This is a genomic window from Microbulbifer magnicolonia (assembly GCF_035117725.1).
GTDB lineage: Bacteria > Pseudomonadota > Gammaproteobacteria > Pseudomonadales > Cellvibrionaceae > Microbulbifer > Microbulbifer magnicolonia.
This window is the reverse complement of record NZ_JAYEFD010000001.1, coordinates 1,436,806-1,494,476: the sequence shown is the minus strand read 5'-3', so window position 1 is coordinate 1,494,476 and position 57,671 is coordinate 1,436,806. Positions and strand designations below refer to the sequence as shown.

The window sequence follows — 57,671 nt, the reverse complement described above, 5'->3', positions numbered from 1 at the left end:
CTGCGATGTTTCCTACGCGGATCGCGGCGGCAAGTACCAGGGCCAGCGCGGCGTCACCCTGCCGCGGGCCTGATCCCCGCGCCAGTTTCCGGGGCCGCGCGAGCGGCCACAATCCCCGCCATGACAGAAACTTCTCCCAGCCAGCTGCCCGAACGCGTCGATGTACTGATTGTCGGCGCCGGCGCGGCGGGGCTGATGTGCGCGGCTACTGCAGGGCAGCGCGGGCGCAGCGTGCTGGCGCTGGACCACGCCAACAAGGTCGGCAAGAAAATCCTGATGTCCGGCGGCGGTCGCTGCAATTTCACCAACCTGTACACTTCGCCTGAAAATTTCTACGGCGAGAATCCGCACTTCTGCAAATCGGCCCTGGCCCGCTTCACGCAGTGGGACTTTATTGCGCTGGTGGAGAAGCACGGGATCCCGTACCACGAGAAGACCCTCGGCCAGCTGTTCTGCGACAACAAGTCCAAGGATATCGTCGACCTGCTGCTGGCGGAGTGCCGCGCGGCGAAGGCACAGATCCGCACCCGCTGCAGCGTCGAGGCCATAGCGCCGCTGGAGCAGGGTTTTCTGGTCGACACTTCTCTGGGGCAGGTACGCTGCGAATCCCTGGTGATCGCCACCGGCGGCCTGTCGATTCCGACCATGGGGGCGACGGGATTGGGCTACGAGATCGCGCGCCAGTTCGGCCTGAATATTATTCCCACCCGCGCGGCGCTGGTGCCCTTTACCCAGCACCGGCGCCAGCTGGAGCGGCAGCAGGAGCTGCCCGGCAGTGCCCTGGCGGTGACCGCCAGCTGCGGCGAGGGCAGTTTCCACGAGCAGATGCTGTTTACCCACCGCGGTCTCAGCGGGCCGGCGGTACTGCAGATTTCCAGCCACTGGCGCGAGGGGCAGACGGTGGAGTTCGACCTGGCGCCGGGGCGCGACCTGGCCGGGTGGCTGCAGCAGCGGCGCGCACAGAATCCGGACAGCTATCTGCACAGTGCGCTGGCGGAAGTCTGGAGCAAGAAGCTGGTACAGCATTTTCTGCAGCGGCAGGATATCGACAGCCGGCCGCTGAAGCAGTACGGCGAGATCGAGCTGGCGGAAATAGGCCGCAGGCTGCAGACCTGGCAACTGGTGCCCGCCGGTACCGAGGGCTACCGCACCGCGGAGGTGACACTGGGTGGCGTGGCTACCGACGGCATCTCCTCGCGCACCATGGAGTGCAAGACGCAGCCGGGGCTCTACTTTATCGGCGAGGTACTGGACGTGACCGGCTGGCTGGGCGGATACAATTTCCAGTGGGCCTGGGCATCGGGCCACGCGGCCGGTGAAGTGGTTTAGTGGCTGTTGAAGCAGGGGGGTGCCGCGCGCGCCCTGCAAAGAATCGCCTGCAGGGCAGGCTCCCACATGGAGACTTGAAGAAATGGGCGATGTGCTTCCGTTCAAACGCAAAACTGCCTGGCAGAAATTCAAGGGCAGCAGCCTGTGCCGCGATGGTTTTCACAAGTGGGTGGTGGTTACCGAGCGCAAGTTCGACGTGAAGCAGGGCAAGCTCGTGACAGAATACCGCTGCCAGCGCTGTGGAAAAACTAAGACCGAGTTGCTGTAAAAAACGGGGGTGAGCCCGCAACCGGACTCACCCTGCACCCCACAGGCACTAGCGGTAAACCCGACGGCCGTGGCGGTCGTAGTAGTAGTAGCGCTTCTGGTTGCGGTCGTAGAGCCAGCCTCCAACACCGCCGAGAACGGCGCCTGCCGCAGTACCTGCCGGGCGGCCGCCGCTGATCAGGGCCCCGGTGACTGCGCCGATACCGACCCCGGTGCCGATACGGCGGTCTGTGTCACTCATATTGGCACAGCCCTGACTCAGAAGGCCGGCAGTCAGGATAGCCGCCAGGCCTGTATGTTTAATCGCTTGAATACGCATAGACACCTCTGTCACTACTCGATTGAGGTATGGCGAGCACGGCTTATCATTTCGCCGGCCTGTGTCGAAGCCAGTCTAGGGTGGCGCGTTGGGGGCGACAAATTCATGTCTCGGCTTATGCCCGGCGTCGCAGTCGGTTAAGCTGCGGCTCACTAATACCGAAAGAATCGCCATGTTTGAAAAACAGGATCTGCTGGATATAGCGCGCACACCAATGCCGTTTGGGAAATACGCCGGACGCGCGCTGATCGATCTGCCTGAGGAGTATCTGCTCTGGTTTGCGAAGAAAGAATTTCCCGCGGGCCGGTTGGGGCGGTTGATGGCGCTGACCCTGGAGATAAAAATAGAGGGCCTGGAAGGCCTGATTAAACCCTTAAGGAACCCCTGAAAAGGTCCACAAACTGACCATGTCAAAACCCGACTTCACTCTGGTGGAACTGCCGGTTCCCAATCAAGTGCGCAGCCAGCAGGCCCTCGAGCGCCTGCTGGCCGCCGGCGAGCAACTGCTGGCGGAGAACCGCTTCGAGGAGGCCAGCGTGGCGGAGATAGCCCGACTGGCGGATTCCTCTGTGGGCAGCTTCTACCGCCTGTTGGGCGACAAGGACACACTGTCGCTGCTGCTGTTGCAGCGCTTTATGCGGCAGGTGGCCACCACCGCGGAATCCCTGGGCGAGGCGGGCGGCGAGTGCACCGACCTGGCCCAGTGCGTACAACTGCTGGTGGATTCCTATGTGGGCATCTATGCCGGCCACCGCGGCGTGCTGCGGGCACTGATCCTGCGCGCCTCGCGCAGCGCCGACTTCCGCGACAAGGTGCACCAGCTGAACAACCATGTCTCCACGACAGCGCTGGAATGCCTGCGGCCCTTCGTGGATCAGATCAACCACGCCAAGCCGGAGCTGGCAATACCGGCCGGTGTCCATATGATGCTGGGGGTAATGAACCAGTACATAGTCACCGGCAGCCTCGGCGGCCTGCCGCAGGCGGAACTGCGCAGGGAGCTGGGTCGCCTGTTGCTGTGCTACCTGCAGGCCCCGGCCGACTGTTACTGATTCGATACCTTCTGCAGAAGCGACACCGATTTCCACCACTCCATGGAAAAGCCCTTGCGCGCGCTGCGGCCGGGGTCTAGTATTGCCAAAAATACGGAATAGAAATTCCGATTCGTGTTCGGCCGACCCGAGCAAATAAGAAAGACAAGAAAAACAGCGATAAGGTGAGAGGTGTAATCGATGCCGCATTTTGTCCACGGCGAGCGCCGCCTGTACTTTGCCGACAGTGGCGGCGGAGGTGAGCCGCTGCTGCTGCTGCACGGCCTGGGCTCCCGCAGTGATGACTGGCAGCTCCAGTGGGATCCGCTGGCGGCCGAATTCCGCGTGCTGGCCCTGGATATTGCCGGCCACGGCGCCAGCGATCCGCTGTGCGGCCCGGTGACCATGGCCGACCTGGCCGGCGACGCCCTGGCACTGCTCGACCATCTGGGTATCGCCAGGACGCATGTTGGCGGGTTTTCCCTCGGCGGTATGCTAGCCTTCCAGCTGGCGACGGACCGCCCCGAGCGGCTGCTGTCGCTGACCGTCATCAACTCCGGCCCGGGCTTCGCCAGCGGCCGCTGGCGCCTGCTGCTGACACTGGCATTGCGCACCCTGATGATTCGCGGCTTCGGCCTGCCCACGCTGGCAAAGCGTATTGCGCTCAAGCTGTTTCCACGGGATTCCCAGCAACCGCTGCGCGAGCAGTTCCTGCGCAGCGTCGCCGCGGCCGATCAAAAATCCTACCTGAAAATCCTGCGCGCTATTGCCGCCTTCAATGTGCGTGCGCGCCTCGGCAACTGCACTGTGCCCGCGCTGATTCTTTGCGGCGATCAGGATTATACGCCGACGGCTTTCAAGCAGGAGTACGCGACGTTGCTGCCGGACGCTCGTCTGCGCCTGGTGGCGGACTCGCGCCACGCGACGCCGCTGGACCAGGCGGAAATCTGCAACGACGCCATCATCGAATTTTTGCGCAGCGTGAATGCGCCGGGGCAGGGGGAGAAGACCGAACAGATCGAGAATAACGAGAAAACTGACGAGAACACTGAAAAAGTTTCGCTCGAAATCCAATAAAACAATGCATGATGAGAGAGGGCTTGGGTATGTTCGATAACAATAAAGTGGTACCCGATTTTCCGAAGAAACTGCTGCACGCCGCCGTGGCCGGCCTGGGCAGTCTTGCCGCCGTCGCCGTTCCGCAGATCCACGCGCAGGAGAGCGCCAGCGCCATGGAGGAGGTCGTCGTCTCCGCGCGCCGGCGCGAGGAGAGCCTGCAGGAGGTACCCCAGGCGGTGAGCGCGCTCAGCGGCGAGGACATGCTGATTGCCGGTGTCAGCAACCTGGCGGACCTGCAGTCCCAGGCTCCCGGCCTGACCGTCTATGCCGCGCGCGCCACCACCTCCACCGCCACCGCCTATATCCGCGGCGTGGGCCAGTCGGATCCGCTGTGGGGCGTGGAGCCCGGCGTGGGCATCTATGTGGACGACGTCTACCTGGCGCGGCCCCAGGGCGCGCTGCTGGAAATGCTCGATGTGGAGCGGGTGGAAATCCTGCGTGGCCCCCAGGGCAGCCTCTACGGCCGCAACACCATCGGCGGCGCGATCAAATATGTGAGCCGGCCCATCGCCGAGGAGACCGAAGTCTCCCTGAGCGCGGCGCTGGGCAGCTACAGCCAGCGGGATATCAAGGCCAGCGTCAGCACGCCGCTGGTGGAGGACAGGCTCTTCGCCAGTTTTGCCGCCGGCTCCTTCACCCGCGACGGCCTCGGTGAAAACCTGCTGACCGGCGCCGAGGTTTCCGACAAGCAGCTCTACGCCGGCCGCGCCGCCATCGAGTGGCGGCCGAGCGACCGCTGGGCGGTCAACCTGGCCCACGACGCAGTCTACGACAGGTCCGCGGTGCGCGGCGCCCAGCGGATGATTGCCAACGGTATCGAATCTTTCTACAGCGGCAGCGCACCGCTGCCGGCCAGCGATGACCGCTACGACGTGCACAACGGTTTCGACAACCAGGACAACGACAGCGACAACTCCGGCACCGCGCTGACCGTTAGCTGGAAGGGCGACGGCAACTGGGGCTTCAAGTCGATCACCGCCTTCCGCGAGGGCGAGACCGATGGCGCCATCGATTTCGATATGGGTCCCTATCCGATCGCCGATGTGGACGCCGTCTATTTCGATGATCAGCTGAGCCAGGAATTCCAGTGGCAGTACACTAGCGACCGGCTGAGCGGTGTCTTCGGTCTCTATCTGCTCGACGCCACCGCCGGCGGCGTGGTGCGCAACCGCTTCGGCGTGCCCACCGTGGCGATCAACCCGGCACTGGTGCCGATCGTCGGCCCGACCCTGGCGATCTACGGCGAGAGCGGCGGCGAGGTGCAGACGGATGCGCTGGCGCTGTTCGGCGACATGACTTACAGCCTCACCGACAGCACAGCGCTCAGCGTCGGCGGCCGCTTCAATCGCGAGGAAAAAAATGCGGTGGTGCTGAACCGCGGCTTCGCCGATGCGGACTTCACCACGCCCAACGGCCAGGTCACTGCCGACTTCGACGAGTCCGAGCGCTGGACCGATTTCTCGCCGCGCATCAGCCTCGACCATCAGCTGAACGGCGACACGCTGATCTATGCCAGCTACAGCGAGGGCTTCAAGAGCGGCGGCTACAATGTCCGCGCGAACACGGTGCAGGTGCCGGACTCGCGGAACGCCTACAGGCCGGAGACGGTGGCCAGTTATGAACTGGGCATCAAAGCGGACCTGACCCAGAGCCTGCGCGTCAACGCCGCGCTCTTCCACAGCGACTACGAGGATATCCAGCTGAGTATCTTCACCGGCGTGGATACCAATGGCGACGGCAACCCGGACAGCTTCTTCGGCGACTTCACCAACGCCGGTGCCGGTGTGATCCGCGGCCTGGAGCTGGAGGCCCTGTGGGCGCCGAGCGACTACTTCACCCTGAGCGGCAACGCCACCTGGCTGGACGCCTACTACGAGGAATATATCTCCGGCGGCGTGAACGTAGCCGATGAGCAGGAGTTTACCAACACGCCGGAACTGGCCTACACGGTCAACGGCGATTTCAGTCTGCCGCTGGCGGACCTGGGCCGCCTGGACGCGCGCCTGAGCTACAGCTACCGCGACGACGTCCATCCCACTACCGATCTCAGCGAATACATCTTCCAGGAGGCCTACGGCCTGTGGAACGCGGCCCTGGTGTTCACGCCGCCCGGCGAAAGCTGGCGGCTGGCGCTGGAGGGCAGGAACCTGACCGACGAGGAGTACCGCACCACCGGTTACGACCTGCGCGGCTCCAACTTCCCGATAGTGTCCGGCTACTACGGCGATCCGCGCGTCTGGGCGCTGCGCCTGAACATGGATTTCTAATCTAGATTCCCAACCCTGTAGGAGCGGCCGCTGGCCGCGATCGATCTATCCCGTTGGCGACATCGATCGCGGCCATGGGCCGCTCCTACAAAGGAGCTGTTTATTCTGTTTGCAGTTTCAGGGAGCTGTGGCAATTCGCCAGGACGGTGAACAAGATGAGAGAAACCATGCGGTAAACATTCACTAAACAACCAGGCAGGTGTCCTATGACAAGGATAATAATGGCACTGCTGTGTTGTCTCGCTGTACAGCAATCAATGGCGGATTCCCGCTGCACCATCACTCCGGCGAGCTGGTTCAAGCAGGAGAGGATCGACTGCAGTTACCGCAGCATTCGCATCCCCTCCAGCAGCATCACCGATCGCGAAGTCAAATGGGAACTGCCGCTCGGCACACCGCCGCCCGGCCGGTGGCGCTGATCTACCAGGGATCGTTCTTCGAGGTGGAGTTTTCGCGCGAGAAAAATGCGCCCTTCGGTGGCTATTGGGAGGCGCGCACGATCAAGGCGCTGCTGGACGCCGGCTACGCGGTAATTGCACCGCGGGCGCCGGTGGAGCTGCCTGGCTCACCAATTCCGCCGGTCCGGCCACCATCTACGAAATCACTACCGACTACACCTTTCTGAACAATGTATTCGACGCGATAGAGCAGGGCGTCTTAGGCCCGCTCAACCCCAACCGCAGATACGCCACCGGTATTTCCAGCGGCGGCTACAACACCAGCCGCATGGCGGTGAACTGGCCGGGGGAGTTCAGGGCGCTGGTGGTCCATTCAGGTTCCTACGCCACCTGCGCCGGCCCCCCTCTGCGTGATGCCGCTTCATATGCCGGGAAACCACCCGCCAACGCGTTTTATTCACGGCTTTCTCGATGCAATCGTGCCCTGGTGGAGCATGGATCTGTACTACGACCGTCTGCTGTGGGAGGGGGTGGAAACTGATCGCGTCACCATGGCCCTGGGCGGCCACGAATGGTTTCCCGGTTCAACAGTCGCAGTCCCTTCCGGTCGAGATGTACGGAATTTCTCCCTGAACCGCCAATAAAAATAGAGCAGAGAGAAAGGACATGAGTAACAAATCATTCACTCAAGTGGCGCGGCGCAAGCCGCTGGCCTCCGCTATCACAGGAATATTGGGCGGCGGCGCCGCACTGGGCCTTGGCGGTACTGGCGCAGCCGGTTATCGCCCAGGAACTGGTGCTGGAGGAAGTCATAGTCACCGCGCAGAAGCGCACCGAGAGCCTGCAGGACGTGCCGATTTCCGTGAATGCGGTGTCCGGCGCGAAAATGGAAGAGGCGGGTATCACCAACCTGCAGGGCATGACCGCCTATGTGCCCAACCTGACCATGAACCAGGCCGGTATCGGCACCATCATTGCCATCCGCGGCATCAGCTCCGGCATCAACCAGGGCTTTGAGCAGTCCGTCGGCCAGTATATCGACGGTGTTTACTACGGCCGCGCTCAGCTGGCGCGCGCGCCCTACATGGATCTGGAGCGCGTCGAAGTACTGCGCGGCCCGCAGAGTATCCTGTTCGGCAAAAATTCCATCGCCGGCGCCTTCGACACCGAGGGCCGCTTTATGGAAGTAATCAACCCGACCGAGCTTCCCGGCGGCACTCCCTACGCGGCGGTATTGAGCGCGCTGACCGGCGGCCAGTACATGCTGGATACCGAGCAGGACTTCAAGCGCCAGTCCAACGGCGACTTCTCCAATAACGACACCCTGGGCCTGATGGTGACCTTGACGCTGCTGCAGTCCAGCGAAATGTCCGTGCCCTCCACCATCTACGGCGTACTGATGTTTGGCTTTGGCTTTATGCTCGCGGCCTACGGCCGGCGCGTTGTTCCGGGGGAGAAGAAGGCTGGCGAGGGCGATTCCGCAGCCGTTGCCGAGGCGGGCCGAAGAGCCTGTGCGCAGTTGTGAGAGCGGCTTTGCATTGGCAAATTGCGACACTAATATATAAATGCCTAGGCAGAGGCAGTCCCCGAAGGAAAAGGGGAGCAAGTAAAAGCGGTCCGTAACTGGAGACTTGGCCTAACCCGAAAGTAGACCCACTGCGGGTTACCACTGGTCTGAAAGGATTTCAGCGAGGTGAACAGCGGGGGTGTGCCAGTCAGCTTAAAGAGGGAGCGGTCGAAATGAATTCGGCCGCTAGTTCTTTGGTAGCTGCACTTTTTTGTATTTGACCGGCTTGTGTTAATCGGGTCAGATTTTTTGTGAATGCACGGTTTTTCGTGGTCATACTTTAGCGAATGTCACGCCCCTGGCAGACACTTCATCGCCACAGGTGGCACGAATTTTTCATTAAAAAACCCGGCAAAAGCCGGGTTTTTTAATGCGTACTGCCGGATGCCTTTTATTTGCGCTTGTCCAACGGCACGTAATCGCGCTGGGTGTAGCCGGTGTACAGCTGGCGCGGGCGGCCGATCTTGTAGGGGTTGGAAATCATTTCGTTCCAGTGGGCGATCCAGCCGGCGGTGCGGCCGGTGGCGAAGATCACGGTGAACATGTCGGTGGGAATGCCGATCGCCTTCATGATGATGCCGGAGTAGAAGTCCACGTTCGGGTAGAGCTTCTTCTCGACGAAGTACTCGTCTTCCAGCGCGATCTTTTCCAGTTTCTTGGCGATCTTCAGCAGCGGGTCCTCGGCCACACCCATGGCGTCGAAGACTTCATCACAGATGCCCTGCATCACGCGGGAGCGCGGGTCGAAGTTCTTGTAGACGCGGTGGCCGAAACCCATCAGGCGGAAGGGATCGTCCTTGTCCTTGGCGCGCTTGACGAACTCGTCGATGCGGCTCTCGTCACCGATCTCCTGCAGCATTTCCAGCACCGCCTCGTTGGCGCCGCCGTGCGCCGGTCCCCAGAGGGCGGCGATACCGGAGGAGATACAGGCGAAGGGGTTGGCGCCGGAGGAGCCGGCCAGACGCACGGTCGAGGTGGAGGCGTTCTGCTCGTGGTCCGCGTGCAGCAGGAAGATGACGTCCATCGCCTTGGCGACAATCGGGTCGATCTTGCTCTGCTCGCAGGGGTTGCCGAACATCATGTGCAGGAAGTTTTCCGCATAGTTCAGGCTGTTGTCCGGGTACATGAACGGCTGGCCCTTGGAGTGCTTGTAGCACATGGCGGCCAGGGTCGGCATCTTGGCGATCAGGCGGTGCGCGGAAATCTCGCGGTGCTCCGCATCGTTGATATCGAGAGAGTCGTGGTAGAAGGAGGCGAGGGCGCCGACAACGCCGCACATCATGGCCATCGGGTGGGCGTCGTAGCGGAAGCCCTTGAAGAAGTTCACCAGGGACTCGTGCACCATGGTGTGGGACATGATGGTGTCGACGTATTCCTTCTTCTGCTCGGCGTCGGGCAGTTCGCCCTTCATCAGCAGGTAGCAGGTCTCCAGGTAGTCGGACTGCTCCGCCAGTTGCTCGATCGGGTAGCCGCGGTGCAGCAGCTGGCCCTTGGCGCCGTCAATAAAGGTGATCTTGGACTCGCAGGCGGCGGTGGACACAAAGCCCGGGTCGTAAGTGAACAAGCCCTTGCCGGTCAAACTACTGACATCGACAACATCGGGGCCGAGGGTGCCGGAGAGTACGGGCATCTCAATGGCGCCGTCGATACCGTCGACCGTGAGTTGCGCTTTCTTATCGGACATTGCGGACTCCTAAATTCTGTTCTTATGCCGGCTATTTTCCGCAGGAGCGGCCGATGGCCGCGATCGACGTCCGCAGTAGGCGGTGGCTATCAATCGCGGCCGCCGGCCGCTCCTACAGGGGGCATTCTGGTGGCCCGCGGAGAACCCCGGGGGCTTTTGAGCGGGGCCAAACTTAAGTTGCGCGCTGAAAATTGTCAAACCAAAAGGCGTGGACGGTCGGTCTCCCTGCAACAGGATATCCGGCCACCCGGGCAGCTCGTAGAGCTTTTGCCTGATTGGGGCGGCAATTGTCTGCGGAAATTCCGCGGTGCTCCTGGCGCCGCATTGCCTGCGACCAAGGTGGCAAAGCTGCCGCAGAATCTGAGGCGTTCGTTGTGTTTTGGGGGGCGAATGCCTATAATCCGCGCGGCTTGCGCCATGGTAAGGCCGCTTTGTACAAGGCTTCAGCAGGTCGCGTGCAAAGTGACCAGCAAGCAACTCGCCCCTCCATTGAAAAGCTAACGGGCGCCCGGTCGTTCAGGGCAACAAGGTGTTTTTCCTGTGAACAAAAACAGACCTGTCAATTTAGACATTTCCACTATCAGTCTTCCCGCTGCCGCACTGGTTTCCATTTTGCATCGTATCTCCGGCGTAGTGCTCTTCGCCGTGGTCGCGCTGCTGCTGTGCATGCTCGATGCCAGCCTGGAATCCGAACAGGGCTTTGCCGATGTCGCGGCGGCGTTCAACAGCATTCCCGCCAAGCTCGTTCTGTGGGCTTCGCTGGCGGCTCTGATCTACCACCTGATCGCCGGTGTGCGTCACCTGCTGATGGATCTGGGGATCGGTGAGTCGCTCGAGGGCGGCACACGCAGCGCCATAACGGTGCTGGTGCTGAGTGTAATCCTTATTCTGTTGGCGGGGGTGTGGTTATGGTAAGAACAGTAACGAGCTTTGGCCGCAGCGGTACCTTTGACTGGCTGTATCAGCGGGTCACCGCGGTCATACTGATTGCTTATACCCTCTTTATTGTGGGTTTCATCTTTTTCAGCGAAGACTTCGGCTATCAGGCCTGGTCCGAGCTGTTCGCCCAGCGCTGGGTACGTGTGTTCAGCCTGGTGGCGCTCCTCTCCACCGTCATTCATGCCTGGATCGGTCTCTGGTCTGTTGTAACCGACTACATCACCAACCGCATGATGGGGCCCAAGGCCACTGTTCTGCGCCTGATCGTGGAAGTGTTGCTGGCTGCGGTCGCCGTGTTCTACACGGTGTGGGGCATTGAAATTCTGTGGGGTGTATAACTGATGGCGAACATGCGTACTATTTCCTTTGACGGAATCGTAATCGGCGGCGGCGGGGCGGGTATGCGCGCGGCCCTGCAAATGGCCCAGTCCGGCTTCAAGACGGCGGTGATCACCAAGGTATTCCCGACCCGTTCGCACACCGTGTCCGCCCAGGGTGGCATTACCTGCGCCATTGCCAGTGCCGACCCGAATGACGACTGGCGCTGGCATATGTATGACACCGTCAAGGGTTCCGACTATATCGGCGACCAGGACGCCATCGAGTACATGTGCTCCGTGGGTCCGGAGACCGTCTTCGAACTCGAGCACATGGGCCTGCCGTTCTCCCGTACGGAAGAGGGTCGCATCTATCAGCGCCCGTTCGGCGGCCAGTCCAAGGATTTCGGCCGCGGTGGCCAGGCGGCGCGCACCTGCGCGGCGGCGGACCGCACCGGCCACGCCCTGCTGCACACCCTGTACCAGAACAATATCAAGCACAACACCGAGTTCCTGAACGAGTGGTTCGCGATCGACCTGGTGAAGAACCAGGACGGCGCCGTCGTGGGCGTGATCGCCATGTGCATCGAGGACGGTGAAGTGGTCTTCATCAAGTCCAAGGCCACCGTATTCGCGACCGGCGGTGCTGGCCGTATCTTCGCCTCCACCACCAACGCGCACATCAACACCGGTGACGGTGTGGGCATGGCCCTGCGCGCGGGTGTGCCGGTGCAGGATATCGAGATGTGGCAGTTCCACCCGACGGGCATCGCCGGTGCCGGCGTGCTGGTGACCGAGGGCTGTCGCGGCGAGGGAGGCTACCTCATTAATAAGGACGGCGAGCGATTCATGGAGCGCTATGCGCCCAACGCCAAAGACCTGGCTTCCCGCGACGTGGTGGCCCGCTCCATGATCCTGGAGATTCTCGACGGCCGCGGCGCCGGCCCCAACGGCGACCACGTGTTCCTGAAGCTCGACCACCTGGGCGAGGACGTGCTGCACAGCCGCCTGCCCGGTATCTGCGAGCTGGCCAAGACCTTCGCCCATGTGGATCCGGTCAAGGCGCCCATTCCGGTGGTGCCGACCTGCCACTATATGATGGGCGGTGTCCCAACCAATATTCACGGCCAGGCGTTGACCCAGGATGCCGCCGGCAACGACCAGGTGGTAGACGGATTCTACGCCTGTGGCGAAGTGGCCTGCGTGTCCGTGCACGGCGCCAACCGCCTGGGTGGCAACTCGCTGCTGGACCTGGTGGTCTTCGGCCGCGCTTCCGGCCTGTTTATCGAGAAGGCGCTGCGCGAGGGTATCGAGCACCGCGAGGCCTCCGACTCCGATATCGAAGCGGCAATGGCGCGCCTGAACCGCCTGGAGAACACCAACAATGGCGAAAAGGCCGCCGATCTGCGCACGGAACTGCAGAATGTGATGCAGAACCACTTCGGTGTATTCCGCCGCGGCGACTATATGGCCGAGGGCGTGAAGAAACTGGCCGACCTGCGCGAGCGCATCGCCAATGTGCGTCTGGAAGACAAGAGCCGCGCGTTCAACACCGCCCGTGTCGAGGCGCTGGAACTGCAGAACCTGCTGGAAGTGGCCGAGGCCACCGCGATTGCCGCCGAGGTCCGCACCGAGAGCCGCGGCGCCCACGCCCGCGAGGACTTCCAGGAGCGCGACGACGAGAACTGGCTGTGCCACACCATGTTCTTCCCGGCGGAGAAGCGCGTCGGCAAGCGCGCAGTTAACTTCGCGCCCAATACCGTGGAAGCTTTCGAGCCCAAGGCTCGGACTTACTAAGAACCAGTAGGGTGCGCCGCGCGCACCGTGAAGCCGCAAAGCATTCAGGTGCGCACGGCGCACCCTACGTTCGGAAGCAGAGAAATGTTGAAAGTAAGTATCTACCGTTACAACCCGGAAACCGACAAAGCGCCCTTCATGCAGGACTACGAGCTGGACACCCAGGGCAAGGACCTGATGGTGCTGGACGTGCTGGAACTGCTGAAGGCCCAGGACCCGACCCTGTCTTTCCGCCGCTCCTGCCGCGAGGGCGTGTGCGGTTCCGACGGCATGAACATCTCCGGACGCAACGGTCTGGCCTGCACCACGCCCATCTCCGAAGCGGCGCGCAAGGGCAAGCTGGTGCTGCGCCCGCTGCCGGGCCTGCCGGTGATCCGCGACCTGGTCGTGGACATGGAGCAGTTCTACGAGCAGTACAAGAAGATCGAGCCCTACCTGCAGAACGATACGCCGGCGCCGGCGATCGAGCGTCTGCAGTCCCCGGAAGAGCGCGAGAAGCTGGACGGCCTCTATGAGTGCATCCTGTGCGCCTGCTGTTCCACCGCCTGTCCGTCTTTCTGGTGGAACCCGGACAAGTTCATCGGCCCGGCCGGCCTGCTGCAGGCCTACCGCTTCCTGGCGGACAGCCGCGACCTGGCTGCCGATGAGCGCCTGTCCAAACTGGACGACCCCTTCAGCGTCTTCCGCTGCCACGGTATCCAGAACTGTGTGAATGTGTGCCCGAAGGGTCTCAACCCGACCCGCGCCATCGGCCACATCCGCAACATGTTGCTGACCCGCGCCGTGTAACGGCCGCTGTAAACCCGGTTGAGCCCGCACCGCGGGCTCGGCGCCAACGGCGGCGCCTATCTGTAGAAGCTGGCCGAAGAGCCGGTGCCAAGTTGAAGAGGGGAGGTGACTTTTTAAGTGCCTCCCTTTTTGTGAGTGAAAGGAAAGCGCAGTGACACAGCCCGAGTGGGGCCCACTGCAATCGAGGTAGGCATCAACATGCACGAAAGTACCATGGAGCAGCTGTGGCGTAGCTCCCATATCTCCGGGGGCAATGCCGCCTACGTGGAGGAACTGTACGAGACCTATCTGCACGACCCGAATGGCGTGCCGGGGGAGTGGCGCAGTTACTTCGACAGCCTCCCGCGAGTAAGCGGCGCCGGTGACGTATCCCATGCCGCAGTGCGCCAGCACTTTGAGCTGCTCGCCAAACACCGCACCCGCCCGCTGGCCGCTCCCGGTGCCGGCGCCATCAATATTGAACACGAACGCAAGCAGATCAAGGTTCTGCAGCTCATCAGCTCCTACCGCCACCGCGGTCACAAAAAGGCCACCCTGGACCCGCTGGGCCTGATGGCCCGCGAGCAGGTGCCGGATCTGCAGCTGAACTACCACGGCCTCACACAGGGCGATTTCGACACCACCTTCCAGACCGGCGACCTCTTCTTCGGCAACGGCGAAGCGACCCTGCGCGAGATCGTCGAGGGCCTCGAGCGCACCTACTGCGGCAACCTGGGTGCTGAGATCATGCACCTGTCCGATCTGGAGGAGCAGCACTGGTTCCAGCAGCGCCTGGAGCGCAGCCAGTCCAGGCCCAACTTCGGTACCGATATCCAGGTCGAGATCCTGCAGCGCCTGTCCGCGGCCGAGGGCCTGGAGCGCCACCTGGACTCCAAGTACCCGGGCACCAAGCGCTTCGGCGTCGAGGGCGGCGAGAGCCTGATCCCGATGCTGGATGCGCTGATCCGCCGCTCCGGCACCTACGGCGTCAAGGAAGTGGTGATGGGTATGGCCCACCGCGGCCGCCTGAACACCCTGGTCAATATCCTGGGCAAGAACCCGGCCGACCTGTTTGAGGAATTCGAGGGCAAGAAGACCCTGGATACCTCCGGCGACGTCAAGTACCACCAGGGCTTCTCCTCCAACGTGATGACGCCGGGTGGCGAAGTGCACCTGGCGCTGGCCTTTAACCCTTCGCACCTGGAGATCTGTGCGCCGGTGGTGGAAGGCTCCGTGCGCGCGCGCCAGGATCGCCGCAACGATCCTACCGGCGAGAAAGTGCTGCCGATCAATATCCACGGCGACGCCGCCTTTGCCGGCCAGGGCGTGGTGCAGGAAACCCTGCAGATGTCGCAGACCCGCGGTTTCTACACCGGCGGCACCGTGCATATCGTGCTGAACAACCAGGTGGGCTTCACCACCAGCAAGCGCGAGGACGCCCGCTCCACCGAGTACTGCACCGACGTGGCGAAGATGATCGACGCCCCGGTACTGCACGTGAACGGCGATGACCCGGAAATGGTGGTACTGGCCGCGCTGCTGGCCGTGGACTACCGCTACGAGTTCAAGAAAGACATCGTGATCGACCTGGTGTGCTACCGCCGCCGCGGTCACAACGAGACCGACGACCCGTCCGGCACCCAGCCGCTGATGTACCAGATCATCCGCAAGCACAAGACCACCCGCACCCTCTATGCGGAAAAGCTGGTCGCTGAAGGTGTGATCGACAAGGCCGCCGCGGACAAGCTGGCCAGCGACTACCGCGACAAGCTGGACAAAGGGGAAGACGTGGCCACCGGCCTGGTGAAGCAGCCGGATTCCTCCATGTTCGTCGACTGGTCGCCCTACCTGAACCACGACTGGCAGACGCCGGCCGACACCGGCTTCCCGATGCCTAAACTGAAGGACGTGGCCAACCGCATGACCACAGTGCCGGACGGTATTGTGATGCAGCGCCAGGTGGCGAAGATCTACGAGGACCGCCGCAAGATGGCCGGCGGCGCCCTGCCGCTGAACTGGGGCATGGCCGAGACCCTGGCTTACGGCACCCTGCTGGAAGAGGGCTATATGGTCCGCTTTACCGGTGAGGACGTCGGCCGCGGCACTTTCTCCCACCGCCACGCAGTGCTGCACAGCCAGAAGGACGGCCAGTCCTATGTGCCGTTGCAGCACATGTACGAGGGCCAGCCGCCTTTCTATATCTATGACACGCTGCTGTCGGAAGAGGGGGTGCTGGCGTTCGAGTACGGCTACGCCACCACCACGCCAAAGTCGCTGGTGATCTGGGAGGCCCAGTTCGGCGACTTCGCCAACGGCGCCCAGGTGGTGATCGACCAGTTCATCACTTCCGGTGAGCACAAGTGGGGCCGCATGTGCGGACTGGTGATGCTGCTGCCGCACGGTTATGAAGGCCAGGGCCCGGAGCACTCCTCCGCGCGTCTCGAGCGCTTCATGCAGATGTGTGCCGAGCACAATATCCAGGTGTGTAACGCCACCACGCCCGCGCAGATATTCCACCTGCTGCGCCGCCAGGCAATCCGCCCGATGCGCCGCCCGCTCATTATCATGAGCCCCAAGTGGATCCTGCGCCACAAGCTGGCGACCTCCAGCCTGGACGAGCTGGCCAACGGCAGGTTCCACAATGTGATCCAGGACGACGGCGTAGATCCGGCCAGGGTCAAACGCCTGATCCTGTGCTCCGGCAAGGTCTACTACCATTTGCTGGAAGCGCGCATGGAGCGCGAGCAGGAGGATGTGGCCTTCGTGCGCATCGAGCAGCTGTACCCCTTCCCGGACGAGGAATTCGTGGAAGCGGTTTCCGCGTTCAAGAACATCAAGAGCGTGGCCTGGTGCCAGGAAGAGCCGATGAACCAGGGGGCCTGGTACCACAGTCAGCACCACCTGCGCCGTCTGCTGGCGGAAACACATCCGAAACTGGAGCTGGAATACGTGGGCCGCGCCCCGTCTGCAGCACCGGCGGCGGGCTATATGTCCACGCACCTGGAAGAACAGAACAAGTTCATCAATGAGGCGCTGACCGTCAAGTAAATCGGCGGCAGTAATTAGTAAAAATGGACGCTTCGTAAAAGAAGGGCCCAAGAGACAATCTCAGGAAACAGGACCAATGACGATCGAGATTAAAGCGCCAACTTTCCCGGAATCCGTTCAGGACGGCACTGTGGCCACCTGGCACAAACAGCCCGGTGAAGCCGTATCCCGCGATGAACTGATCGTGGATATCGAAACCGACAAAGTCGTACTGGAAGTTGTCGCTCCCGCCGACGGCGCGCTCACTGAAATCATCAAGGGCGAGGGCGATACCGTCCTGTCCAACGAGGTGATCGCCAAGTTCGAAGAGGGCGCCGGTGCTGGCGCCGCGCCTGCGGAGGAAAAGCCGGCGGAAGCGCCTGCGGCCGAGGCTGCTCCTGCTGCAGGCGGTGAGAAGATCGCCATGCCGTCCGCCAAGAAGATGGCCGCCGAGAAGGGCGTCGATCTGGCCGGCGTCGAAGGCAGCGGCAAGGGCGGTCGCGTCCTGAAGGAAGACGTCATGAAGGCGGGCACCGCGCCGGCCGCCGCCGCAGCACCGGCCGCCGCCGCGCAGGTGGTTGTCACACCGGGCGAGCGCGTCGAGAAGCGTGTGCCCATGACCCGCATGCGCAAGCGCATCGCCGAGCGTCTGCTGGACGCCAGCCAGTCCACCGCTATGCTCACTACCTTCAACGAAGTGAACATGAAGCCGGTCATGGACCTGCGCAAGAGCTATAAGGATCTGTTCGAGAAGGTGCACAACGGCACCCGCCTGGGCTTTATGGGCTTCTTCGTGAAGGCGGCGGTAGAGGCGCTGAAGCGCTATCCGGCGGTGAACGCGTCCATCGACGGTGACGATATCGTCTACCACGGCTACCAGGATATCGGTGTGGCGGTTTCCTCGCCGAAGGGCCTGGTAGTACCGATTCTGCGCAACGCGGAGAACATGGGCCTGGCGGACATGGAAAACAGCATCCGCGACATGGGCGTGCGCGCCCGCGACGGCAAGCTGTCCATCGAGGAGATGACCGGCGGTACCTTCACCATTACCAATGGCGGTGTGTTCGGCTCCCTGCTGTCCACCCCGATCCTGAACCCGCCGCAGACCGCAATCCTGGGTATGCACAAGATCCAGGATCGCCCGATGGCGGTCGACGGCAAGGTGGAAATCCTGCCGATGATGTACCTGGCGCTGTCCTACGATCACCGCCTGATCGACGGCAAGGAAGCGGTCGGCTTCCTGGTGGCGATCAAGGAAATGATCGAAGACCCGGCGCGTATCCTGCTCGAAGTTTAAGGGTCCCTCCGATCGGGCTCGGTGGCGGCGCTGCTACCGCGAATGGGTTCCGGGACACGCCGTGAACCCATCCATGGGGGCTTGTCTGCGAGGTCCCTCTCGCAGACAGTCCCTACACCCATTCGCGGTATCAGCGCCTTCGCATCGTACTTTTTTGCGGCCATCGGCCGCCCCGGGAACGCCGAGCTCCAGCTCGGCAATGCGGCCAAAGGCCGCACCATAGCAAACTGAACACATACAAAATCTGGAACACACCATGTCGGAAAAATTTGACGTAATCGTAATCGGCTCCGGCCCCGGAGGTTATGTCGCAGCCATTCGCGCCGCGCAGCTGGGCCTGAAAACCGCCTGTGTCGAGAAGTGGACGAACAAGGAAGGCAAGGTCGTCAACGGCGGTACCTGCCTGAACGTGGGCTGTATCCCGTCCAAGGCGCTGCTGGACAGCTCCTGGAAGTACCACGAGGCGAAAGACGCTCTCGACGTACACGGCATCGATACCGGCAAGGTGAAGATCGACGTCAAGAAAATGATCGAGCGCAAGGATGGCGTCGTGAAGCAGATGTCCGGCGGTATTGCCGGCCTGTTTATGGCGAACAAGGTGACCTCCATCGAGGGCACCGGCAAGCTGCTGGCCAACAAGAAAGTGGAAGTGACCGATCACGACGGCAAGACCACTGTCTACGAAGCGGAAAACGTGATCCTGGCTTCCGGTTCCGTGCCGGTAAATATTCCGCCGGCCCCGGTGGACAACAAGATCATCGTCGATTCCACCGGCGCGCTGGAATTTACCGAAGTGCCCAAGCGCCTGGGCGTAATCGGCGCCGGCGTTATCGGCCTGGAGCTGGGTTCCGTGTGGAGCCGCCTGGGTGCCGACGTGGTGGTGCTGGAAGCCCTGGATAACTTCCTGGCCATCATGGACCAGCAGATCGCCAAGGAGTCCCAGAAGATCCTGAAGAAGCAGGGCCTGGATATCCGCCTGTCCTGCCGCGTGACCGGCACCGAAGTGAAGGGCAAGGAAGTCGTTGTCACCTACGAAGACAAGGAAGGCAAAGAGCAGCAGGAAACTTTCGACAAGCTGATCGTGTGCGTGGGCCGCCGTCCCTATACCGAGGGCCTGCTGTCCGAAGATGCCGGCGTGAAGCTGGACGAACGCGGTTTCATCTACGTCAACGACCTGTGCATGACTTCCGCGCCTGGCGTCTGGGCCGTCGGCGATGTGGTGCGCGGTCCGATGCTGGCGCACAAGGCCTCTGAAGAGGGCGTGGTGGTTGCCGAGCGTATCGCCGGTCAGAAGCCGATGATGAACTACGACGTGATCCCGAACGTGATCTACACCCATCCGGAAATCGCCGCGGTCGGCCGTACCGAGGAGCAGGTGAAGGCCGATGGCGAGCCCTACAATGTAGGGGTTTTCCCGTTTGTCGCGTCCGGCCGCGCCGTGGCTGCGAACGAGACCGCGGGTATGGTGAAGATCATCGCCCACGCGGAAACCGATCGCGTGCTGGGTGCGCATATCGTCGGCCCGTCCGCGGCGGATCTGGTGCAGCAGGTGGCGATTGCGATGGAATTCGGCTCCAGTGCGGAAGACATCGGCATGACCGTATTCGGTCACCCGACTCTGTCGGAGTCTGTGAAGGAAGCGGCGCTGGCAGTGAACGGCCACGCGATCCATATCGCCAACCGCAAGAAGCGCAAGTAAGTAACTTTCTACGCCGGGGCGCTGGTTAACCTTAAATTGGCCGCCCCGGTTTCATTTGCGAAATTCGAAGTTTGCAACGACGGAAATTTTGAATTTTGTCCTTAGGTGCAGAGCAATCTGCAATTGGTAAACACATTTCAAATGTGAATTGGTATTGACTATGAACTTGCATGAGTATCAGGGCAAACAACTGTTTGCAGCATACGGATTGCCGGTTTCCAAAGGCATTGCAGCGGAAACCCCGGCAGAGGCAGCAGCGGCGGCTGACATCATCGGTGGCGACAAGTGGGTAGTAAAGGCCCAGGTACACGCCGGCGGTCGCGGCAAGGCCGGCGGTGTGAAGCTGGTGAGTTCCAAGGCGGAAATTGAAGAATTCGCCAAGAAGTGGCTGGGCAATCGCCTGGTTACCTATCAGACAGACGAAAACGGCCAGCCGGTTTCCCGCATTCTGGTGGAAAGCTGCACCGACATCGACCAGGAGCTGTACCTGGGCGCAGTGGTGGATCGCTCCACCCGTCGCATCGTGTTCATGGCCTCCACCGAAGGCGGCGTGGAAATCGAGAAGGTTGCGGAAGAGACTCCGGAAAAAATCCTGAAAGCCACCATCGATCCGCTGGTCGGCGCGCAGCCCTACCAGGCGCGTGAGCTGGCGTTCAAGCTGGGTCTGAACGACACCCAGGTGAAGCAGTTCACCAACATCTTCATGGGCCTCGGCAAGCTGTTCAAGGAGAAGGATCTGGCGCTGCTGGAAGTCAACCCGCTGGTCATCACCACCGAAGGCAACCTGCACTGCCTGGACGCCAAGATCGTGATCGACAGCAACGCGCTGTACCGCCACCCGGACCTGCGCGAAATGCACGACCCGTCCCAGGACGATCCGCGCGAAGCGCTCGCGGCCAAGTGGGACCTGAACTATGTCGCGCTGGACGGCAACATCGGCTGCATGGTGAACGGCGCCGGTCTGGCCATGGGCACCATGGACATCGTCAACCTGCACGGCGGCAAGCCGGCCAACTTCCTCGACGTTGGCGGCGGCGCGACCAAAGAGCGCGTGGTTGAAGCCTTCAAGATCATCCTGTCCGACGAAAACGTGAAGGCAGTTCTGATCAACATCTTCGGCGGCATCGTGCGCTGCGACATGATCGCCGAAGGCGTGATTGGCGCGGTGAAAGAAGTGGGCGTGAAGGTGCCGGTAGTCGTGCGCCTGGAAGGTAACAACGCAGACCTGGGCAGGAAGGTGCTGAGCGACAGCGGTCTGAACATTATCGCGGCCACCAGCCTGACCGACGCGGCAGAGCAAGTGGTTAAAGCGGCGGAGGGTAAATAATCATGTCTGTACTGATTAACAAAGACACCAAAGTCATCTGCCAGGGCTTCACCGGCTCCCAGGGCACTTTCCACTCCGAGCAGGCGATCGCCTACGGCACCAAGATGGTCGGCGGCGTGACTCCGGGCAAAGGCGGCCAGGAGCACCTGGGCCTGCCGGTATTCAATACCGTGAAAGAAGCGGTTGAAGCCACCGGTGCGGAAGCTGCCGTGATCTACGTTCCGGCGCCCTTCTGTAAGGACTCCATCCTGGAAGCCGCCAACGCCGGCATCAAGCTGATCGTTTGCATCACCGAAGGCATCCCGACGCTGGACATGCTGGACGCCAAGGTCAAGTGCGACGAGCTGGGCGTGCGCCTGATCGGCCCGAACTGCCCGGGCGTGATCACTCCCGGTGAGTGCAAGATCGGCATCATGCCGGGTCACATTCACAAGCCGGGCAAGGTGGGCATCGTTTCCCGCTCCGGCACCCTGACCTATGAAGCGGTCAAGCAGACCACTGACTTCGGCTTCGGCCAGTCCACCTGCGTGGGTATCGGCGGCGACCCCATCCCGGGCTCCAACTTCATCGACATCCTGGAAATGTTCGAGAAGGATCCGCAGACCGAAGCCATCGTGATGATCGGTGAAATCGGCGGTACCGCGGAAGAAGAGGCGGCGGCCTACATCAAGGAAAACGTCACCAAGCCGGTGGTTTCCTACATCGCTGGTGTAACCGCTCCTCCCGGCAAGCGCATGGGCCACGCCGGTGCGATCATCTCCGGTGGCAAGGGCACTGCGGACGAGAAGTTCGCCGCGCTGGAAGACGCCGGTGTGAAAACCGTGCGCTCCCTGGCCGAGATCGGCAATGCGCTGAAGGAAGTTACCGGCTGGTAATGCTGTAGGAGCGGCCCACGGCCGCGATCCAGCTTTCGGCCTGGCCCGCACATCGATCGCGGCCATGGGCGGATGGCCGCTCCGCCGCTCCTACAAAAAACAGAAAAGGCCGCCTCGAAAGGGGCGGCCTTTTCTGTATGTGGCCGAACGATATACAGGGCCCGCGGTCACTCCTTATACTGCACCAAACAATCAGTCGAGGAGTAACCATGGCCAGAGCACTGATCGGCGTCATCGGCGGCAGCGGTCTCTACGATATGCAGGGACTGAGCAATGCGCAGGAACAGCGCATAGAGACTCCATTCGGTCCTGCCTCAGATGCGATTGTCACCGGCGAGCTGCACGGTGTCCCCGTTGCCTTCCTCGCCCGCCACGGCCGCGGCCACCGCCTGATTCCCTCCGAGGTGCCCTACCGGGCCAATATCCACGCACTGCGCCAGCTGGGCGTGCGCTATATCCTGTCGCTGTCCGCGGTGGGTTCCCTGCGCGAGGCCGTGCGGCCGCTGGATATGCTGATTCCGGATCAGTTTCTCGACCTGACCCGCAAGCGCGACCATACCTTCTTTGGCGACGGCGCCGTGGCGCATGTCTCCATGGCCGATCCGGTGTGCCCGGCGGTCGCCGACTGCCTGGCCCGCGCTTTCGCGCTGACCCAGGGCGACCAGTCGATCAGCCTGCACCGCGGCGGCACTTACGTGTGCATCGAGGGCCCGCAGTTTTCCACTCGCGCCGAGTCCCACTGGTACCGCGGCATGGGCGCATCGGTGATCGGCATGACCAACATGCCCGAGGCCAAACTGGCGCGGGAGGCGCAGATCGCCTATGCGACTCTGGCCATGGCCACCGACTACGACTGCTGGCACCCGCGCGAAGCCGCGGTCACCGCCGAAGTCGCCATCGCCAACCTGCAGCAGAATGCCGCGCGCGCGCAGCAGATTGCGGCCGAGGCGATTCGCCTGCTGGGCGCGGAGCTGCCGCAATCCGCGGCCCACACCGCGCTGGCGAGCGGTCTGGTGACACCGCTGGCGGCCATGCCGGCCGCGAAGGCCGCGGTAATAAAACCACTGCTGGCAGCGACAGAAAGTCCCGAGGTAGAAAGTGCCCGGGAAGAAGTGGAGAACTGAGAAAAATGCATGAAACGCTGCCGCTGCTGGAAATAACCGACTTCCCACCCATCCGCAGAGCGCGCATCGACACGCTGCAGGTCAATATCGGCTATCGCTGCAACCAGAGCTGCGTGCACTGCCACGTGAATGCCGGGCCCACGCGCTCCGAGATGATGAGCGCGGAAAACCTGACGCTGATTCCCGAAGTGCTGCGCGCGCGCGCAATACCCACGCTGGATATCACCGGCGGTGCGCCGGAACTGCACGCGGGCTTTCGCGACCTGGTCGCGGCGGCGCGCGCGCAGGGTGTGCATGTGATGGACCGCTGTAACCTGACCATCCTGTTCGAACCGGGGCAGGAGGATCTGGCCGAGTTCCTGGCGCAGTATCGGGTGGAAGTCGTGGCCTCGCTGCCCTGCTATTCGCTCGACAATGTGGACAAGCAGCGCGGCAAGGGGGTCTTCGACAAGAGCATTGCCGCGCTGCAGCGGCTCAATGCGCTGGGTTATGGCCAGCCCGACAGCGGCCTGCCGCTGAACCTGGTCTACAACCCGCAGGGTCCTTTCCTGCCGCCCAACCAGCAGTCGCTGGAAGCGGATTACCGGCGCGAGCTGGCCGCGCATTTCGGTATCGTCTTCAATCGGCTGTTCGCGCTGGCGAATATGCCGATCAAGCGCTTTGGTTCGACCCTGGTGTCCAAGGGCCAGTTTGCGGACTATATGAAACTGCTCAAGGGAAACTACAGCGCAGCCAATCTCGATGGCGTCATGTGTCGCAACCTGGTCAGCGTGGACTGGCTCGGCAACCTCTACGATTGCGACTTTAACCAGCAACTGGGTATCGGCGTTCCCGGTCGCGCGCATCTGCGCGACCTGCTTGAGCGGGACATGCAGGACACGCCGATCCGCGTGGCCGATCACTGCTATGGGTGTACCGCGGGGCAGGGCAGCAGTTGCGGCGGCGCCCTGTGAAGCGACTCCAAAACTACTGCGCGTGCGCCTGGCGGCGTCCGGCGGTGCTGGTGCGCCAGCCCGGTCGCCATCTCATGTACCCGGTGTACACTCCGGTGCCTCCGCTCCGGCGGCCACCACCAGGCACCCGCTCGCTACGTTTTGAAGCCACTTCATACCAGGCAGAAATTTAGGTGAGCAAGAAAATTCTATTGCTAGGTGTATTGCTGGCGCTCGGGCTGGCCTTTTATCTGTTTGACCTGCACCAGTGGCTGACCCTGGAAAAACTCAAGGCGGGGCGCGCGCAGTTTCAGCAGTGGCAGGCCGCCTCACCAATTCTGGTCGGGCTGCTGTTTACGATTTTTTATATTGTGGTTACCGGCCTGTCGCTGCCGGGCGCGGCAATACTGTCACTGGCAGCGGGCGCCATATTCGGGCTGCTCTGGGGAACGGTGATCGTGTCCTTTGCATCCAGTATTGGCGCGACACTGGCATTCCTGGTTTCCCGTTACCTGCTACAGGACTGGGCGCAGCAACGTTTCGGCAGACGGCTCGGCGCGATTCATGCGGGCATCGAGCGGGAGGGCGCCTTCTATCTGTTTGCGCTGCGGCTGGTGCCGGTATTTCCCTTCTTCCTGATCAACATCCTGATGGGGCTCACCCGGATAAAAACCTGGACTTTTTACTGGGTCAGCCAGCTGGGCATGCTGGCGGCTACGCTGGTCTACGTGAATGCGGGCACGCAACTGGGACGTGTGGAGAGGCTCGGCGATATCCTGTCGCCGCAGTTACTGTTGTCCTTTGTACTGCTGGGGCTCTTTCCGCTGTTGGCCAAATACTTTTTAAACTGGCTGAAGCGCCGTCGCGCCGCCGTGTGAATCTCACCGATGAGCAAACCGGGAAAATTCGACCGCAATCTGATCGTTATCGGTGCCGGTGCCGCGGGGTTGGTCAGCGCCTATATCGCCGCGGCGGTAAAAGCCCGGGTGACCCTGGTAGAAGCCGGGGCAATGGGGGGCGACTGCCTGAATACCGGCTGCGTGCCGAGCAAGGCCCTGATCAAATGCGCTCGCGTCGCACAGCAGGCGCGCGACGCGCATCGATTCGGTGTGGGTCTCGCCGAACCGCAGATCGATTTCCCGCGCGTGATGCGGTATGTACGCGACTCGATTCGCAAGATAGCGCCGCACGACAGCGTGGAGCGCTATACCGGCCTGGGTGTCGAGGTGCTGCAGGGGCGCGCCCAGCTGGTCGATCCCTGGACGGTAAAAATTGCCCTGAACGACGGGAGTGAGCAGATACTTACAGCGCGCGCGATCATTCTCGCGACCGGTGCCGAGCCACTGGTACCGCCGCTGCCGGGGCTGGAGCGCATCGACTATGTCACCAGCGATACCCTGTGGGACAGGTTTGCCCGGCTGCAACGGGTGCCGGAAAAGCTGCTGGTGCTGGGCGGCGGTGCTGTCGGCTGCGAGTTGGCCCAGGCCTTTGCGCGGCTGGGTACGCGGGTCACCCTGGCCGAAAAGGCCGGGCGGCTGCTCCCTCTCGAGGACGGCGAGGTATCCGCGGCCGTGGAGGCGGCACTGAAGGCCGAGGGCATCGAAGTGCTGACCGCCCATGAGGCGCTGTCTTTCCAGCCGGCCGAGTCGGCTGCCGGCAGTGCGCGGCTTCGCGGCGCGGACGGCGATCGGCTGCTGGAATTCGAGCAGCTGCTGCTGGCACTGGGCCGCCGGGCCAGGGTGTCCGGTTTCGGTCTGGAAGCGCTGGGTATCGTCGACGATGGCAAGCTGCACACGGATCCGTTCCTGCGCACCCGCTACCCGCATATCCTCGCCGCCGGCGACCTGGTCGGCCCCTACCAGTTTACCCATATGGCGTCGCACCAGGCCTGGTATGCGGCGGTCAATGGCCTCTTCGGCGACCTGAAGAAATTCGCCGTGGACTATTCCCTGGTGCCGCGGGCGGTGTTTGTGGAACCGGAAGTGGCCAGTGTCGGTCTGACCGAGGAGCAGGCCAAGGAAAAAGATATTCCGTATCAGGTGACCCGCTATGGTATCGACGACCTCGACCGGGCCATCGTCGACGGCGCAGCGCGTGGCTTTGTCAAAGTGCTGACGGTGCCGGGCAGGGACAAGATTCTCGGGGTTGCCATCGTCGGGGAGAACGCCGCCGAGCTGATCGCCGAATTTGTACTGGCGATGAAACACGGCCTCGGCATGAACAGGATTCTCGGCACCATCCATATCTATCCGACCATGGCGGAAGCTAATAAATATGCGGCGGGCAACTGGAAGCGGGCGAACGCTCCCGAGCGGCTGCTGCGCTGGCTGGAGCGTTTTCACCGCTGGAGGCGTGGCTAGTGTCCTGTCCCACAAATAAGCTTACAGTTGTCGCGTCCCTGGCGGTCCCTGACCGCGTTGCGGCTCCTCGCCATAGCCCTGCTATGACTCGTCGCCGCGCCTTGCCAGGAACCACCAGGGCCACGCCCCTTTGCAACCTTATTTTTGGGGCAGGACACTAGTGAATTGCACCGTTATCGTGCCGCTGCTGAATGAGCGGATACAGTTGCCGAACCTGTTGCAGCACCTGCGCGCTGTGCAGGACCGCGACGGCTGCGAAGTCATTCTGGTGGATGGCGGCAGCACCGACGGCAGCGTGGAGCTGATCAGGGCCGCGGGGTTGCAGATGATCAGCGCACCGCGGGGCCGGGCGCGGCAGATGAACGCCGGTGCGGCGATTGCCAGCGGCGACTGGCTGCTGTTTTTGCACGCCGATACCCGGCTGCCACAGAACGCCGCGAAGGAAATTGCACTGGTGTCTTTGCGGGATTATCAATGGGGGCGCTTCGATCTGCGCATCTGCGGCGACAGTCTGTGGTTCCCGCTTATCGCGACACTGATCAACTGGCGCTCGCGTTTAACAGGCATCGCCACCGGTGACCAGGCGCTGTTCGTGCGCCGCGATCTGTTCGAGCAGCTCGGCGGTTTCCCGCAACAGCCGCTGATGGAAGACATAGAGCTCAGCAAGCGGCTGCTGAAATTGTCGCGCCCCGCCTGTATCGACGCCCGCGTCAAGACATCCGGACGCCGCTGGCAGAAGTACGGTGTCCTGCGCACTGTCCTGTCGATGTGGCGCTTGCGGTTTGATTACTGGCGCGGTGTGCCCGCCGAAGTGCTCGCCCGGCGCTATGAGTAATTCAACGCACAGACCGCTGCGGCTGATTGTTTTTGCCAAGGCGCCGCTGGCCGGTTTCGCCAAGACGCGCCTGATCCCGGCGCTGGGAGAGGAGGGCGCGGCGGCACTGGCAGCGAAGATGCTGCGGCACACCCTGCAGCAGTGCGTGCAGGCGCAGCTGGGCAGTGTCGAGCTGTGTGTGGCACCGGAAGTGGAACACGACTACTGGCAATCATTTCCGTTGCCGCGGGGCGTGTATCTCAGCAGCCAGGGCGGGGGCGACCTGGGTCAGCGACTCTGGCGCGCAGCCGCGCGCGCGGACGGCGCCGGGGAATCCGTGCTGCTGCTCGGCACCGACTGTCCGCAGCTCACGGCGGCGCGTCTCCGCGCGGCGGCGTCTGCACTGCGTGATAACGACGCGGTGGTCTATCCGACTCGCGACGGCGGCTATGCGCTGCTGGGGTTGGACCGCGCCGAGGCGGTGCTGTTTGAAAATATCCGCTGGAGCACAGAGGTGGTGGCGCAGCAGACGCGGGAGCGGCTGGATCAATGCGGCATGCGTTTTGAATGGCTGGAGATGCTGGTGGATATCGACGAGCCGCAGGATCTGGATTTTTTACCGCGGAGATGGGGAGAGTCCTTGTAGGAGCGGCCCATGGCCGCGATCGATGTCGGAGGTGCCCGGAAAGTCCGATCGCGGCCACCGGCGGATGGCCGCCCCGCCGCTCCTACAAGAGGGAATAGTCAGTTGGATTAAAGCGCCGAGGCGGCGCCGGCCGCTTCGGCGTCGACCGGGGTGTTGTCAGCCAGTGCTTCCACTGCGGCGTTATTGGCGGCGGCGAGGCGCTGTTCCTCGATGCGGCTGCTCCAGGTCAGCAGTGCCTGGTAGTGACGGATATTCTGCACATAGGTGACGGGCTCCCAGCCGCGCGCGTAGCCGTGCTTGGTGGTCTTGTAGTACTGGCGCTTGGCCAGCAGCGGCAGGTGAGCGCGCACGTCGGCCCAGCGGTCCGGGTTGCCGCCCATCTTCTCGGTCAGCACGCGCGCGTCCTCGAGATGGCCGAAGCCGACGTTGTAGGCCGCCAGGGCCATCCAGGTGCGGTCCGGTTCGCGGATGCGCTCGGGGATCTTCTCGCGGATCTGCACGATATAGCGGGCGCCGCCGTCGATGCTCTCCTCCGGATCCAGGCGGTTGACGCCCAGTTCGCGTGCGGTATCGCGGGTCAGCATCATCAGTCCGCGCACGCCGGTGCGGGACTTGGCGCGGGGGTTCCAGTGGGATTCCTGGTAGCTGAGCGCAGCCAGCAGGTGCCAGTCGAGTTCGTATTGTTCAGCCACTTTCTGCATGGTGTCGCGCCACTGGGGCAAGCGCTCTCGGCTGCTCTTGGCGAACGCCTGGGCGCCACCGGCATTCAGCTTGCTGACATGGCCGAAGAATTCCTCGCGCAGCTCCGCCAGCAGGCCGCTGGTATTGGCGCGCAACATAAAGCGGCGCGCGCTGCGATAGAGGCTGTCGTCTTCACCCTGCGGGAAGGCCCAGGCTACTGGTTGAAACTGGGTCAGGTTGAAGGCGACAGAGGTATTGGGGTAGAGGCCGCGGTGCACTGCGTAGGCGTTGGAATCGACCACCGCGTAACTGAACCTGCCCTGGTCGACCATCTCCACCAGCTCCATGGCGTCGACATCGGATATTTCCTCCCATTCCAGCCCCGGATAGCGCTGGGCGAGTTTGCGCATCTGCTCGGCGTGGGCGCTGCCGGCGATGACGGCGACTTTCTTGCCCTCGAGATCACCGGCCTTGCGCGGGCGCTCCTCGCCGAGGCGATAGACCACCTGCTGGCGGATTTCGAAGTAGGAGGGCGTGAAACGCACCTGATCGCGGCGCTCGGGGGTGACGGTGAGGCCGGCGGCGGCCAGGTGCGCGCCTTCCCCGGGGGCGCGCAGGCGGTCAAACATCTCGCCCAGGTCGTGCACGTCGCGGATTTCCAGCTCCACGCCCAGATCCTCGGCAAAGGCCCGCAACATCCCGTATTCGAAACCGGTATGTTGGCCTGCGGCGTCTTCGTAATAGGTGGTGGGACCATTCTGGGACAGCACGACCAGCTTGCCGGAGGCCTTCAGGCGCTCCAGCATGTCCGGTGCCTTGCTCGCCACCAGCAGCGAGGCACAGCAGGCCAGGGCCAGGCCTTTCAGCAGGCGGCGGCTGTAGCGCAATATGCGGCTTTTCATCATCATACACAGTCCCCTCAGTCCCTTAGCTGCTAATTAGCTGCTATCGCTTTTTATCGCAGCGGATACCGGCGTTGCTCATCCTGAGCGGCGGGGCCGGCAGAAGATCGGCAATTTTACCCCAGTCGGTGACAGATTGCCCAATTCCGCGTCGCGATGTGACTTCTGGAGTTGCATCTATGCGGTAATTCTAGTAGGGCCTGTCGGGCCGGGCCTGGCGCGGGAATCAATACCGCGCCAATTTTTGCGCCTGCCCGCAGGCCGGAATGAGGCTCGGGGCAGGCTGCGAATTTTGACCCCGCAATGCGCCCACAAGTGCCGCAGGGCAGTGTTGGAGTCGCCATGCTTCAGGTACAATTGCGCCCGCTCCAATCCCCGGGCGCTTTGCGCGATCTTCTGCCGCGCGAAGCTTCCGACCTGAATCAGTGATTTCAGGTTCAAATTCAGACAAGAGGCAAACTCCCGCGATGCTAGTTCTGCGTGGTGCTCCCGCACTGTCGAAATTCCGCCATCAAAAACTGCTCAACCAACTGCGCGCACTGCAGCCCGCGATCAGCGATATCTACGCCGAGTTCGTGCATTTTGCCGACAGCAAAAAACTGAACGAGAAAGAGCAGGCGCTGCTCGAGCGGCTGCTGCAGTACGGCCCCACCGAGGAAAAGCACCGGCCCGAGGGCGAACTGCTGTTGGTCGTGCCGCGCCCGGGCACCATTTCGCCCTGGTCCTCCAAGGCCACGGATATCGCGCACAACGCCGGGCTGACGCAGATCCATCGCCTGGAGCGCGGCATCGCCTATTACATTAGCGGTGTCGAGTTAACCGCAGCTGAACGGCAGGCGCTGGCAGACCAGCTGCACGACCGCATGGTGGAGAGCGTATTCACCGAATTTGACCAGGCGGAACAATTGTTTCACGAGGAAAAGCCGCGCCAGCTGACCAAGGTCGATGTGCTCGACGGCGGCCGCGGGGCGCTGGAAGCCGCCAATGTCAGTCTCGGCCTGGCGCTGGCGGAGGACGAGATCGACTACCTGCTCACCAGCTTCCAGGAACTGGAGCGCAATCCCACCGACGTGGAACTGATGATGTTCGCCCAGGCGAACTCCGAGCACTGCCGCCACAAGATCTTCAACGCCACCTGGACCATCGACGGCGAGGACATGCCGCACTCCCTGTTCGGCATGATCAAGAACACCTACCAGAAAGGCGGCGACAACGTGCTGTCCGCCTATGCGGACAACGCCGCGGTAGTAGTGGGCCACGAGGCCGGCCGCTTCTACCCGGACCCGGAGACCAAGGAATACGGCTTCAGCGTGGAACCGATCCATCTGCTGATGAAGGTGGAGACCCACAACCACCCGACCGCCATCGCGCCCTTTCCCGGTGCGGGCACCGGCGCCGGCGGCGAGATCCGCGACGAGGGCGCGGTGGGCCGCGGCTCCAAGCCCAAGGTTGGCCTGACCGGCTTCACGGTATCCAACTTGCAGATCCCGGGCTACGAGCAGCCCTGGGAGTATGACTACGGCAAGCCCGAGCGCATAGTCACCGCGCTCGACATCATGATCGAGGGCCCGATCGGCGGCGCCGCGTTCAACAACGAATTCGGCCGCCCGAACATCTGCGGCTACTTCCGCACCTTCGAAGAGGATTTCGGCGGCGAGCGCCGCGGCTACCACAAGCCGATCATGATCGCCGGCGGCTACGGCAATATCCGCGAGGAGCATATCGAGAAACCCGAGTTTGCGCCCGGCGCCAAGCTGGTGGTACTGGGCGGCCCGGCGATGCTGATCGGACTCGGCGGCGGCGCCGCGTCCAGTATGGCCAGCGGCACCAGCTCCGAGGACCTGGATTTCGCCTCGGTGCAGCGCCAGAACCCGGAGATCGAGCGCCGCTGCCAGGAAGTGATCGACCAGTGCTGGCAGCTGGGCGACAGAAATCCCATCGCGTTCATCCATGACGTCGGCGCCGGCGGACTGTCCAACGCCTTCCCGGAACTGGTGAAAGACGGTGGCACCGGCGGCAAGTTCGAACTCAGAAATGTACCCTGCGACGAGCCGGGCATGAGTCCGCTGGAGATCTGGTGCAACGAATCCCAGGAGCGCTATGTGCTGGCAGTGATGCCGCAGGATCTTGAGCGTTTCGCGCGGATCTGCGAGCGCGAGCGCGCGCCCTTTGCGGTGGTTGGCGAGGCCACCGAGGAGAAGCGGCTGCTGCTGAATGACAGGGAGTTCGACGCCAGGCCGGTGGATTTGCCGATGTCGGTGCTGTTCGGCAAGCCGCCGAAGATGCACCGGGTCGCAGAGAAACGCGCGGTGGCGACGACGCCGTTTACCACCAGGGACATCGATATTAACGAGGCCGCCGAGCGCGTGCTGCGCATGCCGGCGGTGGCGAGCAAGAGCTTCCTAATCACCATCGGCGACCGCACTGTGACCGGACAGGTGGCGCGCGATCAGATGGTCGGTCCCTGGCAGGTGCCGGTGGCGGACTGCGCCGTGACCACGGTTTCCTACGACAGCTACGCCGGTGAGGCCATGGCGATGGGCGAGCGCACCCCGGTGGCGCTGCTGGACGCGCCGGCCTCCGGCCGCCTGGCGGTGGGCGAGGCGATCACCAATATCGCCTGTACTTCCATCAGGCAGCTGTCCGATATCAAACTCTCCGCCAACTGGATGTGCGCCGCCGGCCACCCGGGCGAGGAGGAGAAGCTCTACCGCACCGTCGAGGCGATTGGCATGGAATTGTGCCCGGCGCTGGGCATCACCATCCCGGTGGGCAAGGACTCCATGTCGATGCGGACCGCCTGGAATGATGGCGGTGAGGACAAGGCGGTGACTGCGCCCCTGTCGCTGATCATCTCCGCCTTCACGCCGGTCACCGACGTGCGCAAGACCGCCACCCCGCAGCTGCGCACCGACAGGGGCGACAGTGAACTGATTCTGGTGGATCTGGGCGCGGGCAAGAACCGCCTAGGCGGATCCTGCCTGGCCCAGGCCTACAGTCAGCTCGGCGACGTGCCGCCGGACCTGGACAACGCCCAGATGCTGAAAGGCTTCTTCGAAGAAGTGCAGCAGCTGCTGAAAGACGACCTGATCTACGCCTACCACGACCGCTCCGACGGCGGCCTGTTCGCGGCGGTGACGGAGATGATGTTCGCCGGCCGCGTCGGCCTCGACCTGGACATCTGGGAGCTGAGCGCCGACCCGATCGCCGCGCTGTTCAGCGAGGAACTGGGCGCAGTGCTACAGGTGCCTGCCTGCGACGCGCGGATGCTGGTGAAGACCTTCGGTGAGCACGGTATTCCGGCGCACCAGATCGGCTATATCAACAACTGCGATCGCCTGCGTATCAACAACAGCGGCGAGGAAATCTTCAACCGCTCGCGCACCGAGTTGCAGCAGATCTGGTCCGAGACCAGCTATCGCATCCAGGCGCTGCGCGACAACGCCGACTGCGCGGCGCAGGAGTTCGCCGCCATCGCCAAGGACGATCCGGGCCTGTCGGTGCACCTGACCTACGACATCAACGAGGACATCAGCGCGCCCTACATCAAGAAAGGCGTGCGGCCGAAGGTGGCGATACTGCGCGAGCAGGGCGTCAACAGCCAGGTGGAGATGGCGCACGCCTTCCACCGTTCCGGCTTTGCCGCCGTCGACGTGCATATGAGCGATATCCTCGCCGGCCGCGTGACCCTGGAGCAGTTCCAGGGCCTGGTGGGCTGCGGCGGTTTCTCCTATGGCGACGTGCTCGGTGCCGGTGAGGGCTGGGCCAAGACGATCCTGTTCCATGACCGCGCCCGCGACCAGTTCGAGTCCTTCTTCAATCGCAAGGAAACCTTCGGTCTGGGGGTGTGCAACGGCTGCCAGATGTTCTCGGTGATCAAGGAGCTGATTCCCGGTGCCGGCCACTGGCCGCGCTTCGTGCGCAACCTGTCCGAGCAGTACGAGGCGCGCTTCGCGCTGGTGGGCATCGAGGATTCCCCGTCCGTGCTGTTCAAGGGCATGGCCGGTTCCTACATGCCGGTAGCGGTGGCGCACGGCGAGGGCCGGGTGGAGTTCGCGGATCAGCAAGCGCTGGAGGCCTGCGAGAAATCCGGCACCATCGCCATGCGCTTCCTGAACAACAAGCGCGAAATTTCCCAGACCTATCCCGCCAACCCCAACGGCTCGGTGAACGGTATCACCTCGCTCTGTTCCGAGGACGGCCGCGTCACCATCATGATGCCGCACCCGGAACGCGTCGCCCGCGCCGTCAGCAACAGCTGGCACCCGGACGACTGGCAGGAGGATTCCGGCTGGATGCGCCTGTTCCGCAACGCGCGGGTGTTCGTCGACTAAGGCGAATATCATTGCGCGACATAAAGGCCCGCTTATTTGATCGCAATACTGTTCACTGAATGATTTTGTTGGCAGTGCTGCTACCGGGTGCGGCCTTGTGAGACACGGGCTAGGCGCCCCCCCCTAAACCCATCCATGGGGGCTCTGCACCGGTATCCATGCCGGTGACAAAACGGCAGGCAAGCTGTTTTGGACGCCGAAGGCGACCGAAGGGTGAGGGCCATGGATGGCCCGAGTCACCGTCTCACAAGGCCGCCCCCGGTATCAGCACCTTCGCGGCAAGTTCAGTTCAGTGAATAGCATAATGCTCATCCGGACGGTTTTTTTTAACCGGTCTACTATTCTCCGTCGGCCCGGCAAAACTGATATTTCCTGCTACACTTAAAAAGTTACCCACAATAACTTTTTACATATGGTGCAGATTCCGGAACTGGTCGCCGAATACACCCGCCTGCTCCCCCCGCAGCGCAGTGAGCGGGTCCAGGCGCTGCATCAATTTATCGTCGAGCGCTACCCCCAGGCGCAGGTTTCCCTGAAGTACAAGATGCCCACCTACCAGGTGGACGACGGCTGGATCGCCGTGGCCAGCCAGAAAAACTATGTCTCCCTCTACACCTGTGCGCGGGAACATATCCAGCCCTATATCGACAGTCATCCCAAAGTTAAATGCGGTACCGGTTGCCTCAATTTTCGCGACAGCGATGAAATCGCCTGGAAGAATTTGGCACCGGTGCTCGCTTCGGCATTCAGCAAAGGTCATTGAGGAGGTTGTTATGACATACAACGAAGAACTTGCGGAAAAGGTCCGTTTTCTTCTGCAGAAAAATGAGGGGCTCACCGAAAAGCAGATGTTCGGCGGCCTGGCATTTATGCTGAATGGCAACATGGCCTGTGGTGTGGTTGGCGAGGAACTGATGGTGCGCGTCGGTCCCGATAATTACCAGGATGCGTTGGCCGAGCGCTACACCCGGCCGATGGATTATACCGGCCGGCCGCTCAAGGGTATGGTGTACGTGGAAGAGGACGCGGTGGCGGCGGACCTGAATGAGTGGGTCAGTCGCGGGGCCGAATTTGCCGGTTCGCTGCCGCCGAAATAATCGTGCCGGCGCCGTCGCCACATGCGGCCGGGTACTTCCACTGGGCTGCCGCGATTGCCAGCTTCGCGCTAGAAGTGTCCGCCGTGGAGGTGATGGCGGTTGCTGGTCTCTTCACGATTTCCCGGCCTCTCTTCGGGTGACCTGATCCCGGCAGGTGAATCTCTTCGTCATTTCCCGCAGCCCGCTTTTCAATCCATTTTTGTTCCTGCCCACCCAGCTGCCGCAACTGCTTACAGGATTACCTGCTAGACGATAAGCTGGATCTCCTTTGACTCGTCACCAACCGCGCATGGCACGGTGGCGATTCCTCACAGCGCGAGAGGCGCTGCCGCCGCGGCTATCCCCGGACTTTGGCGGCGAAACAGTTCCACAAATGGTATAACGACGGCTTCGTAAGGGGCCTGTGCAAGGCGCTGCGTCCGCAGTAATTTGCGGGGGAAGCGGCCGCCAGGCCGATCCGGTGCGGATGCAACGATGGAGCGATGACAATAATGCGATCGGACAAGTTTCTGGCCGGTGTGCTGGCGGGGTCTTGCATGCTGGGGTTGGTCGCGGAGGTCGCAGCGGAAGAGGCCGTTGCCGCGACTGATTTTCCCGCTGCGCTGGAAACGGTAACGGTCACCGCCAGCCGCCACCGGCAACCAATTTACGGTCAGGCAATCAGCGCCTCGGTGCTGGACCGCGACGAGCTGGCGCTGCTCGGGCAGCAGCATATCCAGCAGGGCCTGGCGCGCACGCCGGGGGCGAATTTTGCCCGCGGTAACGGCCTGGAATACCTGCCGGCGCTGCGCTCTCCGGTGCTGAGCGGCGCCGGCGCCTGCGGCAGCCTGCTGGCGGAGGTGGACGGTGTGCCCCTGCGCGCGGCGGGTTTCTGCAATATCAACGAGCTGTTCGAGGCCGGAATCGAGACCGCCGAGCGCATAGAAATTATCCGCGGTCCGGCGGGCACGCTGCACGGCGCCAACGCCATGCACGGCGTGGTCAATATTATTTCCCCCTCCGCGCAGCAGGACCTGGTCCGTGTCGGCCTAGAGGGCGGCCCCCACGACTATCTGCGCAACACGCTTTCCTGGAGCCGCGTGGCAGACGCAAATGCATTGCGTATGGATCTGTCACTGAGCGGCGATGGCGGTTATCGGGCAGACTCCGGCTTCGCGCAGCAGAAGCTCGCGCTGCGTCACCAGACGAGTGCCGGTGCCTGGCAGGTCAGCAACAGCTTGGCCGCGGCCAACCTCAACCAGGAGACCGCCGGCTATATCGCGGGCGAGGGCGCTTACCGGAATCGCGACCTGAGCCGCAGCAACCCCAATCCGGAAGCCTATCGCGATGCGCGCTCGGCGCGCTTTGCCAGCGAATGGCTGTATCGGAGCGGGCGCGGCGCGGAAATCAAGATAGTGCCCTATCTGCGCTACGCGGAAATGGAATTCATGCAGCACTTCCTGCCGGGCACGCCGCTGGAACGCAACCGGCAGCGCAGCGCCGGGGTGCGCAGCAGCCTGCAGGCGGAAATTGCGGCGGACTGGCTGCTGACTGCCGGCCTGGACGCGGAGATCACTTCCGTCTCGCTGCTGGAGCTGCAGGAGCATCCCGCCGAGGGTACTGAGTTTCTTGTGGAAACCATCCCCGCGGGCCGGCACTACGATTACCGGGTGGATGCGCGGCTGCTGGCGCCCTTCGCGCAGCTCGGCTGGCAGGCGAGCGATCGCACGCATTTCACTGCCGGCCTGCGCTTCGAGCAGATGCAGTACGACTACGACAACCGCATGCTCGCCGGCCGCACCGCGGAGGACGGCAGCGAGTGTGGCTTCGGTGGCTGCCGCTTCAGCCGGCCCGCGGATCGGGGGGACAGTTTCCGCAACTGGTCGCCGAGTCTCGGCATGACCTATCAACTGGCGGCGGACCACCAGGCCTTTGCCAGCGCGAGCCACGGTTTTCGCCCGCCCCAGGCCAGCGAGCTGTACCGCCTGCAGCGCGATCAGCAGACCGCGGAGCTGGATTCCGAGCAGCTGGCCGGTATCGAGAGCGGCCTGCGCGGTGCCTTCTCCGCATTCGATTACCAGCTCGCCGTCTACGCCATGCGTAAGCGCAATGTCATATTTCGCGATGCGGATTTCTTCAACCAGTCGCGGGGCCGGACCGAACACCAGGGAGTGGAGCTGGCGCTGGATTACCGCCTCGGCCAGTACTGGAAGCTCGGCGTCTCCGGCAGCTATGCCGAACACCGCTACCGGGATCGCCGCGAGCTGGATGGTGAGCCGCTGTTCGGCAAGATGCTGGAATCGGCGCCGCGCCATTTCGGCAGTGCCCGCCTGACCTGGCTGCGCGCCGCCGGCAGCCGCGCGGAGCTGGAGTGGCTGCACCAGGGCGCCTTCTACACCGATCCGCACAACCGCCACAGCTATCCCGGTCACGACCTGCTGAACCTGCGCGCCTACTGGCAGCTGGACCGGCAGTGGTCGCTGCAGTTACAACTCCTCAACCTCGCCAATGCCGCCTATGCGGAGCGGGCGGACTACACGAGCTTTGCAGGGCCGCGCTATTTTCCCGGAGAACCCAGGTCGCTCTATGTGGGGATTGCGGGGGAGTGGTAGCTGGTAATCAATGTAAATTCCGTTCACGCAGTTGCGTCTGTATTTATTGGTGAGCCGGCGCTGCGGTTCAGGCTGCGCGTCCCGGCGCCGTGGAGCACCGCGTGTATTTCCGCACAGGTGGCGAGCGCGATACTCTCCGGCAATTCGCCGCCGAGATCCAGGCCGATCGGCGCGTGCAGCGGAGTCGACAGCTGTTCCAGGCGCAGCCCCGCCAGCTGCAGGACGCGATCCCGGCGGCGCCGCGGACCTAACAGACCCAGGTATTTGAGCGGCTGTGAGTAGAGCGCGCCCAGTGCCGCCGCATCCAGCACCAGGTTGTGGCTCATCAGCACCGCGCCGTCGAATTGCCGCAGATCCAGCCGCGCGGCCAGTTCCTGTGGATGGCAGGAGTGGCAGCGGCAGCCGGGGAAATAGGCCGCGCGGCCATTGGCCGGTCGCGGGTCGCACAGACTGACCTGCCAGCCCTGGCTGCGACAGAGCTGCGCCATCGGGCGCGCGTCCACGCCCGCCCCCACAATCAGGATGTGCGGCACCGGTTCCAGCTTCGTCTGTAGCCATTCGCCGTCGCCCCGCTGCACCAGGCGTGCGCCGGGCTTTGCCCGCTCCGAAAGCGAAACCTGTGCCAATGTCTCACCGGTTACCGGAATCTTCTGCAGGTATTCACAGGCGCGGCGATTGAGCAGCTGCTCGCGCGCTTGCTCCAGTTGCAGATACTGATTCTGCCGGAGAATCGGCTGTAGCAGGATGTGCACGGTGCCGCCGCAGCCGATGCCCAGCTGAAAGGAAAAGTCGTCCTCGTCACTGCCGTCGTAGACCAGGGTTTTCGACTGGCCGCTGGCCAATACCCGCTGGGCATGGCGTTGTATATCGGCTTCCAGGCAGCCGCCGCTCAGCAGGCCGTAGTACTGGCCCAGATCATCGAACAGCATCATCGCGCCTGCCTTGCGATAGCAGGGGCCCTCCGTCATGTAGATGGTGCCCAGTACCCAGTTGCGGGAATTTTTGTGGCAGTGCCAGAGGTCCAGCAGTGACTGAAGCTGATTCGCCATTCGAGTCGCTCCGTGAATTTTCGTTGGCGCCTCGTTGGCGCCGTGGAAGTGCGATCAACCCGGCGATGAGCATTGCCGGCAAACAGCTCGATAACGCCATGACTTTATAGCAGGCGAATCGGCCAGCCGGCGCGGAGGGGGATGGGGATCTCGACTATTCCCGTCAAGGCGTTCGGCAATCCATTGCGCTTCGGGCCCTGAAGTTTTTGAAACTCAAGCGCACATGGCGGCGCGCAGCGCCATGGCAACCCGCTCCTGTGCTTCCTCGGTCAGGCGCGGATGCATTGGCAGTGACAGCACTTCGCGACACGCCTGTTCGGCGACCGGCAGCGGCGCCGCTGCGCCGCGGCGCTCGGCAAACACCGGCGCCTGCGGCAGGGTCTGGGGATAGTAAATTACCGCGCCGATACCGGCCGCGCGCAATACCTCCTCCACCGCGGAGCGGCGGCCGTCTTCGATGCGCAGGGTGTACTGGTGGTAGACGTGGCGGCCGTAGTCTGCCTCGTGCGGCAGTACCAGCCCTTCGATTCCGCCCAGCAGCTCGCGGTAGTGCCGAGCTGCCGCGCGGCGGGCGTCGTTCCAGGTGTCGATATAGGGCATCTTCACCTGCAGTACCGCCGCCTGGATGGCGTCCAGCCGCGAGTTGTAGCCCAGGGTCACGTGGTGGTATTTGCGCTCGCTGCCGTGGTCGCGCAGCTTTCTGGCCAGCTGCGCCACCTGGTCGTCGTTTGTCACCAGCAGGCCGGCATCGCCGCAGGCGCCGAGGTTCTTGGTGGGGTAGAAGGAGAAGGCGCCGACATCTCCGATGCTGCCCAGCTTGCGGCCGCGGTATTCGCCGCCGAAGGCCTGGGCCGCATCCTCGATAATTTTCAGGTCGTGCCGCTCGGCGATATCGCGGATAGCCTGCATCGGCGCCGCCTGCCCGTAGAGGTGCACCGGCATTATGGCTCTGGTGCTGGGTGTGATTCTGGCCTCTATGCAGTTGGGGTCGATATTGAAGGTGTCCGCATCAATATCGACAAACACCGCGCGGGCGCCGACCGTCTCGATGCTGCCGGCGGTGGCGAAGAAGCTGAAGCCGGTGGTGATGACCTCGTCGCCCGGGCCTATTCCCAGCGCCCGCAGGCCCAGGACCAGCGCGTCCGTACCCGAATTGACGCCGACGGCATGCTTCACACCCAGGTAGTCGGCGGCCGCCGCCTCAAAGGCCTGCACCTCGGCTCCGAGAATAAAGGCATTGGAATCCAGCACCCGCCCGCAGGCCGCCAGTAGCGCCCCGCGCAGTTCCTCGACTTCGCCGGACAGGTCCAGCACCGGTAGAAATTTCGCGGCGTCCATTCAGCTCTCCAGCTCAGCTTTCCAACAAATGTGAAACCTGCTCCAGTACCTCGATCACCTGCAGTGCGCTGCGGCCATCGGACAGGGGCGGCTGGCGGTCCTGTACCCGGGCCAGAAAGTGCTGCAATTCAAGCTTCAGGGGTTCGCCGTTGCCGCGCAGGATGATCTCGCTGCCGTCGTCCCGATTCTGCAGGTCGGGGGTGATGCCTTTCCTGTGCAGCGTGACTGTCTGTGCCAGCTCGTCGTAGACCAGCATGCCCTCGGACCCGCGCACGACCAGCCGGCGCCGCGTCTCGGGCCACAGCCAGGAGTTGTGCAGACTGGCGCGCACCCCGCAGGGAAACTCCAGGTGCACATAGACATCGTCCTCCACCGTGGGCTGCACTATGCGGTGCCCGCTGGCCCGAATCCCGCAGGGCACATTGCCTACCAGTAGCAGCAGCACCGCCAAGTCGTGCACGCCGCAATCCCACAGCACATTTTCCAGGGGCCGCGCGCGCCCCAGACCTAGGCGCTCCTGGTGTACGGTGTAAAGCGTCCCCAGAGTGCCGGCGTCGAGAAATTCCTTGATCCACTGAATAGCGGGTTGGTAGAGCAGCAGGTGACCTGCCATAAGGATGCGACCGCGCTGCTCGGCCAGCCGCACCAGCGTCTCGGCCTGCAAACTGGTGGCGGTCATGGGCTTTTCAATCAGGACGTCTTTGTCTGCCTCGAGGGCGGCGCGGGCAATTTCGTAGTGCAGCGGCGTCGGCGTGGCGATGACGAATGCATCGTAATCCGCTGCGATTGCCTCCCGGTAATTCCCGTGGGTGGCTATGCCGGGATAGGCTTGCGTGTACTCGGCACATTTTTCGGAGGAAAGATCGATGACCGCGGCCAGCACATCGAGTTCGGAGAGGCTGCGGATGATATTTTTACCCCAGGCACCGGCACCAATGGCTGCAACTTTCACTGTTACGCTCCAGGCTAAAACTGCGAGTACCGCAATGATCGCACGTTGGAAACAGCATTTTGTCCGCAGGTGTCAAAAGCAAATACATCCCCCCGGCGAACGGAAAAATCCAATTCAATTCGCACAAGATAACAGAGGCAGTCACGCCATGGCTACTGGCTGCGAGGATGCCTTATGGCGGTCGGCATACACGGATACGGGGTAAATTGACCGCAGGGCTGAGCAGGGTAAAAGCCACCATTGGGTATGAAAAATTAATTCATCAGGTGCAGTGCCGCGAAAGCCGCTATCTGGCCCAAGGCACATGTAAATAATGTGCACGTGTGGAAGTCAGTTGCGGGTGCCGGATTTGCGTGGAAATAGGCGTCACCGTGCAGTCTGTTGAAAGGCTGGTGCCGCCCCGGATGCTATTCCCTATTGGCGGACCCCGGCCACTCACAACTGCTTTTTCAATGGCGCCAGTGCGATCCTGTTTCTACCCTTGCGCCGAGCGTTGCCCTACACTGATTTTCGTTAAGCAGGGCGGGCGCGGGCGGGTGACCCCGGCGCCCGGTTCAATCCAGTTCACGGAGACGGGATAAGCAATGGCCACACTGACGCTGAACAATGGCGTCGAAATTCCGCAGTTGGGTTTCGGCACCGCCGCTATCGGCGAATGGCAGCAGGACGACAGCTACGTCACGGACACCATCCTCAAGGGGATGTCCATCGGCTATCGGCACTTCGACACCGCCTCCGTCTACGGCAATGAGCGCGCGCTCGGCCGCGCCATCCGGGACGCCGGCCTTCCGCGACAGGAGCTGTTCATTACCAGCAAGGTGTGGGACACAGAGCAGGGGAGGGAAACGACGGCCGCCTTCGAGCGCAGCCTGGAAAGGCTGCAGCTGGCTTACCTGGATCTCTACCTGATCCACTGGCCGCTGCCGGCCTACACCCGAGAAACCTGGGAGGCGATGGAACAGCTGTACGACGAGAAGAAAGTGCGGGCGCTGGGATTGTCCAATTTCCGCAAGTCCGATATCGAACAGATCGCCACCTTCGCGCGTATCCGGCCCACTTGCAACCAGATTGAATTGCACCCCTACTTCACGCAAAAGGACCTGGTGGACTACTGCCAGTTCCACAAGATGGCCGTTGCCAGCTGGTCGCCGCTGGGCTCCGGCAGCTGGAGCGGCGTGCCGACCAGTGAAAAGCCGGTTGTGGATCCGGTGATTGTCGCGCTGGCCGAAAAGCACGGCCGCACCGCGGGCCAGATTATCCTGAAGTGGAATATTCAGCAGCACCGAATTGTCATTCCGAAGGCGGAGAGCCTGGACCATATCAGGAACAATTTCCTGCTCGACGACTTCACGCTAAGCGAAGAGGAGATCCAGGCGATCGACAGCCTCAACCGCAACCACCGCTTCGGCGCCGATCCCGATACTGCCCACGAAGAAAACAAAAAAGTGCGGGTGCCGGACTGACCCCCGGGACCACGGAGCTCCAGCTCCGCTCGCAGGCGATCCAGGATTTTTTTCCCTCTGCGAAGATGGAGGGCTGGGTGGGAGGTCAACAGTGCGGCAGGGTTCCCGCCCTAGTGGTTCAAGCGGTAAATTCGGTAACTAAAGCTCACAGCCACAGGCTCCGGGGCAAGGCGAAAAAGCGCAGGACTAGCAGGGCTAATTCAAGCTTTTTCAACGCCGCACCGGGGCCTGTGGCGAAGAGATCGGTTACTGAATTTACCGCTTGGACCACTAGACTGCGTCCGTAACCGGTGAAGCGGCAGTGTGATCTGCTGTCCGGGGCAGGCCCAAAAAGATAGCAACCAGGGCGGCCGCGCCCAGCAGCCAGCAGTAGTAAATATTGCCGACCAGTGCCAGCGGCGAAACCTTGGCCAGCGACGACGCCAGCAGCACCTGGGCGCCGTAGGGCAGCAGTCCCTGCACCGCGCAGGAAAAGATATCCAGCAGGCTGGCGCTGCGGCGCGGATCGACCCCGTAGCGCGCGGCCATGTCTTTCGCCAGCTCGCCATTCAGCAGAATCGCCACCGTGTTGTTGGCCACGCAGACATTGGTCGCGGCCACCGCGGCGCTGATTCCCAGCTCGCCGGTGCGGGGACTGGATTCCGCCCTGCCACCGCTGCGGCTGATGCGATCGATCGCCTGAGCCAGCCATGCCAGCCCGCCCCGCTCCTTCATCATCGCCCCCAGCCCGCCGATCAGCAGGGACAGAATCAGAATCTCCTGCATATTGGTGTAGCCGGCGTAGATATCCTGCGACAGCTGCGCCAGGCTGTAATCCGGCTGCAGGCCCAGGCCGATGACACCGGCCAGCAGTATGCCCGCAAACAGTACCAGCAGCACATTCACGCCCAATGCCGCCAGCAGCAGCACCGCGATATAGGGCAGCACGCGCACCAGCTCGTAATCCCCGGGCACGGCCACAGGGGCGGAACTCCCCAGGCCAGTACCCTGAAAGTACAGCCACACCAGCGTCAGCAGCGCCGCCGGCAGCGCGATGCGGAAATTCATGCGGAACTTGTCCCGCATCTCCACGCCCTGGGTGCGCGTGGCGGCGATGGTGGTGTCGGAGATGATCGACAGGTTGTCGCCGAACATGGCCCCGCCGACCACGGCGCCCACGCTCAGCAGCAGCGGCAGCTCCGTTACCTCGGCGATGCCGACGGCAATCGGCGCTATGGCGGCGACGGTGCCCATGGAGGTGCCCATGGCGGTGGCGACGAACGCGGTAATGACGAATAGCCCCGGCAGTACCAGGGCCGGCGGGACAATACTCAAGCCAAAGTTCACCGTCGCCTCCACACCGCCTATGGCGTTGGCCACGCTGGCGAAGCCCCCGGCCAGCAGGTAGATAAGCACCATGGTGACGATGGTGTGGTCGCCGACACCGCGGACAAAGGTTTCGATGCGGCTGTGCAGCGAGCCCCGGGCCAGCAGTATCGCCAGTGCGATTGCCGGCAGAATCGCGACGGGCGCGGAGATCCGGTAAAAGGCCATTTCGACCCCCTGCGCCTGGTACCAGAGACCGCTGCCGACAAACAGGGCCAGGAACAGGGCCAGTGGCAATAATGCGAGAGGGGAGGCTTTGGTCATGATTACAGCTTCGAATGACTTGGGCGGAGGTTGCGCGATGGAAAGCGGCGGATTATAGAGACTGGCCCACCGGCGACCAATAACTCTTTGCTTCGCGGCCGCGCGCTTCGGTTCTAAGGCCTCGGCGCCGCGCGCAGCTGCCAAGCTGGGCGCACTGGTGAGTCACCGCGGAAATATGTTCCAATTTGCCGCTGACAGGTCCTGAAAAATAATAGCGCCGTTACCGGCGCAGCTGCAGTCTCGGGGAAAAATCATGGCAGTAACGCGGCAGCATTTTGTCGTTCTCGGCCCATTGCTGGCCGCAATTTTCTATGCAGTTCTGCTCGCCGCGGAAATGCCGCCCCCGGCGGCGGTAACGGCCGCAATCACCCTGCTGACGGTGATCTGGTGGGTCACCGAGGCACTGCCGATACCGGCGACTTCGCTGGTGCCCTTCGTATTGCTGCCGCTCGCCGGTGTGGCCGATCACAAGCTGGTGGCATCGTCGCTGGGCAGCCATGTGATCCTGCTGCTGATGGGTGCCTTTATGCTGTCGAAGGCGCTGGAGAAGAGCGGCGCCCACGAGCGGCTGGCGCTGTATATGCTGAAGCTGGTCGGTCTCTCCAGCGGCCGCCGCCTGGTGCTGGGCTTTATGCTGGCGGCGGGGCTGCTCAGTATGTGGATCTCGAACACGGCCACCACGCTGATGATGCTGCCGATTGCGCTGGCGATACTGTCGCGCGTGCACAACCAGCGCCTGACCATCGCCCTGATTCTCGGTATCGCCTATGCGGCAAGCCTCGGCGGGGTCGGCAGTCCCATCGGTACGCCGCCCAACGTGATTTTTATGGGCATCTACGAGGAGGTCACCGGGCGCGAGTTCAGCTTCCTCGGCTGGCTGGAAATCGGCGTGCCGGTGGTGCTGGTTACCTTGCCGATTATGGCCCTGTGGCTGACGCGCGATATCCGCCTCGACAAAGCCATAGAACCGCCGACAGTGGGCCACTGGCGCACGGAGGAGGTGCGGACGCTGGCGGTCTTCGGCATCGCGATCCTGGCGTGGATCACCCGCAACGAGCCCTTCGGCGGCTGGAGCGGCTGGCTCGGTATCGACGGTGCCGGTGACAGCACCGTCGCCCTCGGCGCCGTGGTACTGATGTTCCTGGTACCGAACGGCAAGGGCGGTCGCTTGCTGGACTGGCAGTCGGCAGAAAGCATTCCCTGGGGCATGCTGCTGCTGTTTGCCGGCGGTATCGCCATCGCCAAGGGGTTTGCCGCATCCGGCCTGAGCGACATGCTGGGCAATGGCCTGTCCTTCCTCACCGCCATGCCGCTGTGGCTGATGCTGGTGCTGCTGTGCCTGGCGGTCACCTTCCTGACGGAAATCACCAGCAATACCGCCACCGCGACCCTGCTGATGCCGATCCTCGCGGTGGCGGCCGAATCCGCCGGTTTCGATCCGATGGTGCTGATGATTCCCGCGGCCATGTGTGCCAGCTGCGCCTTTATGCTGCCGGTGGCCACGGCGCCCAATGCGATTGCCTACGGCACCGGCAAGGTGCGGATGCAGGACATGGTGCGGGAGGGCGCGGTGCTGAGCGTGCTGGCCTCACTGATCATTGCGGCGATGAGCTGGCTGCTGCTCGTATAGCGACGAGCGTGCAGGTTCGGGCGCGGGGGCGACCGAGCGTGCCGTCTGTGTTGAATTCGGGGCAGGAGAGTCGGCCAGTGCCGAGGAATTGAGCGCCAGGCGCGACCAGGGTGACTGTCGCAGGACACAAAACATTTGCAATCGGCTGTAATAAGCCTTTTCGTGAACGGCTGAACAAACTGATTTAGGATTACTCCCAGCGCAGTACCACAACAATAATTGTCCTCGGAGGACTTATGAAAGCTGCTGTCATCGCCCTGATGTCTGTATTGGCATTAACCGCTTGTGGCAAGCCGGATTCTGCTAATACCGAAAATACCGCAACCGTCGAGCTCTCCAGCGCAATGCGTGTGGAGCCATCCCCACCGGTCGCCAAGAAAGTTCCCCACAAGATGTCTATCCACGGCCACGAGCGCATCGATAACTATTACTGGATGCGCGATGACCTGCGCAAAGATCCGGAAATCATCGGCCACCTCGAGGACGAAAATGCCTATGCCGATTCGGTGATGAAGCACACCGAAGCGCTGCAGGATACGCTCTTTCAGGAAATTACCGGGCGGTTGGAACAGGATAAATCGACCGTTCCGGTCAAGGTGCGCAATTACTGGTATTACAGCCGCTATGTGCCCGGCCTGGAATACCCCGTATACGCGCGCAGGAAAGGTGACCTGGAGGCAGCGGAGGAAGTTCTGCTCGATGTCAACGCGCTCGCCGAGGGCAACGACTACTTTCATGTCGGTGAGCCGGTGGTCTCTCCCAACGATCGGCTGCTGGCCTATGCAGAGGACAGCGTCGGCCGCCGCATCTACGGTATCCGCTTCAAGGACCTGAAGACCGGCAAGTTGCTGCAGGATCGCCTGGAGAATGCGGAGCCGCAGCTGGTCTGGGCCAACGACAACCAGACGGTGTTCTACATCAACAAAGACCCGCAGACCCTGCTCGGCTACCAGGTAATGCGTCACAAGCTGGGCACGCCGCAGAGTGAGGATGTTCTCGTCTATGAGGAGGACGATACCGCGTTTTACACCCGGATCTCCAAGTCCAGGGATGGTGAACTGGTTTACATCCATCACTACTCGACGCTGGTCAAGGGGGTTTCCGTACTGGATGCCGATGCGCCGGAAGGCGAATTCCAGCCCCTGCATCCTTTGGAAGAAAAGCACGAGTATTTCGCGCGCAAGTTGCATGGCGACTTCTATATCCTGACCAACTGGGAGGCTGAAAACTTCCGCCTGATGAAGGTTGCGGCAAGCGATGCCGGCGACAAATCCAAATGGCGCGAAGTCATCGCCCACCGGGAAGATGTGCTGCTGGAAGACTTCACCACTTTCGACCGCCACCTGGCGATTGTCGAGCGCGCGAAGGGGCAGACCGCGCTGCGAATCATCGGGCTGGAAAACGGTGACGATTTCAAGGTCGGCTTCAATGACCCCATTTATCAGCTCGACCTCGACGAAAATCCCAGCCCCGGTGCCGACCGCGTGCGGGTCAGTTATTCGAGCCTGACCACGCCAAAAACCATCTACGATGCCGAGCTGAAAAGCGGCGATCTGCAGCTGCTGAAGCGGGACAAGGTGCCGGGCGGCTTCGATGCGGCGCACTACCGGAGTGAGGGCGTCACCATCACCGCCCGCGATGGTGCCGAAGTCCCGGTGTCACTGGTGTACCGCAAGGATCGCTTTACCAAGGATGGCAGTAATCCGCTATTTCAGGTCGGCTACGGTTCCTATGGCTACACCGTCGACCCCTGGTTCCGCCCGGAAGTGATATCCCTGCTCGACAGGGGCTTCGTGTTCGCCATTGCCCATATCCGCGGCGGCCAGAAACTGGGGCGGGACTGGTATGAAGACGGCAAAATGTTCAACAAGATCCACACATTTACCGACTTTATCGACGTAACCAAAGGCCTGACCGGGCAGAAGTACGGGGCCGCGGACAAGGTGTTCGCCGCGGGCGGCAGTGCGGGCGGACTCTTGATGGGGGCCGTGGTCAATATGGCGCCGGACCTCTATCGCGGTGTCACCGCCATGGTTCCCTTTGTGGACGTGGTCACCACCATGCTCGACGAATCGATTCCGCTGACGGTCAACGAGTACGACGAGTGGGGCAATCCCAACAACAGGGACAGCTATGAATACATGCTGTCCTATTCCCCCTACGACCAGGTCAAGGCCCAGGATTACCCGAACATGCTGGTGACCACCGGCCTGCACGACTCCCAGGTGCAGTATTTCGAGCCGATGAAATGGGTGGCGAAATTGCGCGAGCTCAAGACGGACAACAACCGGCTGATTTTCGACATCAACATGGATGCCGGCCACGGCGGCGCCTCCGGGCGTTACCGCAGGTACAAGGAAATCGCGCTGCAGTACGCCTTCTACCTGGACCTGCTGGACAAGGGGCAAATGGCGGGTGCGGTGGAGTAAATCCCTCTGCGCAGGAGAACCGGTGCCGCCGGCACCGGTTCTCTGTCCCCGTCGCAGGTCTGTAAAAAGTCCTGCCCGTATCAGGCCGCCTGCAGCTGTGCCGAGTGATCCCGGTCGGCAATCGGCCAGTGCAGCGCTGCGGCGAGCAGGCCCAGCAGTATGCCGGCATACCAGATACCGTCGTAGCTGCCGAACGTCTCGTACAGGTAGCCGCCCAGCCACACGCCGCTGAAGCTGCCGAGCTGGTGGCTCAGGAAGACGATACCGTACAGGAAGGTCATATAGCGGGTGCCGAAGAAGCGCGCCACCAGGCCGGACGTGGGCGGCACCGTCGCCAGCCACAGGAATCCCATCAACGCACTGAATACCAGCACGCTGGCGAGTGAGACGGGCAGCAGCAGAAAGCCGGCGATGGCGAACACCCGCCCCAGATAAATGGCCGACAGCAGCTGGTGCATCGGCCATCAGCCACATACCCAGCCCGTAACACACCACGCCACCGAGCAGCACCTTCAGGATGCCGTGCCGGTCCGCCAGGCCGCCGGCGACCACCGCAAACAGCCCCCGGGCCAGGTTCTGGACTACCAGCGCCAGAGAAGACGTCCCGCCCCCAGCCATTGGCTGCGGACATGGGCGCCAGGAACAGGCCGAAGCCGGCGCGATAGCCGAAGGACATCAACAGCAGCAGACAGGCGCTGATCAGGACGGGCAGGATGGGCTTGATATTCTTGTCCATGAATCAACTCTGGATGGCGGCTCGAGAGGCGGGTCGAGAGGCGGCTCAAGGGGCGCCCAGAGTAACCGCTTCGTCTGCAGCGCTTCGAGGCGGCGCGGTCGGCCAGGCACTTTCTGCCATGGCGCCTCATCGATGGCGCAGATCCTTGGCGCGATCACCGACTTCGCAGCATTCGGTGCACTGTCGGTGATAGTGGACCGGGCCCTGTCGATCTCCAAGATGACCTCGAGGTGCGTCTGAGATAAGGGGCCTGGCGGCAAGCTAGGCTACCTTGAGGGAGACTAAGGATTGCCGAGGAGCCCCGATGACCATTCTGCGCAGGGTTGGCAGAAATCTAAACGGCAGGGACTATGTGGTGGGCGATGTGCACGGCCACCTGTCGCAGCTGCGCCGGCAGCTTGGCGATATCCGCTTCGATCCCTATGTCGACCGCCTGTTCTTTCTCGGCGACGTGGTCGATCGCGGCCCCGACAGCGAGGGCGTGCTCGCCATGATCGACCAGCGGACCTATTTCAGTATTCTCGGCAACCACGAGGCGATGATGATTGCCGGATTTGAAGAAAGGGGCGAGGCCCTGCTCCATCAAATGAACGGCGGCGACTGGTTCTACGAACTCCCCGAGGACCGGCAAAGGCGGATAGTCGATCAGGTGCGCACCTGGCCCTGGGCGATGGAAATCGATGTCGGGCAAAAATGTGCCGGCCTGGTCCACGGCAATGTGCCGGACAGCAGCTGGCATGCGGTGGTTGAGTATTTGCAGGGCGCCGAAGCGGGCTGGAAGGCCGGTGCATCGCTGGCCGAACCTCTGCTCGACCGGGCGGCAAAACCACTGCTGTGGGACAGAACACTCGTTACCAGGCTCTATCGCGATTTTCTGGAGCGGGAGGCGAGGCAGCTGGAGATTGCCGAGCAGCTGCAGTCCCGGCCACAGGGTCAAGAGTGGGTGGTGCGGGGCGCGCCGGAGCAGCTGCGGCCATTTCAGGTGTCCGGAATCGATGCGGTGTATATGGGACACACCTATGTGCCCACGGCCACACAAGTGGGTAGATGCCATTTTCTGGACACCTATCGGGAAGAGCCGGGGGAAGTGCTGAGTATTATCTGTATCAATGCCCAGGCCCAAGCGAGTGCGAAGCGGCGATAGCAGAGTACAAATAGCAACATCTTTCTGCGAGAATCCGCCTCGATCGATTTGAAGCGGGCGATTTGTCTCTATAGCGAGCAGTAGCGCGCCCCTGCGTTTCAAGGTAAAGCATGTCGAAAACCATCGAACTGAAATCGGTACCCTCCACCCTGTCGTACTATCTGCGCGCACTCACCGCGAGAAAGTCCGGTCAGCTGCCGGCCGAAGAGGGCGAGCTGGGCAGGGCGGTGCTGAAAGGCAGGCGCGTGGATGCGAAATCGCTGGATGCCTATCGCGCGGTGTGCGGCTTTCCTGCCGGTGACAGTCTGCCGGCCACATACCCGTTTGTGCTGGCGGTGCCTCTGCATATGGAGCTGCTGGTTTCAGATAGCTTCCCACTGCCGGTGCTGGGGCTGGTGCACGTGCGCAATGCCATCACCCAGTACCGCGCCATCGGCCGTGACGAGCGGCTCGATATCGACTGCACCCTGACGGGGCCGCGCCCGGCCGCCAAGGGCCTGGAATTCGATCTGCATACGCGCGTGTCCGCCGGTGAAACGCCGGTCTGGGAATGCGTGACCACCATGTTGCGGCGCGGCAAGGGCAGCAGGGCACGAAAAAAGGCCGGCGGTGGCAAGAAGGCGGAGGAGTTTGCCCCGGATTCGGTGGCCGACTGGCATGTTCCCGCCGATACCGGCCGCCGCTACGCCCGTGTCTCCGGCGACAGCAACCCGATCCACCTGTATGCGCTCACCGCCAGGATGTTCGGCTTCCCCCGCGCCATCGCCCACGGTATGTGGACCAAGGCACACTGCCTGGCGGAGCTGGAACGCCTGCTGCCCGACGGACCCTTTAAAGTCAGCGTAGCCTTCAAATTGCCGGTATTGTTGCCCGCCGATGTGCAATTCCAGTACCGTGCCCGGAATGGCGATATTGATTTCTGCGTTAAGGACGCTGCAGGCAAGAAGCCGCACCTGACCGGGCTGGTCGAGTTGCTATAGGCGTGGCGCCGCTGCGGCTCCATCTCCCGTCCTTTTTTAAGCTGCGCGACGCCAGTCAATAGGTGAATTTCAAACCCGTTCACTGTAGATTTCCTGCGGAAGTAATTCGCTCGAGGACTGACTATGGATGCAGATTTCTGGCACCGGAAATGGGCAGAAAATGATATCGGTTTCCACGCCGGCGCGGCCAACGCGCTGCTGGTTAAATATTTCAATGCCGTGTGTCCCAAGCAGAATAGCCGTGTCTTTCTGCCGCTGTGCGGCAAGACGCTGGATATCGGCTGGTTACTCGCCAGCGGCTATCGCGTTGTGGGGGCGGAATTGAGCCGGCTGGCGATTGAGCAGCTTTTCGAAGAGCTGGGCGTGGCGCCGAAAATATCGCAATCGGATAAGGCGCTGCACTACAGCGCGGAAGCTATCGATATTTTCGTGGGTGATATTTTCGAACTGTCCCGCGATATGCTGGGGCGGGTCGACGCAATCTACGATCGGGCGGCCCTGGTGGCACTGCCGGAAGCAATGCGCACTCGCTATACCGCGCACCTGATGCAGATCACCAGCTCGGCCCCGCAACTGCTGATTACCTTCGAGTACGACCAGAGCTTACAGGCGGGACCGCCTTTCTCGATCAGCGGCGCCGAGGTCGAACGGCACTACGGCGGCCACTATCAGTTGACGCTCGCCGAGAGCCAGCAGGTACCGGGCGGACTGAAGGGCAAATGCGCGGCTACGGAGAATGCCTGGCTGCTGCAGAAAGCCTGAGGCGATATTGCTGTGCCGGGGTCTGCACAGGCATTGGTCTGGCAGGGCTTGATATTTTCGCCAATACACGTTTTGCTAGCGCCACCGCCAAGGCGATTGCATTGCTCAGTAGATCGCTTTTATCGTGCTACTCAATAAGAAGAATTCAGAGATATATCCATGAAAAAATTTATTCCCCTGGCCGCAGTGGGCATTCTGACGGCCTGTTCCGGTGAAAATCCGGGCAGTGACAATGCGACGGCTGCCGAGTCCATCGCCAAGCCCGCAGCCGCTGCGCAGGCCCTGAGCTTCGTCTATCCGGAGACCCGGGAGGGAGATGTGGTCGATACTTATTTCGGCGATCAGGTCGCCGACCCCTATCGCTGGCTGGAGGACGACCGCAGCGACGAGACCGGGGCCTGGGTCAAGGCCCAGAACAAGGTCACCTTCGACTACCTCGATGGCATACCGTACCGCGACCAGCTGAAGGAGCGCCTGCAGGCGCGCTGGAACTATGAAAAGGTCGGCAAGCCGTTCACCGAGGGGGAATACACCTACTACTACCGCAATGACGGGCTGCAGGATCAGTATGTGGTCTGGCGCAAGAAGGGCGACGGCGAGCCGGAAATCTTCCTGGATCCCAATCAGTTCAGTGAGGACGGCACCACCTCCCTGGCCGCGTTGGCCTTCTCCAAAAATGGTGCTATCGCCGCCTACTCGATCTCCGAGGGCGGCAGTGACTGGCGCAAGATCATCGTGATCGACGTGGAAACCAAAGAGGTGCTGGAAGCGCCGCTGGTGGATGTGAAGTTCTCCGGCATTTCCTGGCAAGGCAATGAAGGCTTCTATTACTCCAGCTACGACAAGCCCGAGGGCAGCGAGCTATCGGCCAAGACCGACCAGCACAAGCTCTACTACCACAAACTGGGCCAGCCGCAGTCCGCGGACGAACTGATGTTCGGCGGCACGCCGGAGGAGAAGCGCCGCTACGTGCAGGGCTACGTGACCGAGGATGACCGCTTCCTGGTGGTCGCCGGAGCCAAGTCCACTTCCGGCAACGACCTGTTCATCCGGGATCTCGCCAAAGAGGATGCGCCGCTGGTGCCCGTTGTGGAAGACTTCGACTCGGATACCGATGTCATCGATAACAAAGGCAGCAAGCTGTACCTGGTGACCAACCGCAATGCGCCGAACAAGAAAGTGGTCACCGTGGATGCGGCGGCACCGACACCGGAAAACTGGGTTGATCTGATTCCGGAAACGGAAAACGTCATGACCGCCTCCACCGGCGGTGGCTATTTCTTTGCCGAGTACATGGTGGATGCCCTGTCCAAAATCTACCAGTACGATTACAGCGGCAAGCGCGTGCGCGAGATCGAACTGCCGGGTCCGGGCAGCGCCAGCGCCATCGGCGGCAAGCGGGAAGAGGACGTACTTTACTACTCCTTTAACAACTATAAGACGCCCTCCACCATTTTCTCTTTCGATGTGGATAGCGGCGAGTCGGATGTCTACCACGAGTCCGGTGCCGACTTCGACAGCGACCGCTACGAGTCGAAGCAGGTCTTCTATAAATCCAAGGACGGCACCCGCGTGCCGATGATGGTCACCTACAAGAAGGGCATCGAGCTGAACGGCAAGAACCCGACCATTCTCTACGGCTACGGCGGTTTCAATATCAGCCTGACCCCCTCTTTCAGTATCCCCAATGCGGTGTGGCTGGAGTTGGGCGGCATCTATGCGGTGCCGAATCTGCGCGGTGGCGGCGAGTACGGCAAGCGCTGGCACGACGCCGGTACCAAGCTGCAGAAGCAGAATGTGTTTGATGACTTTATCGCCGCGGCCGACTACCTGATCGACAACAAGTACACCTCCAGCGACTATCTGGCGGTGCGCGGTGGCTCCAACGGCGGCCTGCTGGTAGGCGCGGTGATGACCCAGCGGCCGGACCTGTTCAAGGTCGCGCTGCCCGCCGTCGGCGTGATGGATATGCTGCGCTACCACACCTTCACCGCCGGTGCCGGCTGGGCCTACGACTACGGCACCGCGGAAGACAGCAAGGAGATGTTCGATTATCTGAAAGGCTATTCGCCGGTGCACAATGTGCAAGCGGGCGTGGCTTATCCGGCGACCCTGGTGACCACCGCCGATCACGACGACAGGGTAGTACCGGCGCACTCCTTCAAGTTTGCCGCGGAGCTGCAGGCCAAGCAGGCGGGCAGGGCACCGACGCTGATCCGTATCGAAACCAAGGCCGGTCACGGCGCCGGTACGCCGGTGTCCAAGAGTATCGAGCAGTATGCGGATATCTTCAGCTTTACGCTCTACAACATGGGGGTGCAGAGCCTGTCGCTTTGACCCGCGTTGCCAGCAACAAAAAAGCCCGGATTATCCGGGCTTTTTTGCATGCACTCGCTTTTGAGGCAACTTCGTGAGGCCGGGGCGACATACGGGCCATTGAGGCACAACACATCAATGGCCTGGAACAGTAGCGGAATGTCCCCCCGATCCGGTTACCGGCGATAATCCAGCGGCGGCTTGCGGTCGCCGAGCAGCGGCGCGTATTCGAAATCCTCACCGCGTTTCTGCTGGAACTCCTTGTCTGCCTGTTCTACCAGTGCCGGCTCGCGCAACAACTGGATGCCGGCCAGTGCCAGAGTCTCCGTCGCCAGCAGCATGCCCTTGTGGCCGATGCCGGTGCCGCCGGCGGCGACGGCCTGCCAGGTGTGGGCGGAGGTGCCGGGCACCCAGGTGGCGGTGCCGAAGCCGCCGGTGGGCACATTCCAGCTCACGTCGCCGACATCGGTGGAGCCGGGCGAGGGCGCCTCGGAAGGATCGTATTCGACGATCTTTTTCTCATCGCCCAGCTGGTGTTCCGGCCGGTGCGCGAGTCCGTCGAGGCTGCGGGCAAACTTCTGCTCCTCCGCCGAGTACTCGACTCCGCCGAACTGGCGCATGCTCGCGTCCAGCAGGCGATTCAGCGTCTGGTTCGGCAGCAGGCTGTGGTTGCCGTGGATCACCTCCCACTCGACGCTGGTGCCGGTACCCTGGGCCGCAGCCCGCGCGATCTCCTCGACCCGCTCCCAGATAGGCGCCAGCGCGGCTGCCGAACTATCGCGCACATAGTAAAAGACCTCGGCGTTGGCCGGCACCACGTTCGGGGCCATGCCGCCATCGGTGATCACATAGTGGATGCGGGTGCTGTCCGGCACATGCTCGCGCAGCATGTTTACCATAAAGTTCATCGCCTCGACGCCATCCAGCGCCGAGCGTCCGCGCTCCGGCGCGGCGGCGGCATGGCTGGCAATGCCCTTGAAGCGGAACTTGGCCGACTTGTTGGCGAGGCTGGAGCGGGGCAGGGCGGAGTTCTGGTCGTCAGGATGCCACTGCAGCACTACATCGGTCCCCTCGAAGGCGCCCGCGCGCACCATGTACACCTTGCCGGAGCCGCCTTCCTCGGCCGGCGTGCCGTAAAGACGGATCTCGCCGGGCGTGCCGGTTTCCTTCAGCCAGCGGCTCAGCACAATCGCCGCAGCGGTGGAGCCGGCGCCGAACAGGTGGTGTCCGCAGGCGTGGCCCGCCGCCTGTCCCTCGATCGGGCTCTGCTCCGCGACTGCCTGCTGTGCCACGCCGGGCAGGGCGTCCATTTCCGCCAGCAGGCCGATCACCGGCCCGCCGCGGCCCTGGCGGTAACGGGCGACGAAGGCCGTGGGGATATCCGCGATGCCGGTCTCGATACTGAAACCCGCCTCTTTCAGGTGGTCCTGCAGCGCCGCGCTGCTGCGGGTTTCCTGGTAACCCATCTCGGCCCAGCGCCACAGATCGTCGGCGAGGCCGGTGGCCTGCGCACTGATGCTGTCGGACTGGGCGCTGACCCAGGCGGCGTCTTCGGCGAGGGACTGGTTGTCGTAGGCGTGGGCTGAGGCGATGGCGCCTGCAATGGCAAGCGTGGCGAGAGTGCTTCGGATCATGGGATTACCTGTTGTTATGATAATTGCGGTCACAGCAGTTTGGTGACACCGTACCAGTTTAGGGAGCGCTCTGTCGATTCATTGGCCTGGTTTCAATGGCTGCGCCAACTCTGGCTTGCGCGGCCTGCGCTTGATATAAACGAGTGCTGATTGGCCTTCCAACGAAGGCATCGGGAACAGGTTTAGATTCGCAATTTTCGCAATTGCTGAAATCGCGGTCATCAAAGGTTAATTCGAAAAATAATCCCAGGAAACCGGGGACTAGCCACCTCAGGAGACACGGACCATGTGTGATGAACTGACCAACGAAGACGTGGAAGCCTACTTTCTCAGTCAGGGTATGAACCGCCGTAATTTCACCAAGGCGGGCCTCGGCGCGGCGCTGGCGATGATGTTGCCGATATCCGCGCGCGCGCAGGACCTGGTGGAAACGAATGTGACGGTCAAAACGCCCGACGGGGAGGCCGATGCCTATTTCGTGCACCCGGCCAAAGGGCGCCATCCCGCGGTGATCCTGTGGCCCGATATCTTCGGCATGCGCCCGGCATTTCGCCAGATGGGCAAGCGCCTCGCCGAGTCCGGCTATGCGGTGCTGGTGGTCAATCCCTATTACCGCACCATGAAGGGGCAACTGGTTCCCGATGACGCGGCGGTGATCGACCCGGAGCTGCGCAAGGAGATCTGGCCCAAGGCGCGGGAACAGGCCGGCACCCTGTCGCCCACTACCGCCGTTACAGACGGGCGCGCCTTCGTAAAGTTTCTCGACCAGCAGCCCTCGGTGGACACCGATCGACAAATCGGTGTTATGGGTTACTGCATGACCGGCTCCTATGCGTTCCGCATGGCGGCGGCCATGCCTGAGCGCATAGGTGCAGGTGCCTCCTTTCACGGCGGCGGCCTGGTGACCGACAAGGAGGACAGCCCCCACCTGCTGGTGCCGAAAATCGATGCCGGTTTCCTGGTCGCGATTGCGGAGAACGACGACGAGCGCGATCCCGAGGCCAAAACAGTCCTGCGCAAGGCGTTTGACAGCGCCGGCGTGCCGGCCGAGATCGAGGTCTATGAAGGCACGCTGCATGGCTGGTGCCCGCCGGACTCCGCAGTTTACAACCGGGCCCAGGCGGAACGGGCATGGCAGCGGCTGCTGGCGCTGTTCGAGCAGAATCTCGCCTGATACGCGATTGCCAATTGAGACTGGGAATCAGAAAAGGAAAAGTGCCGTGCGCAACTTTACGGAAATAGAGGCAAGGGTCGTCGAGCGTTTCGGTGGCGAGGCGGAGCTGGAGAAACGGCTGACCAAACCCAAGGCGCCGCGCACCATCAAGAAGATTGCCGATGACCGCTGGCTGTCCGAGGCCTCCAAGGCGGTGTTCCAGGCCGGCTTCAACTGGAAGGTGGTCGACAACAAGTGGCCGCGCATCGAGGAGATTTTCCACGGCTTCGACCTGTCCTTCTGCCGCTACCTGTCGGACGAGGCGCTGGAGGATATCCTGAGGCAGGACGGCATGATCAGCCACTGGAAAAAGACCAAGTCGATCCAGCTAAACGCGGACTTCTTCTGGCAGCTGTCCGAGGCGCACGGCGGGCTGGGCAACTACTTCGCCAGCTGGAACAGCACCAACTATGCCGATAACCTGAAATCACTGCAGAAGGGCGGTGACCGCCTCGGCGGCAAGACCGCCCAGGTGTTTCTGCGGCGGATGGGTGTGGATACGCTAGTGTTCTCCAACGATACGGTTCAGGCCCTGGTGCGTGAAGGCATAGTGCAGAAGACGCCGTCATCGAAGAAGGACTGGGCCGCGCTGCAGGAGGCGATCCAAATCTGGCAGGGGCAGTCGGATCGCAGCTTGAATGAGATCAGCCAGATACTGGCATTTTCCGTTGGTTAATGCGCGCCGGCCCTGCGAAATATAAAAATTTCCGTCTAGCTCTGTTGTTGCAATTACCTGACGATCCACGTCGGTTCAATCCCGTCCGAAAGAGAATAGATGGTGCCAACGGAGCCGTTGAGCATTTGATTTCTGGGGAGACCCAAGTGCTCTCTGAGTGTGTGCGTAGCCTCGATGCCGGTACAGTGAGCGCCGACAAAATGCTCAATTCC

The 57,671-nt window shown here is 62.4% G+C and carries 48 protein-coding genes, 1 other RNA gene and 1 pseudogene (2 of these 50 only partly in view); 40 read left to right on the top strand and 10 right to left on the bottom strand.

Annotated elements, in window-relative coordinates; translation table 11 throughout:
* From dcd to RRF64_RS06570, 3 genes are all read left to right on the top strand, one after another.
* Positions 1-73, top strand: partial view of a dCTP deaminase gene (dcd, locus tag RRF64_RS06580; RefSeq protein ID WP_323845034.1) — the 3' portion only. Its footprint begins 497 nt before the window's first position; the window shows 73 of its 570 coding nt (coding positions 498-570); its start codon lies beyond the left edge, outside the window; it ends in the stop codon at positions 71-73.
* A 47-nt stretch (positions 74-120) separates the two neighbouring features.
* Positions 121-1,329: a BaiN/RdsA family NAD(P)/FAD-dependent oxidoreductase gene (locus RRF64_RS06575; protein ID WP_323845033.1), complete on the top strand. Its 1,209-nt coding sequence runs from the start codon at positions 121-123 to the stop codon at positions 1,327-1,329.
* Positions 1,330-1,411: 82 nt separating this feature from the next.
* Positions 1,412-1,597, top strand: a complete 186-nt coding sequence (locus tag RRF64_RS06570; RefSeq protein ID WP_323845032.1) for a hypothetical protein — start codon at positions 1,412-1,414, stop codon at positions 1,595-1,597.
* Positions 1,598-1,645: 48 nt separating this feature from the next.
* Here RRF64_RS06570 and RRF64_RS06565 read toward each other — a convergent pair whose 3' ends face one another.
* Complete coding sequence (locus tag RRF64_RS06565; protein WP_323845031.1) at positions 1,646-1,837, bottom strand: hypothetical protein; 192 nt, start codon at positions 1,835-1,837, stop codon at positions 1,646-1,648.
* A gap of 250 nt (positions 1,838-2,087) precedes the next feature.
* Here RRF64_RS06565 and RRF64_RS06560 point away from each other — a divergent pair, with 250 nt between their 5' ends.
* From RRF64_RS06560 to RRF64_RS06525, 8 genes and pseudogenes are all read left to right on the top strand, one after another.
* Complete coding sequence (locus tag RRF64_RS06560) at positions 2,088-2,303, top strand: DUF3820 family protein (RefSeq protein ID WP_323845030.1); 216 nt, start codon at positions 2,088-2,090, stop codon at positions 2,301-2,303.
* A gap of 19 nt (positions 2,304-2,322) precedes the next feature.
* The gene (locus RRF64_RS06555; RefSeq protein WP_323845029.1) at positions 2,323-2,967 is read left to right on the top strand and encodes a TetR/AcrR family transcriptional regulator; all 645 of its coding nucleotides are present in this window, start codon (positions 2,323-2,325) and stop codon (positions 2,965-2,967) included.
* Positions 2,968-3,147: 180 nt separating this feature from the next.
* A complete protein-coding gene (locus tag RRF64_RS06550; protein ID WP_323845028.1) occupies positions 3,148-4,023 on the top strand; it encodes an alpha/beta fold hydrolase in 876 nt (291 codons plus the stop codon).
* Positions 4,024-4,052: 29 nt separating this feature from the next.
* Positions 4,053-6,332, top strand: coding sequence for a TonB-dependent receptor (locus tag RRF64_RS06545; RefSeq protein WP_323845027.1), 2,280 nt, complete (start codon positions 4,053-4,055; stop codon positions 6,330-6,332).
* Positions 6,333-6,538: 206 nt separating this feature from the next.
* Complete coding sequence (locus RRF64_RS06540) at positions 6,539-6,751, top strand: hypothetical protein (RefSeq protein ID WP_323845026.1); 213 nt, start codon at positions 6,539-6,541, stop codon at positions 6,749-6,751.
* On the top strand, positions 6,706-6,957 hold the full coding sequence (locus RRF64_RS06535; protein ID WP_323845025.1) for a hypothetical protein: 252 nt from the start codon (positions 6,706-6,708) through the stop codon (positions 6,955-6,957). Before RRF64_RS06540 ends, RRF64_RS06535 begins: the two co-directional genes overlap by 46 nt.
* Before the next feature lie 198 nt (positions 6,958-7,155).
* The gene (locus RRF64_RS06530) at positions 7,156-7,374 is read left to right on the top strand and encodes a hypothetical protein (protein WP_323845024.1); all 219 of its coding nucleotides are present in this window, start codon (positions 7,156-7,158) and stop codon (positions 7,372-7,374) included.
* A gap of 113 nt (positions 7,375-7,487) precedes the next feature.
* Positions 7,488-7,889 (top strand): annotated as a pseudogene (locus RRF64_RS06525) (TonB-dependent receptor plug domain-containing protein); the annotation flags it as partial.
* A 799-nt stretch (positions 7,890-8,688) separates the two neighbouring features.
* On the opposite strand, the gene gltA reads toward RRF64_RS06525, so the two are convergent.
* Positions 8,689-9,981, bottom strand: a complete 1,293-nt coding sequence (gltA, locus tag RRF64_RS06520; RefSeq protein ID WP_323845022.1) for a citrate synthase — start codon at positions 9,979-9,981, stop codon at positions 8,689-8,691.
* 540 nt (positions 9,982-10,521) lie between these two features.
* Between gltA and sdhC the strand changes: the two genes are divergently transcribed.
* The 16 genes from sdhC (at position 10,522) to RRF64_RS06440 (ending at position 27,903) form a co-directional block, all read left to right on the top strand.
* Entirely contained in the window at positions 10,522-10,896 is a 375-nt protein-coding gene (gene sdhC, locus RRF64_RS06515) for a succinate dehydrogenase, cytochrome b556 subunit (RefSeq protein WP_323845021.1), read from the top strand.
* Entirely contained in the window at positions 10,890-11,258 is a 369-nt protein-coding gene (gene sdhD / locus RRF64_RS06510; protein ID WP_323845020.1) for a succinate dehydrogenase, hydrophobic membrane anchor protein, read from the top strand. Before sdhC ends, sdhD begins: the two co-directional genes overlap by 7 nt.
* A 3-nt stretch (positions 11,259-11,261) precedes the next feature.
* On the top strand, positions 11,262-13,034 hold the full coding sequence (sdhA, locus tag RRF64_RS06505; protein WP_323845019.1) for a succinate dehydrogenase flavoprotein subunit: 1,773 nt from the start codon (positions 11,262-11,264) through the stop codon (positions 13,032-13,034).
* Positions 13,035-13,118: 84 nt separating this feature from the next.
* Positions 13,119-13,823 carry a succinate dehydrogenase iron-sulfur subunit gene (locus RRF64_RS06500; protein WP_323845018.1) on the top strand — a complete coding sequence of 235 codons (705 nt, stop codon included), beginning with the start codon at positions 13,119-13,121 and terminating at the stop codon, positions 13,821-13,823.
* A gap of 198 nt (positions 13,824-14,021) precedes the next feature.
* Positions 14,022-16,850, top strand: coding sequence for a 2-oxoglutarate dehydrogenase E1 component (locus tag RRF64_RS06495; RefSeq protein ID WP_323845017.1), 2,829 nt, complete (start codon positions 14,022-14,024; stop codon positions 16,848-16,850).
* 76 nt (positions 16,851-16,926) lie between these two features.
* On the top strand, positions 16,927-18,126 hold the full coding sequence (gene odhB, locus RRF64_RS06490; protein ID WP_323845016.1) for a 2-oxoglutarate dehydrogenase complex dihydrolipoyllysine-residue succinyltransferase: 1,200 nt from the start codon (positions 16,927-16,929) through the stop codon (positions 18,124-18,126).
* Positions 18,127-18,382: 256 nt separating this feature from the next.
* Positions 18,383-19,825: a dihydrolipoyl dehydrogenase gene (gene lpdA / locus RRF64_RS06485; protein WP_323845015.1), complete on the top strand. Its 1,443-nt coding sequence runs from the start codon at positions 18,383-18,385 to the stop codon at positions 19,823-19,825.
* Positions 19,826-19,985: 160 nt separating this feature from the next.
* Positions 19,986-21,152: an ADP-forming succinate--CoA ligase subunit beta gene (gene sucC, locus RRF64_RS06480; protein WP_323845014.1), complete on the top strand. Its 1,167-nt coding sequence runs from the start codon at positions 19,986-19,988 to the stop codon at positions 21,150-21,152.
* Between the two features lie 2 nt (positions 21,153-21,154).
* Entirely contained in the window at positions 21,155-22,027 is an 873-nt protein-coding gene (sucD, locus tag RRF64_RS06475) for a succinate--CoA ligase subunit alpha (protein WP_323845013.1), read from the top strand.
* A 209-nt stretch (positions 22,028-22,236) separates the two neighbouring features.
* Entirely contained in the window at positions 22,237-23,151 is a 915-nt protein-coding gene (mtnP, locus tag RRF64_RS06470; RefSeq protein ID WP_323845012.1) for an S-methyl-5'-thioadenosine phosphorylase, read from the top strand.
* Positions 23,152-23,156: 5 nt separating this feature from the next.
* Positions 23,157-24,104: an arsenosugar biosynthesis radical SAM (seleno)protein ArsS gene (arsS, locus tag RRF64_RS06465; RefSeq protein ID WP_323845011.1), complete on the top strand. Its 948-nt coding sequence runs from the start codon at positions 23,157-23,159 to the stop codon at positions 24,102-24,104.
* Positions 24,105-24,178: 74 nt separating this feature from the next.
* A non-coding RNA gene (locus tag RRF64_RS06460) (sX9 sRNA) lies at positions 24,179-24,253 on the top strand.
* Positions 24,254-24,277: 24 nt separating this feature from the next.
* Positions 24,278-24,961 carry a TVP38/TMEM64 family protein gene (locus RRF64_RS06455; protein ID WP_323845010.1) on the top strand — a complete coding sequence of 228 codons (684 nt, stop codon included), beginning with the start codon at positions 24,278-24,280 and terminating at the stop codon, positions 24,959-24,961.
* A 9-nt stretch (positions 24,962-24,970) separates the two neighbouring features.
* Positions 24,971-26,443, top strand: a complete 1,473-nt coding sequence (locus RRF64_RS06450; RefSeq protein ID WP_323845009.1) for a dihydrolipoyl dehydrogenase family protein — start codon at positions 24,971-24,973, stop codon at positions 26,441-26,443.
* 160 nt (positions 26,444-26,603) lie between these two features.
* Complete coding sequence (locus tag RRF64_RS06445) at positions 26,604-27,278, top strand: TIGR04283 family arsenosugar biosynthesis glycosyltransferase (RefSeq protein WP_323845008.1); 675 nt, start codon at positions 26,604-26,606, stop codon at positions 27,276-27,278.
* Positions 27,271-27,903 carry a TIGR04282 family arsenosugar biosynthesis glycosyltransferase gene (locus tag RRF64_RS06440; protein ID WP_323845007.1) on the top strand — a complete coding sequence of 211 codons (633 nt, stop codon included), beginning with the start codon at positions 27,271-27,273 and terminating at the stop codon, positions 27,901-27,903. Before RRF64_RS06445 ends, RRF64_RS06440 begins: the two co-directional genes overlap by 8 nt.
* A gap of 107 nt (positions 27,904-28,010) precedes the next feature.
* Here RRF64_RS06440 and mltF read toward each other — a convergent pair whose 3' ends face one another.
* Positions 28,011-29,492 carry a membrane-bound lytic murein transglycosylase MltF gene (mltF, locus tag RRF64_RS06435; RefSeq protein WP_323845006.1) on the bottom strand — a complete coding sequence of 494 codons (1,482 nt, stop codon included), beginning with the start codon at positions 29,490-29,492 and terminating at the stop codon, positions 28,011-28,013.
* A 461-nt stretch (positions 29,493-29,953) separates the two neighbouring features.
* Between mltF and purL the strand changes: the two genes are divergently transcribed.
* The 4 genes from purL (at position 29,954) to RRF64_RS06415 (ending at position 37,508) form a co-directional block, all read left to right on the top strand.
* Positions 29,954-33,820: a phosphoribosylformylglycinamidine synthase gene (gene purL, locus RRF64_RS06430; RefSeq protein WP_323845005.1), complete on the top strand. Its 3,867-nt coding sequence runs from the start codon at positions 29,954-29,956 to the stop codon at positions 33,818-33,820.
* Between the two features lie 412 nt (positions 33,821-34,232).
* Positions 34,233-34,583: a DUF1801 domain-containing protein gene (locus RRF64_RS06425; protein ID WP_323845004.1), complete on the top strand. Its 351-nt coding sequence runs from the start codon at positions 34,233-34,235 to the stop codon at positions 34,581-34,583.
* Positions 34,584-34,593: 10 nt separating this feature from the next.
* Complete coding sequence (locus RRF64_RS06420; RefSeq protein WP_323845003.1) at positions 34,594-34,917, top strand: TfoX/Sxy family protein; 324 nt, start codon at positions 34,594-34,596, stop codon at positions 34,915-34,917.
* Between the two features lie 482 nt (positions 34,918-35,399).
* On the top strand, positions 35,400-37,508 hold the full coding sequence (locus RRF64_RS06415; RefSeq protein ID WP_323845002.1) for a TonB-dependent receptor: 2,109 nt from the start codon (positions 35,400-35,402) through the stop codon (positions 37,506-37,508).
* Between the two features lie 23 nt (positions 37,509-37,531).
* Here the strand turns inward: RRF64_RS06415 and RRF64_RS06410 are convergent, their stop codons facing one another.
* The 3 genes from RRF64_RS06410 to RRF64_RS06400 form a co-directional block, all read right to left on the bottom strand.
* Positions 37,532-38,557, bottom strand: a complete 1,026-nt coding sequence (locus RRF64_RS06410; RefSeq protein ID WP_323845001.1) for an XdhC family protein — start codon at positions 38,555-38,557, stop codon at positions 37,532-37,534.
* A 213-nt stretch (positions 38,558-38,770) separates the two neighbouring features.
* The gene (locus RRF64_RS06405) at positions 38,771-39,895 is read right to left on the bottom strand and encodes a DegT/DnrJ/EryC1/StrS family aminotransferase (protein WP_323845000.1); all 1,125 of its coding nucleotides are present in this window, start codon (positions 39,893-39,895) and stop codon (positions 38,771-38,773) included.
* A 13-nt stretch (positions 39,896-39,908) separates the two neighbouring features.
* A complete protein-coding gene (locus tag RRF64_RS06400) occupies positions 39,909-40,847 on the bottom strand; it encodes a Gfo/Idh/MocA family protein (protein WP_323844999.1) in 939 nt (312 codons plus the stop codon).
* A 584-nt stretch (positions 40,848-41,431) separates the two neighbouring features.
* On the opposite strand from RRF64_RS06400, the gene RRF64_RS06395 reads away from it, so the two are divergent.
* The gene (locus RRF64_RS06395; protein ID WP_323844998.1) at positions 41,432-42,310 is read left to right on the top strand and encodes an aldo/keto reductase; all 879 of its coding nucleotides are present in this window, start codon (positions 41,432-41,434) and stop codon (positions 42,308-42,310) included.
* 270 nt (positions 42,311-42,580) lie between these two features.
* Here RRF64_RS06395 and RRF64_RS06390 read toward each other — a convergent pair whose 3' ends face one another.
* A complete protein-coding gene (locus tag RRF64_RS06390; protein WP_323844997.1) occupies positions 42,581-43,939 on the bottom strand; it encodes a Na+/H+ antiporter NhaC family protein in 1,359 nt (452 codons plus the stop codon).
* Positions 43,940-44,192: 253 nt separating this feature from the next.
* Here RRF64_RS06390 and RRF64_RS06385 point away from each other — a divergent pair, with 253 nt between their 5' ends.
* Both RRF64_RS06385 and RRF64_RS06380 read left to right on the top strand, forming a co-directional pair.
* On the top strand, positions 44,193-45,569 hold the full coding sequence (locus RRF64_RS06385; protein ID WP_323844995.1) for an SLC13 family permease: 1,377 nt from the start codon (positions 44,193-44,195) through the stop codon (positions 45,567-45,569).
* A gap of 236 nt (positions 45,570-45,805) precedes the next feature.
* The gene (locus tag RRF64_RS06380; RefSeq protein WP_323844994.1) at positions 45,806-47,998 is read left to right on the top strand and encodes a S9 family peptidase; all 2,193 of its coding nucleotides are present in this window, start codon (positions 45,806-45,808) and stop codon (positions 47,996-47,998) included.
* An 80-nt stretch (positions 47,999-48,078) separates the two neighbouring features.
* On the opposite strand, the gene RRF64_RS06375 is transcribed toward RRF64_RS06380, so the two are convergent.
* Positions 48,079-48,456, bottom strand: coding sequence for an MFS transporter (locus RRF64_RS06375; protein WP_323844993.1), 378 nt, complete (start codon positions 48,454-48,456; stop codon positions 48,079-48,081).
* Positions 48,457-49,038: 582 nt separating this feature from the next.
* Between RRF64_RS06375 and RRF64_RS06370 the strand changes: the two genes are divergently transcribed.
* The 4 genes from RRF64_RS06370 to RRF64_RS06355 all read left to right on the top strand — a co-directional run bounded on the left by RRF64_RS06370 (position 49,039) and on the right by RRF64_RS06355 (position 53,957).
* Positions 49,039-49,878 carry a metallophosphoesterase gene (locus tag RRF64_RS06370; RefSeq protein WP_323844992.1) on the top strand — a complete coding sequence of 280 codons (840 nt, stop codon included), beginning with the start codon at positions 49,039-49,041 and terminating at the stop codon, positions 49,876-49,878.
* A 110-nt stretch (positions 49,879-49,988) separates the two neighbouring features.
* On the top strand, positions 49,989-50,858 hold the full coding sequence (locus RRF64_RS06365) for a MaoC family dehydratase (RefSeq protein WP_323844991.1): 870 nt from the start codon (positions 49,989-49,991) through the stop codon (positions 50,856-50,858).
* 123 nt (positions 50,859-50,981) lie between these two features.
* The gene (tmpT, locus tag RRF64_RS06360) at positions 50,982-51,620 is read left to right on the top strand and encodes a thiopurine S-methyltransferase (RefSeq protein ID WP_323844990.1); all 639 of its coding nucleotides are present in this window, start codon (positions 50,982-50,984) and stop codon (positions 51,618-51,620) included.
* A gap of 159 nt (positions 51,621-51,779) precedes the next feature.
* Positions 51,780-53,957, top strand: a complete 2,178-nt coding sequence (locus RRF64_RS06355) for a prolyl oligopeptidase family serine peptidase (protein WP_323844989.1) — start codon at positions 51,780-51,782, stop codon at positions 53,955-53,957.
* 155 nt (positions 53,958-54,112) lie between these two features.
* Here RRF64_RS06355 and RRF64_RS06350 read toward each other — a convergent pair whose 3' ends face one another.
* Positions 54,113-55,570 carry an amidohydrolase gene (locus RRF64_RS06350; RefSeq protein WP_323844988.1) on the bottom strand — a complete coding sequence of 486 codons (1,458 nt, stop codon included), beginning with the start codon at positions 55,568-55,570 and terminating at the stop codon, positions 54,113-54,115.
* 286 nt (positions 55,571-55,856) lie between these two features.
* Here RRF64_RS06350 and RRF64_RS06345 point away from each other — a divergent pair, with 286 nt between their 5' ends.
* Together RRF64_RS06345 and RRF64_RS06340 are read left to right on the top strand one after the other, a co-directional pair.
* Complete coding sequence (locus RRF64_RS06345; RefSeq protein ID WP_323844987.1) at positions 55,857-56,744, top strand: dienelactone hydrolase family protein; 888 nt, start codon at positions 55,857-55,859, stop codon at positions 56,742-56,744.
* 46 nt (positions 56,745-56,790) lie between these two features.
* Complete coding sequence (locus RRF64_RS06340) at positions 56,791-57,459, top strand: DNA-3-methyladenine glycosylase I (protein ID WP_323844986.1); 669 nt, start codon at positions 56,791-56,793, stop codon at positions 57,457-57,459.
* Between the two features lie 53 nt (positions 57,460-57,512).
* Here the strand turns inward: RRF64_RS06340 and RRF64_RS06335 are convergent, their stop codons facing one another.
* On the bottom strand, positions 57,513-57,671 hold the end of the coding sequence (locus tag RRF64_RS06335; RefSeq protein WP_323844985.1) for an MBL fold metallo-hydrolase. Its footprint extends 813 nt past the window's final position; the window shows 159 of its 972 coding nt (coding positions 814-972); the start codon falls outside the window, past its right edge; it ends in the stop codon at positions 57,513-57,515.

What these genes read in the sequence shown, in the direction of transcription:
- RRF64_RS06410 (WP_323845001.1), bottom strand. Translation starts at nt 38,557, where the DNA reads ATGGCGAATCAGCTTCAGTCACTGCTGGACCTCTGGCACTGCCACAAA.
- RRF64_RS06570 (WP_323845032.1), top strand. Translation starts at nt 1,412, where the DNA reads ATGGGCGATGTGCTTCCGTTCAAACGCAAAACTGCCTGGCAGAAATTC.
- odhB (WP_323845016.1), top strand. Translation starts at nt 16,927, where the DNA reads ATGACGATCGAGATTAAAGCGCCAACTTTCCCGGAATCCGTTCAGGAC.
- RRF64_RS06355 (WP_323844989.1), top strand. Translation starts at nt 51,780, where the DNA reads ATGAAAAAATTTATTCCCCTGGCCGCAGTGGGCATTCTGACGGCCTGT.
- RRF64_RS06495 (WP_323845017.1), top strand. Translation starts at nt 14,022, where the DNA reads ATGCACGAAAGTACCATGGAGCAGCTGTGGCGTAGCTCCCATATCTCC.
- RRF64_RS06385 (WP_323844995.1), top strand. Translation starts at nt 44,193, where the DNA reads ATGGCAGTAACGCGGCAGCATTTTGTCGTTCTCGGCCCATTGCTGGCC.
- arsS (WP_323845011.1), top strand. Translation starts at nt 23,157, where the DNA reads ATGCATGAAACGCTGCCGCTGCTGGAAATAACCGACTTCCCACCCATC.
- mtnP (WP_323845012.1), top strand. Translation starts at nt 22,237, where the DNA reads ATGGCCAGAGCACTGATCGGCGTCATCGGCGGCAGCGGTCTCTACGAT.
- mltF (WP_323845006.1), bottom strand. Translation starts at nt 29,492, where the DNA reads ATGATGATGAAAAGCCGCATATTGCGCTACAGCCGCCGCCTGCTGAAA.
- RRF64_RS06415 (WP_323845002.1), top strand. Translation starts at nt 35,400, where the DNA reads ATGACAATAATGCGATCGGACAAGTTTCTGGCCGGTGTGCTGGCGGGG.
- RRF64_RS06565 (WP_323845031.1), bottom strand. Translation starts at nt 1,837, where the DNA reads ATGAGTGACACAGACCGCCGTATCGGCACCGGGGTCGGTATCGGCGCA.
- sucD (WP_323845013.1), top strand. Translation starts at nt 21,155, where the DNA reads ATGTCTGTACTGATTAACAAAGACACCAAAGTCATCTGCCAGGGCTTC.
- sdhA (WP_323845019.1), top strand. Translation starts at nt 11,262, where the DNA reads ATGGCGAACATGCGTACTATTTCCTTTGACGGAATCGTAATCGGCGGC.
- RRF64_RS06425 (WP_323845004.1), top strand. Translation starts at nt 34,233, where the DNA reads ATGGTGCAGATTCCGGAACTGGTCGCCGAATACACCCGCCTGCTCCCC.
- RRF64_RS06545 (WP_323845027.1), top strand. Translation starts at nt 4,053, where the DNA reads ATGTTCGATAACAATAAAGTGGTACCCGATTTTCCGAAGAAACTGCTG.
- RRF64_RS06550 (WP_323845028.1), top strand. Translation starts at nt 3,148, where the DNA reads ATGCCGCATTTTGTCCACGGCGAGCGCCGCCTGTACTTTGCCGACAGT.
- purL (WP_323845005.1), top strand. Translation starts at nt 29,954, where the DNA reads ATGCTAGTTCTGCGTGGTGCTCCCGCACTGTCGAAATTCCGCCATCAA.
- RRF64_RS06380 (WP_323844994.1), top strand. Translation starts at nt 45,806, where the DNA reads ATGAAAGCTGCTGTCATCGCCCTGATGTCTGTATTGGCATTAACCGCT.
- RRF64_RS06405 (WP_323845000.1), bottom strand. Translation starts at nt 39,895, where the DNA reads ATGGACGCCGCGAAATTTCTACCGGTGCTGGACCTGTCCGGCGAAGTC.
- RRF64_RS06450 (WP_323845009.1), top strand. Translation starts at nt 24,971, where the DNA reads ATGAGCAAACCGGGAAAATTCGACCGCAATCTGATCGTTATCGGTGCC.
- RRF64_RS06555 (WP_323845029.1), top strand. Translation starts at nt 2,323, where the DNA reads ATGTCAAAACCCGACTTCACTCTGGTGGAACTGCCGGTTCCCAATCAA.
- RRF64_RS06390 (WP_323844997.1), bottom strand. Translation starts at nt 43,939, where the DNA reads ATGACCAAAGCCTCCCCTCTCGCATTATTGCCACTGGCCCTGTTCCTG.
- tmpT (WP_323844990.1), top strand. Translation starts at nt 50,982, where the DNA reads ATGGATGCAGATTTCTGGCACCGGAAATGGGCAGAAAATGATATCGGT.
- RRF64_RS06540 (WP_323845026.1), top strand. Translation starts at nt 6,539, where the DNA reads ATGACAAGGATAATAATGGCACTGCTGTGTTGTCTCGCTGTACAGCAA.
- RRF64_RS06365 (WP_323844991.1), top strand. Translation starts at nt 49,989, where the DNA reads ATGTCGAAAACCATCGAACTGAAATCGGTACCCTCCACCCTGTCGTAC.
- lpdA (WP_323845015.1), top strand. Translation starts at nt 18,383, where the DNA reads ATGTCGGAAAAATTTGACGTAATCGTAATCGGCTCCGGCCCCGGAGGT.
- RRF64_RS06345 (WP_323844987.1), top strand. Translation starts at nt 55,857, where the DNA reads ATGTGTGATGAACTGACCAACGAAGACGTGGAAGCCTACTTTCTCAGT.
- RRF64_RS06420 (WP_323845003.1), top strand. Translation starts at nt 34,594, where the DNA reads ATGACATACAACGAAGAACTTGCGGAAAAGGTCCGTTTTCTTCTGCAG.
- RRF64_RS06350 (WP_323844988.1), bottom strand. Translation starts at nt 55,570, where the DNA reads ATGATCCGAAGCACTCTCGCCACGCTTGCCATTGCAGGCGCCATCGCC.
- gltA (WP_323845022.1), bottom strand. Translation starts at nt 9,981, where the DNA reads ATGTCCGATAAGAAAGCGCAACTCACGGTCGACGGTATCGACGGCGCC.
- RRF64_RS06530 (WP_323845024.1), top strand. Translation starts at nt 7,156, where the DNA reads ATGCCGGGAAACCACCCGCCAACGCGTTTTATTCACGGCTTTCTCGAT.
- RRF64_RS06370 (WP_323844992.1), top strand. Translation starts at nt 49,039, where the DNA reads ATGACCATTCTGCGCAGGGTTGGCAGAAATCTAAACGGCAGGGACTAT.
- RRF64_RS06575 (WP_323845033.1), top strand. Translation starts at nt 121, where the DNA reads ATGACAGAAACTTCTCCCAGCCAGCTGCCCGAACGCGTCGATGTACTG.
- RRF64_RS06500 (WP_323845018.1), top strand. Translation starts at nt 13,119, where the DNA reads ATGTTGAAAGTAAGTATCTACCGTTACAACCCGGAAACCGACAAAGCG.
- RRF64_RS06560 (WP_323845030.1), top strand. Translation starts at nt 2,088, where the DNA reads ATGTTTGAAAAACAGGATCTGCTGGATATAGCGCGCACACCAATGCCG.
- RRF64_RS06440 (WP_323845007.1), top strand. Translation starts at nt 27,271, where the DNA reads ATGAGTAATTCAACGCACAGACCGCTGCGGCTGATTGTTTTTGCCAAG.
- RRF64_RS06395 (WP_323844998.1), top strand. Translation starts at nt 41,432, where the DNA reads ATGGCCACACTGACGCTGAACAATGGCGTCGAAATTCCGCAGTTGGGT.
- sucC (WP_323845014.1), top strand. Translation starts at nt 19,986, where the DNA reads ATGAACTTGCATGAGTATCAGGGCAAACAACTGTTTGCAGCATACGGA.
- RRF64_RS06535 (WP_323845025.1), top strand. Translation starts at nt 6,706, where the DNA reads ATGGGAACTGCCGCTCGGCACACCGCCGCCCGGCCGGTGGCGCTGATC.
- RRF64_RS06375 (WP_323844993.1), bottom strand. Translation starts at nt 48,456, where the DNA reads ATGCACCAGCTGCTGTCGGCCATTTATCTGGGGCGGGTGTTCGCCATC.
- sdhD (WP_323845020.1), top strand. Translation starts at nt 10,890, where the DNA reads ATGGTAAGAACAGTAACGAGCTTTGGCCGCAGCGGTACCTTTGACTGG.